The following is a 57,671-nucleotide window of genomic DNA, read 5'->3' on the forward strand; positions in this document are numbered from 1 at the left end:
CCATTCCTCTTTGCTCAGTTCATTCTGTTGATTTGGAGTAATGACAATATCCGTTGTTTTGATGAAGCCTTCTTTGGGGTTTGGGGTAGACATCAGCCCTTTACGAATGTTAACTGCCTTGATTTTGCTTCCCAGCTCATAAAAGCAGAAATTGATGATGTCAGACTGAGTCACTAACCTGTTGCCGGTTGTAAGGCCATACTTATAAGCCTGAACCCTGTTTCCGGCATTTAACCTCGAACGTCCACCTTTAGAATTACTTAATAAAAAGAGGCTTTCCGGCATGACTTTGCTACTTTCAAAAGACTGCAGGTGACTACCGGAACGGATCTGGTTCCCCATTTCCGCATTGGTGGTCCAGAATTCAAGAAACATGATGTCTGCATTGTTCAGCGGTTTTACGATGATATAGTTTAAAAGCTCTTTGATCATGCTTAGCTGAGCCTTTGTTTTCTGCTCGATAATGGAGATGTTCTGCTCCAGATCTTTCAGGGAGCTATTTAAAAAATCAGATCCGTAAGCAGAAAAAGCCGCTTTTTCATCTCTTAACAGTTCAAAAAGATAATCGACTACTTCTTTAGCATTTCTGCCGTCAAAGCGTTCAGAACCACCATAACGGATAGAGAAAGAGCCCACATTCCGGTCGTCATAATGGGTGTGCGGGATCTCCGTATAGGTATTGCCTAATTTGTCGCTAAGGGTATGAACGGATAAGAACTGATCGTGGTCCTGTAATTTAACCGGGATGATATTGGTCATCATTTTTAGCCGGTGCTTAATGTCGAATATCCTTTTGTTGACTACCGGAAAGGCATTGGTCGAAACATGAAGCTCATCCAGCATGACCTCAGATATGGCGGCAGGAAACTGTACTTTAAACCAGAGGATTGGTTTTTTAAAGTTAACCAGACTTCCGGCCTGAAATGCATTTTCAAACTCTTTAGGATAAAGCTGCAGGTAAGGGTGCGGAAGAAAAATATTTTCATCATCAATGGTTAGAAAACGGCTGGAATAAAATGCCTGGACATCCTCATTGAGTAAATTGAGTACATCGTGTTTTTCAAAAGGCGATTGGAAATTATTTTCAGGTTCCTGATGAAACTTATTCAGGGAAACGTTGACCGGGCTGTTGTTTACTGACCATCTGGATAGGGATAACAGGTCGTAAGTATGGTCGTTTACCACATAGTTTCTCCAGTCAAAGTAAAAGCTCATTCCTTTAAAAGTGCTCAATCCGGGGCTGACTTCCAGCCCGATATACATGGTGTTACTTTCCAGTGTATTCCCGGGAATCGTATTGCTAAGCAGTAATTTATTATGCTGCCCGTCAACCTGAAATAAGTTGCTTCCACTGGCCAGGTAGGTTACGCCTGCATTGAATACTTTTACCGGTTTAAGTGGGCTGAAAAATACATCTATTGCGTTTTCCTTATTCGATTCATTTTTATCTTTTAGCTTTTTCCGGTGAAAAAACTGTGTTTTCGTATCAATGGTCTCTATCGCCTCAAATGGTCTTGCATGAAGGATGGCATGGGCAGGAAGGGCGGAGGTCAGTGTGTCTGAAGCAAGTATGCGGGATATTTTATCGAGTATTCTGTTTTCCAGATTTTTAACGTCATTGGAAACGTTGAATATTTCCGTGCTCAGGGCTTCTATGATCAGTTTAACCAGCGGATCAAAGTCGTTAGTATTTTTTATTCCCCAATAGTCGCGGGCATTTTTAAGGATTCTATTTCGGATTTCGTCCTTTGAAGAGTAGAATATGTTTTTCATCTGTTAGAGAATGATTATTTTGATAAATTATTGGGACTGTCTATAATTGTGTGCACAGTATCCTTAAAATAGAACAATTCGACTTAGCTGGATAATGGGCTTAAAAACAGACCGGTGTTGAAATAATATTTTTCTCCTGTTATATTCATTTTTCCCCAGATAGAGATATCTACCTTTTTCTTAATTTCTGTAACATTTCTGATGGAAAATATCTTCTCTACCTCACTCATTTTAATTTCAACCTCTACCTGGTACAGTCTGGGCTCATAATTCGTGATAGAGCGGAGCAGAGATTGCCTGAATTTTTCTTCCCAGGTGGTTTCACTTACAATTAATTCGAAGTCCAGATCCCAGATTTCGCACCCGAAATTCCTGTTATGCCGGTGTTCTCCATATCTCGTAAAAATGATTAGTTCGATGTTTTGAGAAATAGATTTGCCTATATCGGTTTCTTTCAGATCCTTGTTTTCAAAGATGTTTTTTAATCGAAATGGTTTATTATATAAGAAATCAGACATCGCTTTATACTTAAATGGAACAATAATTGGTAAAACGTTAATCAATATTACGTCCAAAAAATCAAAATTTTGAAAATGTTATCGTATTTAAAAACTTAATATTACCTAATGCCTAACCAATCCCCCTACTATGAAACCAATCAACGCTCAGGAACTCAGTAAATCTTACCGGCTTTTTGTCTTGAACTTTATTTTGCTCACGTCTTTTGCGATCCTTTGCGTATACCTGTTTTTTGTTGCTTCAAAGTTTGAATACCAATTGCTGGAAAAAGAAGTAAAGCAAACGGAAATGCTCCTTTCTAAGAGAAAAGAAATCAATACCAATTTTGATGTCATTTTGCAGCGTTTCCAACAACTTTCCAAATACACCTCTATAGGTTCTGCTGAAATGAATAATCAGGCGATTATGCTGGAAGACATTCAGAATAAAAATTTTAGAATCAGAGAAATCATCAAGGAGCAGAAATCTGAAGCCAGTAGTTTTCAATTGTACAAAAAGATGACCGACGATGTTGCGCAAATGGCCAGCATTCAGGATTCTTTGTTTGGAACGAAATTTCAAATCGCGAATCTGAAGAGCCAGCTGGAGTCTTGTCTCAGAACAAACCAGGCTGCAACGAAAAAACTGAAATCGGGAATTTTTAAATAAGCAAGATGATTAAGCTGAGTATAAAAGAAAGAAGAGAACAGTTTCTCTTTTTTATAGGAATTTTTTTGTTTACCGCTGCTTTGCTGAGCTTCGGTCTTTTTCATGATTATGGTCATGGGAGGGTAGTTTCCAAGCAGGATTTAGCTGATAAGCTTTCCCAGAATGCTGAATTCGAAGCCACGGTAAAAGATCAGCGGGCCACAGTGGATACCACTTATAAACAAATCATCAGGTTTGACCCTGGTGTACAGGCAGTTTTCCTGGAGAATGACATCAAAAATTCTCTCAATTCCATTAAATCCAATTATGAGAGAAGGGCTTCAGACCTGCGCTATAAGACCTTCCTTCAGGCTTCGCAATTGTATACCGATCTTTTTTATGATAGGAGAGAGTTGAAGGGAAATAATAATGATATGGAAGGTCTAAGCAACTCTCTAAAGGATTGTAAGCTATCTACCAATCAGTTGAAACAAACCATGGGCAACCAGAAATAAACCAACCAAAAAAATAATCAAACCACAAGAATATGGCCGACACGACTACCAATGGAAAATCAGTGAGCAGTAATTCGCAGGGATATATATTTCTGTACATTTTTATTGCCATACTCGTTCTCGCAGCAATTATCTTTTTCTTTAAGAGCTCTGTATTTGATAAACGCAATGTTGATGCGAGGATCTTAAAAGACGAGATGTACCTTAATGAAGACCTTGTATTTACCGATAATACAAGAAATGCCAAAAAATGGCTTTGGGAATTTGGCAATGGGGCCAAATCAAATACACAGAACGGAAGCTACCGTTATTTAAAACCGGGTTCTTACATCGTGAGGTTAACCGTTGACGGAGAATTGCGTGAACAGTTTCCTGTAAACGTAAGAGACACCGTTGTTGCCGCAATTGATACTTTAGTGAGTATTAACGGACCTACATCCGGAGTGGTGAACGAGGAAGTGAGGCTGGAAGCGGAAGGAAAAGCAGGCTTATATGAGTGGGCTTTTGGAGAAACAGGCCGTGTAGATGTGAAGGGAAGAACCGCTTTGTATACTTTTCATGAGCCCGGGCAATATATGGTGAAGCTGACTACAGATAAAGGTCACAGACCGGTTTACCATACCATCTTCATTACAGATCCGAATGCAGTAATTGATACGGAGCTGGTATTGCCCGGAGAAGGGGAGCGTAAAGTGATTGATGACATCAGGGCGAGGTTACAGGCCATAGCCAATGGTGCAGACTTCAATACCAATTATTACTACCTGACCCGTAAGTATATGTGTAACAGTGAGAAGGTTACCGTTGCTGTGGAGCAGGATAACGTTAAAAAGTCAAGCGACTTTTATTCTTATTGTATGGGATTAACCTTTGGAGGTGAGATCGTTGTAGACGAAGCACAATTGACCATCAGCCCTACTTCAAATTGTGCCATTCTGGTAAATATCAAACAACATTCAGCCAAGACCGTAAAATAACTATTTATGAAACGAATTATCTCTCTATTTGTACTCATTACCCAAACTGCGCTTGTAATGGCACAGTCGCCGGCAGCATTTGGGAAAAAAGTAAAATATATGCCCAAGGCTTTCGAAAAGCCGTCCCCAACCACTGATTTAGGTTCAGAAGGCAAAGCCACAAATTTACCCTGGATTGTTTTTTCCGACAGGGATGAAAATTATACCACTACTGCACCCGGCGGAAGTCTGATCATGAAGAAACTGAACTTTATGGAGCCTTTCTATGTATCCAAAGAAGAAAACGGGTACTTAAAGCTGATCAAATATAAAGCAGGAATGATCAGGGGCAGAAAAATCAATGATAAAAAGAGTGCCATCAGTTATGGCTGGATTCCAAAATCCAAACTATTGCTTTGGCAACGTTCTTATTCCAACCAGAAATCCGGTTATCCGGAAAAATCTATTGCGGTGATCAACGGAAAGATGCCGATGACAGAGTCCAGGTTCTATTATGATCAGACAGATTCTGCTTACGTGTACAGCTCTCCGGAATTGAAACAACGGTCGGCAAAAGTAAGGCTTCATGAAATCACTTATATTTTCAAAAAATCTGAAGATGGAAAGAAATACCTCATAGGGAATGAAGATCAGCTGATTGCAGATAGTGCCAGAAAAAGTATTTATGGATGGATTGCAGCTGATGCGGTTCATAACTGGGGAAACAGGTTATTCATTTCTCCTTTGCAAATGGATTCTTACGAACAAAGTGACTCCGTTTCTTTTGCCCTTCATGGCGTACATATGGACCCGCTATTGGGTACTAATGACGTGATCCTGAGAAGCTCACCAGTTGTGGCTGATGAAGGTAACGGACGTTTGGTTTTGGGTACTGCAGCAGATGTTTATAATAAGTCTGATAATAAGCTGATTACCATCAGTGGTTCTCCATTGCCGTATCTGAGCTATCTCGACCTGAGAAAGAATATCCATAAAATCAATGTGGTATTTGTGGTGGACGGCGGAAGTCCGATGACGAAGTATTTCTCCGGTTTAACAAATACCATACAATCTTTTGAGAATGTTTTCAATGAGTATGGTAAAAAACATACGCTAAGCTATGGGGCAGTGGTTTACAGAGATGGGGTGAGTTGCGCCACAACAGGGATTCTAAGTTCTCCTTCTTTATCTCCTGACTACCGCAAGCTCATGACCTTCCTTTCAAAAGAAGCAAAGAAAACAGAAGGATGTAATGGTCGTATTGCACATCAGCCGGTTTACGACGGGATCAAAGCCGGATTGAACCTGTTGAAAAACCATCACAATGAAACCAACCTGATCGTATTGATCGGTAGTACCGGGAATGAAGCCGCGACAGAATATCGTGTGAATCAACTGACAGAGGATTTTGCTCAGGTAGATGCCCGGTTACTGGCCATTCAAATGTATAGCGATTACGATCAGCTGTTCAATAATTTCGTATTACAATCTAAAAAATTAGTCTCTGAGGCTGCGGTATATGCCGCAGACAGAAAGAAAAGATTTCTGGTAAAAGGAGAGGGCTTAAACAGCACACAGGCTTATAACACGAGTCAGTTGGATTCGATCTCTTATTATCTGGATTATCCAAAAAACAGTCTGGTGCAGGGTGGGGTAGTTTTCCCAACCAAAGGTTCAGTAAATTCTGCAGAATCAATGAATGCGGCCCTGAAACGTTTCATCAAAGAAACGGACCTGGATATTAATAGCCAGATCAGCTCTCTGGATAGTGCATTCCGTTTAACCGGAATTGAGCGTAAAAACCTATCTGTTACTGTAGAATCCCAGTTAGAGGCTCCGGTTTATGGAGATGTGGCAGATAAAATGCCACATAACGGGTTCAAATACTATATGACCAATTCTGTTCCTGAAGATATTGTAGCTAAGAATAAATCGTTATTACAATATGCCGTGGTTTTAAATACCATGGAATACAAGCAGTTGAATGATATTTTTTCTTTGATGATCGGTCAGAACCTTCAACCGGATCAGTCGTCTTTCAGGAGTAAACTGGTAAAGAATTACATCAATATTCAGCGTCAGCTATTGGATATGGAAATCTCTAAAGGAGACATTAAGGCGATGAGCCTTGCAAAATATTTCAGAACTGTAACGGGTTTGCCGATACAGAATGAGCTGCTAAATAAGTACACGGTAGTAGATCTGAAAAGAAAAAATAAAATGCCTCAGGTTGATTTTGAGAACTATTTGAAATTCCTGATGAGTTCCAGCGAAAGGGTGAAAAGAAGCACTCAGGTTGGTCAGCAGTTTATCTCAAACGGAAAGACTTATTATTATGTAACAGAGCAGAATTTTATAACGCCTGTTGAAAAAGCAAACCCTTAGTATTTAGATTATGAGCCTTACAAATATCAGTGAATCAGTAAAATTGGCGATCAGGGTGGCACAATCCCTGGCTAAGGAATACCATAACCCGGAATTTACTGCGGCACACCTGTTAAAAGGATTGATGCATAAGGATGTGGGATTGAGAAGCTTTTTAACTTCCATTGGAAAGGACGAGGAGTACATCAGCGAATGGGCGGAAGTCAGAATTGAAGAGCTGGACAAAACGGCTGCCGCTGCAGATGAGGTAAAGGGAAGCCCCGAGATTGCTAAAGTTTTCGAAGAGGCGGATCACATCAGGATCAAGCTTGGGCTGGACCTGATTACCCCGGTATGTATTCTTACTGCATTGTGTAAGCCAACTGTCGGGTTTAAGCCGGACCAGTTGAAATCCTTCCCGATCAAGGAAAGAGAGTTGCTGGATTTATATATCAAGGACGAAGAAATCCAGCAGGTGGTATCACCAGCCGGAGCAGCAGGTAAGGAAGCCAAAACATCAGGAGCAGCGTCGGCGCTTCACAAGTATTGTAATGACCGGATAGCGATGGCCAGAGATGGAAAAACGGATCCTATCATTGGAAGAGACAGGGAAGCGCGAATGATCATGGAGATTCTTTGCAGGCGTACAAAACCGAACGTGATCATTACCGGTGATGCAGGGGTCGGTAAAACAGCACTTGTAGATGGCTTTGCACAGGATGTGATTGCAGATAATGTTCCTGACTTACTGAAGGGGGTACAGCTTTTTGAACTGGACCTGGGTTCTTTAATTGCCGGAGCTTCCTATAAGGGAGAGATTGAGGATAGGTTAAAGAACATTTTGAAAGAGATTAAGCAGTTTGATAAAGCGGTTTTGTTTATTGATGAGATCCATACGCTGCTGGATAATAAAGGTCCGATTGGCGGCGGTGTAGGCAATTTGCTGAAACCGGAACTGGCCAGAGGAGAGATTACGGTGATCGGGGCGACAACCATTGATGAGTACCGCAAAATCATAGAGCCGGAACAGGCTTTCAGCAGGAGGTTTGAAGTGCTGCAGGTGAATGAACCCAATGAAGCTTCAGCGATTAAAATGCTGGAGAAACTGAAAGAAAAATACGAAGAACATCACCAGCTGAAAATTCAGCCGGACGCTATTCCGGATTGTGTACGACTGGCAAAGCGTTATATGAAAGACAGGCGTCTTCCGGATTCAGCTTTTGATTTGCTGGACCGTACCATGGCAGCCATGAAAATGATGAATGATACATCCGATAAAGTTTTAGAGGAATTATCGACCAGGCTTACTGAATTGGAAAATGCAGAGGGGGAAGAGGAAATCCGGCTGGCCGATTACAGGTGGCTGTACAGTCAGATGCAGGATAAGGTGAGCCCGGTGCTTCTTGGTCAGCTTACCGACGAGACACAGGTAGAAGCCTTTGAAACAATTGAAGAGTACCATGACTATCTGTCCAGAAACATGACTGCGTTAAAATTGCTTGCCGGACAAAAAACAGATGAGGTACATAAACAGGATATTGCTGCTGTCGTTTCTTATAAAACCGGAATTCCTTTAGGGAAAATTCAGGCTCAGGAAAAGGAAAAGCTGCTGAATATGGAGCAATTTCTGAAGAGAAGGGTAGTGGGGCAGGATCAGGCGCTCAGAGCAGTGTCTGATGCAATTCTGGAATCACGGAGTGGTTTAAACAAAAAAGGACAGCCGATTGGATCGTTCTTTTTGTTAGGCCCGACAGGGACCGGTAAAACGGAACTGGCGAAATCCATTGCAGAGTTTCTTTTTAATGATGAAAAGGCAATGATCCGGTTTGACATGTCTGAATTCAAGGAGGAGCATTCTGCTGCATTACTTTATGGAGCGCCTCCAGGGTATGTAGGGTATGAAGAAGGTGGTTTGCTGGTGAATAAAATCAGGCAGCAACCTTATTCGGTTTTGTTGTTTGATGAGATCGAGAAGGCACATCCTTCGGTATTTGATACTTTTCTTCAGATCCTCGATGAAGGCCATATGCACGACAGACTGGGAAAAGAAGGTGATTTTTCCAATTCCCTGATTTTATTTACCTCCAATATCGGGAGCGAGTGGATTGCCGAGCAGGTGGCTAAGGGAGAAATCCCTACCTCACAACAGCTGATGGAAATTATGGCCCGCCATTTCAGGCCGGAATTTTTAGCCCGTTTATCTGAGATTGTTCCTTTTGCGCCGATTTCTGAGCACAATGTGGTCCGGATATTTGAAATTCAGCTAAAGAGCTTAATTGAAGCATTGGACAAGCAGGGGATTGCTTTTGAGATAGAGAAGGAAGCTGTAAAAATGCTGGCTTTAAGTGGTTTTACCCCTAAATATGGGGCGAGACAGCTGTCTGGAGTAATCAGAAATGAGCTGAGAAGGCCGATTTCCAAATATATCATATCAGGAGAATTGAAGAAAGGAAACGTGATTGTCATAAAAAAACACGAGAATGAGGAGCGCCTGGTATGGGAGATTATCGAACAAAGTGCAGTAACTGAGCTGGAAAACAAAATATAAGTAATTAATGTTTTCTTAATTAAATTCAATATTTTTAATAATTAAAGATCTTAAACCCTTAAATATCAATACTATGTTTAACTATGAAATTGGCGGTAACGAAAGAAAAATCGATACCTCCGAAGCGTTTGCAGACATTGCCTATAACAAAACTTTATTCATACAGAAGCTGACCGACAATGAACCTATCAAACCTGAAAAAGTAGAGGGTTTAAAAACTGTTCAGGAGGTTTTTAACCATTACAAGCCGAAGGTGAATGTGGCATTTGAAAGAGAAGACGGTTCTACGGTACCTGAAACACTTCATTTCACAAATCTTGGCGATTTTGCCGTAAAAAATATCATTGTTCAAAGTAACCATTTGAGCAATGTGAATATTGAAAGGGAAATGTCCCTGAATGTGATCAAGCAACTGAAGTCTAACAAGACTTTAAAAGCGACGCTTGATGACGAAGAAACTAAAAGTGCTTTTATAAGTGCTTTGAAAAATTTTGTAGCTGAATTAGAAGAGAATAAATAATTCAGTGATCCCAGAGAACGATTTAAAAATATTAGCATGGCAACTCCAGAAGAACAAAAAATAGCACAGGATTCATCACAGGAAACGGCGTTTAAGCCGGCAGAAAAGCAAAGTAAAGCTAAGCTTTCCCTTCAGGAGAGTTTAGATAAACTGGCCAGGGTAGGTGGGTTTGATTTGTTGGAAGCAACAGTAGATGGTTTACAGAATTTAAATCCGGAAAGAAAGGCAAGGAAACAGATCTTTTTGACTGGTGATGAAAAGAAAAAGGAAAGAGATGAACTGAAAAAGAAAATCCAGCTTTGGATTGATGTATTGGAAGATTCGGATTCTGTGGCTTCGATGGTAGATAAGAGTACAGAAAAATTAAAAAACGCAGAAGAAAACCTGAATAAGAACATTGCTTCGGCGTTGGAAAGCACTAAAGAACTGGAGCAGGCTTACCGTTCTGTAAACCTGTTTTACCAAAATACAGAGGCAGACAAGGTGAAAAATGTGATCATGATGAACGCTTCTATGGACCAGATCAAAGATCTGGATAACCCAAGGTTTATCGATTATGTGAGTGATGAGCTGAAACAAAAATACGATAGGCTGGATCTTCGCGAAAACTACTCTTTAATGGTAATTCCAGGTTATATGGGCTCTAATAAGGTTGTAGAAAAATGGAGTAAGATTGCCTACGACAACAAAGCGATGCTGGTTACTGATTTCGCGGATCTTGATCAGCCTGATGACGTGATTGATTTGTTTACCTCTGCCAACTTAACCGGTGGCGATGCTTTCAAATCAAATACCATCATGACTTGTAACTGGTTAGTAGGCCGGGGTAAAGTAGCAGAAGTGGGTGAAGAGGATGACCTGACTGTGCCCGGATCAGCAGCTTTGGCCGGTAAAATGTATTATACATTGATGTCGCAGGTGACTGCAGGTAAAAAGCATGGTGCGATCAACGATGTGGATGGTGTGAAATTCGACCTGAAGAAAAGCGAAATCTCCCACCTGGAGCGTATTGGTTTAGTGCCCATGGTGAACGAATATGGTAAAGTAATGGCCTTCTCTGCTAAAACGCTGTTTAATGGAGATAACATCGGATTACAGACTTATTCTGTTGTTCGTGTGTTTGACTATGTAACCAAAGTATTGTTCGACTTCTTAAACAGAAGGGCTTTCGAAAACTGGACTTCTAAAACAGAACAGGACCTTCGCGGACAGATTGTGAAATTCCTGGATAGCATTCAGGGACCTGAACGTCTGATTGAACGATTCAAAATCATGCGTTTTGAACGTGATGAAGTACAGAAAGATAAAATCCATCTGGATATTCACATTACTCCTTATTTCCCTGCAAAAAGTTTCGTGGTGAAACTTGATGGTCAGAAAGGAGAGGATGAAGAAACCACCTGGAGTTCAGAATATGCGCAGCAATAGCCAATAATATTTTTCTTATTTAAAGAATATCCGGACAGATTGAATAAATCTGCTCCGGATTTCTTTTTATACCCGGATTGCATTTCCTGACTTAACAATTTCTTTATAATTTAGCACCTCAATGTTTACTTAGGTTGGGGAATAAATGAAACAAGTATTGATCATCAATGGTGATCCTGAAAAGACTGCTGCTACAAGCCACCTGATCCAGGCTTACCATAAAGGAGCTCTGGAAGCCGGTGCACATGTAAAGGAAATTGCAATTATTGATCTGATCTTTAATTCAAATAAGCAATTCAATAACCGTGTTCCTGAACTGGAGCCGGATCTGAAACGTGCATTGGACCTGATCATGTGGGCAAATCATGTGGTCTTGTTCTGTCCGGTCTATTTGTCTTCTATTCCCACAAGGATAAAAGGCTTTTTCGACCGTCTTTTTATGCCTGACCAGGTTTTTACTTCCAAATTCCAGAACATCAGCAATAATTTCAGCGGGAAATCTGCGCGTATCATCTCCATATTAGATGAAGAGACTTTTGAATATTGGAAACAAGACAAAAAAGTAACCTATTTATCTATAAAAAGAAATGTCTTTGAAAACTGTCGTTTTCATCCGGTACATACGAGTACAATCGGTCAGTTGTATTCGCTTGATAATGATTACAGTAAGAAATGGCTTAGGAAACTGGAGAGCTTTGGATCGAAATTAATGTAGGCCCCCTGTTTAGGGTATTGGCAATATTTTTGTTAATATTGCGGTCAGTAGTAAAAATTTTCACCCAAAAATAAAGTTATGGCTTTCAAAGCAAGATTGAATTTTTCGGGCAAGGAGTATGACGTATTTCATAGTTCTTGTTTCCGGGCGTATAATGGTAATATTCACCTAGTGAAGCCTGGTTATACGGAGCATCTCAATGGCTGTCTGAAAGCATAGCTCAATTTAAACATTATCACACCATTTAAAATAATACTATCATGGCTTTTAAAACCAGATTGACTCTAGGATCCAAAGAATTCGATGTGCTGCAATGCAGTTTTTCCTTAAACAGAGATGTGGACGCAAAAGGACGTCCGTCATCAGGTGTTTATGGTGGAACAATTCACATTGAAGTAGAATCAACAGAAGATACTTCAGTTGTGGAATCAATGGTAAACAATCAATACAAAGCATTATCAGGTAACATCATCTTTAAAAGAGGTGAAGAAGATGCAAAAATGAAAGAACTTTCCTTTGAAGATGGTTATATCATCCAATACACGGAAGGTATTGCTGTTCATGATAAAACTCCTATGACTTTAAGTTTTGTGATTTCTGCGAGAAAATTAAAGCTTGGCAATGCCGAGCATACCAACGATTGGCCAAAGGCTTAATTGTTAAATCAATTCATGTCATCCTGCTTAACCGGATGACATGAATTAGTATTTGAAGAATCAACATGTCGGATTTTCGTTTAGAAGTATTTTATACCGTAGCCAAGCGGCTCAGTTTTACCAAAGCAGCTACTGCTTTGTTTATTACCCAACCAGCTGTAACCAAGCACATCCACGAGTTAGAACAGCAGTATAATAATAAATTATTTGAGCGTAAAGGCAATACGATTCAACTCACTCCTGCCGGAGATCTGCTGCTTAGCCATACCGAAACACTCTTTGCCATTTATCGCAATATTGATTTTGATATGAACACTCTTGTTCATAAAAAAGAAGGTGCCTTAAGTCTGGGGGCCAGTACCACTATTGCCCATTATATTATTGCGCCATTATTGGCGGGATTTAAGAAGAAGTTTGAAGACATCAGGCTCAATCTGGTTAATGGAAATACCGAACAGATTGAAAAGGCCTTGCTGGATAAAGAAATTGATTTAGGTATTGTAGAAGGGAAATCCAAAAATCAGGAAATCAGCTATACGGAATTTATCAGGGATGAAATTGTATTGGTCTGCAGTAAAGACCATCCTCTGGCTAGAAAAGGTGTTTTAACCGCAGAAGCATTGAAATTACATTCCTTTGTGATGCGGGAGCAAGGTTCCGGAACCCGGGAGGTGATCGACCATGCCTTAAAAGAGCTGGGCCTGAAAATGGCTGATCTGAAGATGGAGATTCAGCTGGGGAGTACTGAAAGTATTAAATCTTACCTGATGAATTCTTCCTGTCTGGCATTTATTTCTATTCACGGGCTTGCCAAAGAACTGCAAAACGGAAGTCTTCATATCATCGATATAGCAGGATTGAGTATCGAACGTTATTTCTATTTCATTCATCTTCAGGGAAAGCTGGATGGTTTATCAGAAATATTCTTACGTCATGCCCAGTTGGCCTATAACCTGAGGTAATGGGCGATAAACATTAGCAATTTGACCGCTAAGGCCACGATCCGGACTTTTGTTCCCAATCAATTAAGAGATTATGGAACGAAGTCTGAATACCCGGAAAGTTGTTTTTTTAGCCGCAGCATTGTGTTGTCTGATGCCCTTTATGTCGCCGCCATTGGCTTTGCTGATGGGATTGATATTGGCGCAGGTAATGAAACACCCTTATCTTCATTTAAACCAAAAAGTAACCAATTTATTATTGAAAATCTCGGTAGTAGGCCTGGGGTTTGGGATGAATGTATTTTCTGCGGCGAAGGCTGGAAAAGAAGGTTTTTTGTTTACCGTTATTTCCATTTCAGGGGTATTGGTACTCGGTTTTATTCTTGGCAAGGTCTTTAAAATAGAGCGTAAGACTTCTTATCTGGTTTCTGCGGGAACAGCCATCTGCGGGGGGAGTGCAATCGCGGCATTATCGCCTGTAATGAAAGCGGGAGAGAAAGAGATCTCTGTTTCCCTGGGGATTGTATTTATCCTCAATTCTCTGGCTTTGTTTCTGTTTCCTGCCATTGGGCATTTATTGGGCCTGTCGCAAACTCAGTTCGGAATGTGGTGTGCCGTTGCCATTCACGACACCAGTTCTGTGGTAGGGGCAGCCAGTAAATATGGAGAAGAAGCATTGCAAGTCGCAACAACAGTTAAGCTGGCCCGCGCACTTTGGATTGTTCCGGTAGCTTTTGGAACGGCTTTTCTTTTTAAAAGTGAGCGTTGTAAAATTCAATTGCCTTATTTCATAGGGCTGTTTATTCTGGCCATGCTGGCCAATACTTTTCTTCCTTCAGTGCGGGTTATTGCACCATATATGCTGATGATTGCTAAATCAGGACTGACATTGACCTTGTTCCTTATCGGGACCGGATTGTCTTTTAAGGTGGTCCGTGTGGTCGGCGTCAAGCCATTTTTGCAGGGACTGATCTTGTGGATCGCTATTTCTTCTTTTTCTCTATGGGCAATTATGAGCTTGATTTAACAAAAGAAAGTGTTTTTATTTAGGATAAAAGCAATAAATAAGGGAAATTTAAAAATCTTAAGTTCATTCTTTATTCAGATAGTTATGCAGAAAAATATGGTCACTTTTCGCTTTTTAAGCGAACCTGGAGATGTAAATTTTGGTGGTAAAGTTCATGGTGGGGCAGTGATGAAATGGATTGACCAGACCGCTTATACCTGTGCGGTGAAATACAGCAGTCAATATTGTGTAACCGTTTATGTTGGAGGTATACGTTTTGTAAACCCCATCCATATCGGCGACATTGTAGAGGTCCAGGCCAGGATTCTGTATACGGGAAGAACAAGTATGCATATCGGGGTCGATATCATGACCATTAACCCCAAGACAAAGGTGGAAACAAAGGCAACCCATTGTGTGATTGTTTTTGCAGCGGTAGACGATGCCGGGAAAACAGTGCCTGTTCCGGAATGGGTTCCTGAAACAGAAGAAGAAAAAGCACTTCAGAAATATGCCATCCGCCTGGCAGACATGAGGAAGGAAATCAACCAGGAAATGCAATATTATTTTAACGAGTAGCAATTTATAATAAACATATATAAACATGAATCAAAACGATTATATCCATATTTACGACAGAGATTTACAAAGATTAATTACCGAAATGGAGGCTTATGTCCAAGCGGAAGAAATCTGGCTGGTTGCCCCAATGATTAGCAACTCTGCAGGACACCTTGCCCAACATCTGATTGGGAATTTAAAAACCTTTGTGACCGAGCCGCTTGCCGGTTTTCCATATGTGCGCGACAGAGACGCGGAGTTTAATTCCAGGAGGTTCAGTTACGAAGAACTCCTGAAAGAACTATATGCCCTGAAAGCAGAAGTTATCGAGAGCATTAAGCAGATCGATGACTTACAAGCTCCTTATCCTAAATTGATCAAAGACGTATATGAAGGCCAGACGATTGACTTTATGTTGTGTCATCTACTGGCTCATCTGGCCTATCATACCGGTCAGATCAACTATCATAGAAGATTGCTGAGCACTGCGGCTACTCCAGTTCAAAAATAGCCTGGATCTCCACGGCAGAATTCATTGGCAGGGAGGAGGCACCAAGGGTAGCCCTGGTATGCATTCCACTCTCGCCAAGAATCTCTACCAATAAGTTGGAGGCTTCATTCATCAGTACGGCATGTTTGGTATATCCTGCGGCAGTATAAAAGAATCCCGTGAGCTGTACGGCTTGTTTGACCTTGTCCAGGTCTCCGCCAGCAGCCTGCTTTAATACTGCAAGGATATTTAACAAGGTCTGACGGGTGGCCTGCTTTGCCTGTTCTTCTGTTACCTCCCTGTCTATCATTCCCGGATGTTCGACTTTTCCTGCCTTTAAGGCAATCTGATTGATGAATACCTGTTTACCGGAAATCCGGAAAGGTTTGTAATTTCCTACAGGGGCAGGTGCATCAGGTAGTTGTATATTCAGGGCTTTTAATTTTGCTTCAATACGACCAGGTTTCGGGCTTCCGGATGCCGGGGAGGCAGATAAAGGAGGGATGTCCTTCTTTGTAAGCTGATATCCTTTTGCTGCTTTAGCCAAGGCATGACCCTGCAGCGAAGCGATGTGTAGTTCTCCTTTTGAGGGCCTGTTGCCATCAACTGCAGCAGCAAGAGAGGATGCCCCGAATACAGTATTTCCCTGAGGAATGGACTTGTCGATTTCTGATGTACCCATGATGCCGGGAGAGATAATCGTCATCCCATGTACGGCAAGGGTATTCCAGAAGGACAATATTGCCCCTTCTCTCCCTGCTCCGCTTCCTGCCGACATAAACACGGTTGCAGGTTTTCCTTCCAGTTTATGTGCAGTCCAAAGGCCAACGGACTGATCCAGAAAGTAACGCATATCGGCAGACATGTTTCCGAAATGAACTGCTGAGCCGAAAGCAATGCCATCATATTCAGGTAATTCATCAATTGTTGCATAAGGAATGTTGGCAAAATCCTGTTTCACCTCATTTTCCAGGGGTTTGATTCTAGGAACCTGTTTTAATACGGCCTTAGCTCCAGGTAGCTTTTCTATTCCGGCGGCCATCTCTTTTGCCATTTTATAGGTTCCACCATGCTCCGTATTGAAAAGGACCAGAACCTTTATTTCTGAATCTGTGCTTGTCATTTTGTTTTGCGCTTTTAGTAATGAACAGCTAAACAGGGAAAGCAGTACAAAAATGCCTGTTTTGATGCGCATTGAATTTATAGAATTCATGTGATTATTGATTTATAGGCACAAAGGTCTGGAATACCTGATGTCTTTAAATGTCTATATTTGCCAATAACATGTTAATATACGACAAATGGAGCGAGCAAGGTTTTGCCATTTAACGGTTGATGCAGTACAGAAGGAGGCCTACGTATGGCATGAGGCCGATTGGAGGTTTTCTGATGAATGGCATGCACACCATATGGGGCAGTTGATTTTTGTAGAAAAAGGAGTGCAATACCTGCATACTGCAGAAAGGACTTATTTATTGCCTACCCATCATTGTGCCTGGATTCCTTCTGGATTGGTGCATAAGACATCCAGTCCGGTAAAACAGGTTTATCTGCGTTGCATATTTTTAAATAAAACTGCCGAAAATCCCTTTTTTAAGGAATTGAATATCTTCCATACTTCAAAGGTATTGAGAGAAATGATTCTGTTTACGGAACAATGGTCCCGTCTGGAAGAAGAGGATGCACTGGAACTGGATTTCCTTAAAGCGCTTGTTGGGATTTTACCGCTGACCTTTAATGCCGCCTTACCTCTGGTTCTTCCTGTTCCTCAGAATCCCAGAATTGCCAGTATGATTGATTACCTGACCGCTTGTGTGGAAACCGGAGGGGATATGGCGAGTGAGCTTAAGATACCTGAAGTTGCGGAGCGGTTTAACCTTTCCGCCCGGACAATGGAAAGACTTTTTAAACAGGATATCGGGATTACCGTTGCCGGATATATCAAACTATATAAAATGATCAAAGCCGTAGAGTTACTTTCTGTTTCAGGGGAGAATGTAAAGAGCGTTGCCATCAAGGTAGGTTATGATAGTGTATCCACCTTTAGCAATACTTTTTATAAAGTTCTTGGACTCCGTCCTCAGGAAATGCTGGTTTCCTGAGGGGATAGGAGATGGTTATATTTTCTGCAGGTAGGAATTAAAAAAGGGTCAACAGGAGATTTCCTGCTAACCCTTTCACCTGCGGGGGAAAGTGAGTTGTTGAATTATTGAACCGTAGAAGGTTGTTTATTTACTTTCGAAGGATCGTAATTTAGTCCCGGCGATAACCAATATAAAAGGACCATTCTGGAGTAACGGTAATTAAAAGGAGAGAATATAAATACCCCAATCAATAGAATCCCTACATAATACCACAGGTTTTCATAAGTTAATGGCAGGCCTAATACATAGGCTGCAACGGCCATGGAGATCATCTCGGCAACGTTCATGGCGTAGCTCACGAACATTGCTACATAAAAGTATCCCGGTTCGCGTTCAAATTTCAAGTCGCAATGTGGACAACGTTCGTTCATCTTCTGCACCTTGAAGCCATAGGTTGCGCCGGTGAAAACTTTACCTTCGCGGCATCTTGGGCATTTTGAATGGGTAATGCCATACCATTGAGAAACGTGTGGTGTATGATTTAATTGATCGGTGCTGTTCATATCTAGGTGTTTTAATTGTCTTGTTTTCTGAATTTATCCGGTGTGGTACCCACCTGTTTTTTAAAGAATTTTATGAAGTAGGAGTGGTCGCTAAAAGCGAGTTTCTCCGAGATTTCAGCGATAGAAAGTTCCATGTTTACCAATAGCCGTTTAGCTTCTAAAATTACCCTGTCGCGGATAAGCTGCCCTGCTGGAACACCTAAAAGGTCATTACACAAGGCATTTAAATGATTTGGAGTAATATATAACAACTCGGCGTACTGTTTAGGAAACCTCAGTTCAACGAAATTAGTTTCGATCAGTTTCTTAAAACTCTTTAGCAGGGTCTGGTTATAGGAATTGGTTTGGGTCTGTTGTTTTAAACTCAAGCCTCTGGAAACCTGAATAAAGATGTTTAACATCAATATCCTAACCAGGTCTGCATCAAATGCACGTGCTTCTTTTCCTTCATTTAGTATTTCTTCAAAGAGGGCTGCAACCTTTTCTCTCGCATCAGCTGGCAAGACCAGTACTGCATCTCCGGAGTGCTCATCAAAGAAACTGAAATTCTCCAGATACAAGGGATTGTACAAAAAGGATTTAAAATAATCCTCAGAAAAATTGATGATATAACCCTCAACCTCTGTATTAAATGACCAGCTATGAACCTGACCAGGAGTCATGAAATAGATCAAACCAGGCATTACCGGGTAATTTTGAAAATCTATGGTCTGACTGCCACTTCCGCTGGTAAAATAAACCAAATGGTAAAAGGAGTGACGGTGAGCAGAATGTAAGTGCAGGTACTGCCTGGAATAATGCCCAAACCTGCTGACAAGGATACCGGCATTTTTGTATTCCTCAAAAGTACTGATGTCGTAAACAGGGATATCATTTTTCATATACAAAGATACCCCTTAGTCCTGATTCTTAAGGGGTATTAATTCTTTATAAAATGGTACTTTTTACTGATTGTGATTTTTGTACTCTTATCGAAATGGCTATATCAGGCTTTTATTCCGTCTTCCTGTGGTGTTTTTAATTCTGTGGCCGTTTTTTTAAAGACCCAATATTTTTGTAAAATGTAGTTAAAACCGAGGGAGACGATGATATCTACCATGATCCTGCTGATTTTATAGTCCAGGCGTAGCCAGTTGGTAAAAAGATAGGTGCCTGAAGACTTGAGCGCAATGCTTCCTGCAACTACAAAGATGAATTTTGCCAGCTGGAAGCCTACAGGTGATTTATTGGCCTGATTGGCATTAAATGTCCAGTAACGGTTGATCGAGAAGTTAACAATCGCACCAATTACGCCGCCAATGGCGATAGATATGGTATAATGAATGTGAAGCAGTTCTGTACAGGCGATCATGATCAGGTAATCCAGAATTCCGCCTAAGAAAGCTGAAACCTGCGCCTTTGCAAATACATATACAGATTTCTTTCTACTCATTAAATGGCTTTTTTCTTTGCTTCCCGTTCTGCTTTATCTCTGATATCACCAAGTTTTAACAGCTTCCTGGTATCAATGAAATTAATAATAAATAAGGTAATACAGATTCCTGCAGCAAAATATTCTATTAAATGTCCAAAAATGACTTCCATAATTATAATCAACGCAAGGATGATCCTGATCTCTGTAGGACCAACCAGACCTGCATCGATACTATAGATATCCGTAATTTTATAGCGCAGTTGCGAAATGATCATTGCCCATCCATAAAGAACCACGAAAACGAAAGCAATAAGTTCATATTCATTTCTGGCATAAACCAGATAACCCAGGCCAATGAGTACGGTACTGGCCCAATCCATAATGATGTCTAAGGAAAAGCCATACCATTTACGGGGGATATTCCTGTAATAAGCAATCCTTCCGTCCAGCGAATCACCGAACCAGTTAATTGCCAGTCCTAATACCCCAAGCAATAAGTATTCCCTGCTTAGATAGGTGGCAAGGATAAATCCGGTAAGGACAAGCGCTGAACCAGCTGTACCGATGAAGGTCAGCATATCAGAAGTAATAAAGGATGGAACCCGTTTAACGAGATAGGAAATGGTGCTTTGCTCTACACCACTTAAAATATTAGTTCGCTTTCTATCCTGGAATATTCTTTTTAAAATACTGTTGTCGCCGGTAACCGGACGCGCTTCTTCTCTCAATTTGTTTTCTTCCATTCAGGCTGTATAATTATATTCCTTTAGAATATCCCGCAAAAATATGTAAATGAATCCTGACTTTAAGGAAAAAAAAGTTAAATGTTAGGTAGATCTAGCAATTGGATGACTGAAAATCTTCGATTTAATTTTTTTTTACAAAAAGTCTATTGAATTAGTAGTCTTTATTGTATCTTTGCTGACAGTAAAGTTCTTACATTTATTTACTTATCCAGAAAGACTGAGGGAAAGGCCCTGTGATGTCTTAGCAACCTGTTGAATAATAAGGTGCTAATTCCTGTCCGCCAAAGGCGGAAGAGATAAGTTGTTTGAAACCCATGCTTGTGGTTTCTCTTTGACTCATCCATTGCCTTATTTCTCGAAACTGATTAAGTAGATTTTTATTAATCTATTAAACCCATTAAAATGAGAATTTATTTAGACAACGCTGCAACAACACCATTAAACAGAGAAGTATTTTTGGCTATGGAGCCTTACTTATTTGAAAACTTCGGTAATCCTTCCTCTTCTCATTTCCATGGGAGGGAAGCAAGAGTAGCCATTGAACAGTCCAGGGGAATTATCGCGGATTTATTAAACGCCAGTCCGAGGAATATTGTTTTTACTTCCGGAGGTTCTGAAGCCGATAATACGGCGATCCTTTCCGGTATTCGTGCTAATGGTATCCGCCTGGCCATTACCACTCCATTTGAGCACCATGCGGTGCTTCATACTTTAAGGGCATTGGAAAAAAATGGAGAGATCCGGATCGTCTATTTGAAACATGATCAAAGGGGAAAGCTTTCCTTGTCCCATCTGGAGCAGCTCCTTGCAGCCAATGAGCGGGCGTTTGTGTCGGTAATGCACGGGAATAATGAGATTGGAAACCTGAATGATATTGAAACTATCGCAGCGGTCTGTAGCAAGTACCGGGCTGTTTTTCATTCAGATACCGTTCAATCTATGGGACAGTACCGGTACGATACCCAATCGTTAAATGTTGATTTTCTGGTAGGATCAGCGCATAAATTTCATGGGCCAAAGGGAATTGGCTTTCTATACAGGAACACATCCCTTGAATTACAGCCCTTAATCAATGGTGGTGCTCAGGAATACAAGCAAAGAGCCGGAACGGAAAATGTAACCGGAATCGTTGGTCTGGCCAAAGCACTTGAAATTGCCTATAGAAATCAGGCAGGCAACCAGAAACATTTAGCCAGGCTGAAAGAGAGAATGATTTTCAGGCTGACTGAAAAGATTCCTGGCATTTCTTTTAACGGGAATTCAGCGCAGAATGAAGGGACTCTGAATAGTGTATTGAGTGTCTCCCTCCCTGATTTGAAAAGCGGGATTAGTCCTCTTCATTATCTGGACCAGCATCAGATTTCGGCTTCAGGAGGTAGCGCTTGTAATAGTCATTCTGGTGCAGGATCGCATGTGCTGGCTGCTTTAGGCTATGATTTCAGCAGACCGACACTTCGTTTTTCTTTTAGTCGTTATAATACCGAAGAAGAAATTGACTTTGCAGTTGAAAAACTGGCTGGCCTGTACATCAAAGAAGCGGTGCTGGAAATTACTGAAGCCTATTAAAAAAAACAGTCCCCCAAAAAGTTAAGCTATTTCTGGGGGACATTTTATAACCTGGATTTTTTCAATTCAATCACGGTAATCTCCGGCCAGATGCCAACTCTGCCTGAAAAACCGAGGAAACCGAAGCCCCTGTTGATATTCAGGTACCGGCCATTTTCGCTGGTTATACCTGCCCAGTGTGCATATCTGTACTTAACGGGACTCCATTTGATGCCAAAAGCTTCCATTCCAAACTGCATTCCATGGGTATGGCCTGATAAGGTGAGGTGGATCTTCGAAGGCCATTTTTTGACTTCTGAATCCCAGTGAGTAGGATCGTGGGAGAGTAATACTTTAAAACTTTTCGGGTCAACATCAGTCAGGGCCTTATGCAGATCTCCACGTTCGCCAAATCCAATTCCCCAATTTTCAACACCGGCAAGGATGATCTTTTGGCCGTCTTTTTCCAGTGCAACGTGTTCGTCCAGTAAAAGACGATAACCCATTTCGCCATGATGCCTTTTTAAATCCTGTAAATTGGCTTGTTTAATGGTTTCGTTTTCCCATTTTACATAATCTCCATAATCGTGGTTCCCAAGAATGGAAAACTGGCCGTAGGGTGCTTTTACCTGCGAGAAATGTCCCATCCATGGCACAATCTCTTCTGCTTTATTGTTAACAAGGTCGCCAGTAAATACAAAAACATCTGAATTCTGCGCTTTAATCAGGTCTATTCCTCTTTGTACCGCTTTAGCATTCTTGAAGCTACCTGCATGTACGTCAGAGATCTGGGTGATCGTAAAACCATCAAAATTTTCAGGGAGATCATCGAAGTATAAAGTATGTTTAATCACACGATAAGCATATTTTCCCCTGATGATACCATATAAAAAGATGAGTACCGTAATTCCAAAGAGTACCAGTCCAAACTCCACCCAGTAGACATTTCTTGCAGCTCCTGTAATCAACCGGTAACCATCACCCAGAAATAAGACGATGAAAAAAACCAGCTCACTTGCCAGTAATACAAGGAAAGTATGGGTGGTGATTTTAAAGAAAATATCCATTCCATTGTCCCGCATCCTTTGAATAGAATAGGCGAGGGAAACTGTAATGAAAATAATGAAACCCCAGAAAACAGGGCTAAGCCAGGTACTGATCGTTAAAGTCTGGATTCCGGAGAGCACATACCAGTTTAATAAAAAGACAAATGTTGCGATAACAACAAAAGGTAAAAGATTGATTTTTCTCTTCATAGAAATTTTAAACTAAATAAAAGTACTGTATCAGTCTTGATTTTAGGTGTATGAAAACCAATTTGACATTGTTAAGATGATTGCCGAAATGAATTTGTGCAGCTGATGATCCGTAAGTGTATGTCTGATCTGTAATAACCCGGCTTAAGAAGCGCTTAAGGTGATGCCAATCAGGGACTAATAAGTAAAAAAGAAGATTTTTTGTTTGCTTTTTATGTAAAATAAATCACTGTAATACAGCTTATTACATATTTTTTACAAATACAATATACGACTAAACCTATATACTTTATATATTTGCTGTATGAACCAAACAATTTACAACGGAAATCTGATGTTTACCCACTGCATGTGTAGGTAGTGATTTCGGCTGTAGAGAATAAAAATATTTAAAAGCTTCTTCAGTCTCCCAGGCAGAAGGAGCTTTTTTCAAATAAGACCAAACGTACTATGCAAAGTTTTAGAACAGAGTTAGAAAATCCTGTTGTTGAAAAGGATATCATTGATCTTGAAAAAAAGATCAGAGAATTCCGTGAAGGGAAAATTCATGAAGAGAAATTTAGGAGCCTTCGCCTGGCCCGTGGTGTTTACGGACAAAGGCAGCCGGGGGTACAAATGGTACGTATTAAACTACCTTTTGGAAAAGTAACTTTTAAGCAACTCTTGCGCATTGCGGATGTTTCTGATGAGTATGGAAGTGGAAATCTACATTTAACTACCAGACAAGACATTCAGATTCATTATGTGAGCCTGGACAGGACCCCTCAGTTGTGGCAGGAGCTGGAACAGGATGATGTAACCATTCGTGAGGCTTGTGGTAATACCGTAAGGAATGTTACCTCTTCACCGGATTCGGGAATTAATCCGAATGAGTTGTTTGATGTTTCTCCTTATGCCCATGCTTTCTTTACTTATTTTTTGAGAAACCCTATTTGTCAGGAGATGGGTAGAAAGATTAAATTTTCTTTCTCCTCTGATGAAAAGGATACTGCATACAGCTATATTCATGACCTTGGTTTTATCCCAAAAATCAATGAAAAGGGAGAACGTGGTTTTAAAGTAATGCTGGGTGGCGGCCTGGGCGCACAACCTTTCCTGGCGAGTTTTGTACATGATTTTTTGCCGGAAGACCAGATCATTCCTTATGCAGAGTCTGTTTTAAGGGTGTTTGACCGTTATGGAGAGCGAACCAACCGCAATAAAGCACGTTTAAAATATTTAGTCCAGAAACTGGGACTCGAAGAATTGCTCAGGTTAATTGAGGAAGAAAGAGTCGCCAATAAATCCAAGTCCTTTCCGATCGACAGAGATACTGTTCCTTTGCCGGAGCCTCCGGCTTTGCTGGAATATCCTGAGCTTGATATTATCAATACCCTGGAGTATCAACACTGGCGTGCAACCAATGTGGTTGAACAAAAGCAGAAAGGTTTTTATGGTGTATATGTGAAAGTTCCTGTCGGTGATATTAAAACAGATCGGGCACGTAAACTGGTGGAAGGGATTTCCCCTTATGTTGCCGATGAGATCCGTATTACTCAAAATCAGGGATTATTATTAAAATTCGTGAGAGAAGGTGCTCTGCCTTCCCTATATTTAGAACTGAAAGCGTTGGATTTTGCAACCCCTGGATTTGACAGTATTGGAGATGTGACGACCTGCCCGGGTACAGATACCTGTAATCTCGGAATTTCGAACAGCATGTCCCTTTCGGTTGCCCTGGAAGAAGTGATTTATGAGGAATTTCCGGAACTGATTTATGATAAAGAAATCAAGATTAAAATCAGTGGATGTATGAATTCCTGTGGCCAGCATGGTCTGGCACATATCGGATTTCATGGCAGTTCTGTTAAGGCCAATGGGAAAGTTGTCCCGGCAGTACAGGTGATGTTGGGCGGTGGTACAGTAGGTGATGGAATCGGAAGGGTAGCGGAAAGAGTAATTAAAGCACCTTCAAAACGTGCTACAGCTGTACTGAGAACAATTTTAAATGACTTTAGTGCAAATGGAGAGGCCAGCGAAAGCTTTCACCATTATTACGACAGACAAGGGAAGGATTATTTTTACCAGTTGTTAAAGCCACTGGCCGATCTGACCAATCTGAAGGATGAAGAATATGTAGACTGGGGTCATGAGGAAATTTTTAACACGGCAATAGGCGTGGGAGAATGTGCCGGAGTAGTGATTGACCTGGTTGCGACCTTGCTTTTAGAGGCAGGAGAGAAACTGAGCTGGGCCAGGGCATCATTTGCAGCAGGAGCATGGTCTGATGCCATTTATCATACTTATGCTGTATTTGTAAATAGTGCAAAAGCATTGTTATTAGATAAGGGAGTAAACAGCAGTACGCAGATTGGTGTCATTCGTGAGTTTGATGCACATTATGTGGAAACAGGCGAGGTTAAATTAAAAAGTACCTTCAACGAGCTGGTGTTACAGATCAACAAGAACGAGCCTTCGGCGGAATTTGCTACGGCTTATTTGAACGAAGTGGAGAATTTTTATCAACAGATTACTGCAAAACGAGAGGAGAAAATTTAATGATCACTCAAAATATAAATCATAAAGAACCCAGGATTACCCTGGTAGGTGCCGGACCAGGTGATCCTGAATTGATCACCATGAGAGGGGCAAATGCCTTGAAATCTGCAGATGTTGTCTTGTACGATGCTTTAGTGAATGAAGGCATATTGGATTATGCAGGCCCGGATGCCATCAAGGTGTATGTGGGCAAGCGCTCCGGAGAACATTCTTACGCTCAGGATGCGATCAATAAACTGATGGTAGACTATGCGATTAATTATGGGCATGTGGTGCGCTTAAAAGGTGGTGATCCTTTTGTTTTTGGCAGGGGATATGAAGAACTAGATTTCGCAGCTGGTTACAGCATTCCCGTAACCGTTGTTCCAGGTTTATCGAGCTCAATCTCTGTACCCGGGTTACAACAAATTCCGGTCACACACAGAGGCTTAAGCGAAAGCTTCTGGGTGGTAACAGGGACGACGACCTCGGGAAAGATCTCCAACGATCTTTATGAAGCCGCCAGATCTAAAGCAACAGTAGTTGTACTAATGGGTTTAGGCAAGCTGAAAGAGATTGTGAAGCTTTTCCAGAATGAAGGAAAAGGGCAGCTGCCGGTTGCGGCGATTCAAAGTGGCTCCACAGAAAATGAGAAACTTGCCATTGGCATTGTAGATACGATTGTGGAAGTAGTAGAAGAAAAAGGAATTGAAGCACCTGCCTTACTTGTGTTTGGAGAGGTAGTTTCCTTACATCCTTCTTTCCTGCCGATCAGGGAATTTTTCAACGCGCTTAAAGAGGAACAATAGAGCATATGGAAGGCAACCAATTATTTCCTGTCTTCATCAAGTTAAATACCATACATACGTTGCTGATTGGTGCCGGACCTGTGGGACTGGAGAAATTATCGGCGATACTAACAAATAGTCCGGAGGCCCGGGTAACGGTAATTGCATTGGATATTTTGCCCGAATTGCGGGAACTGGCCGAAGGTTATGAAAAAGTGAAACTGATCCAAAGGGAATTCGATACAGCGGATCTGGATGATGCAGATCTGGTGGTCGCTGCGACAAATAATGAAACGCTGAATCAGCAAATCAGAACGGCGGCAGATCAGCGTAACCTCCTGGTGAATTTTGCTGATAAGCCGGATCTTTGTAATTTTTATCTGGGATCCATTGTAAAAAAAGGAGACCTGAAAATTGCGATTTCCACGAATGGAAAGTCGCCAACCATAGCAAAGCGACTGAAAGAAGTGCTGAATGATAATTTACCTGAAGAGCTGAATGATACCTTACAGCAAATGCAGGCACTTAGAAATACATTGAATGGTAATTTTACTTCGAAAGTTAAAAAGCTCAATGAAGTGACCGCCATTCTGGTGAAGGAAAAAAATGAGGATAAGGTAAAGAAGAATTTTAAATGGCTGATCTGGACCTCCATTATTTTTTCCTTTGGAATTGTGATTGCTGCCTTCTGGCATAAGGAACCTGAATTCCAGGCTTATATTGCTCAGCTGAATCCGATGTTTTACTGGTTCCTGATTGGCGGGTTTATTTTTGCCATGATCGATGGTGCCATTGGAATGTCGTATGGTGTAACTTCTACTTCATTCTCTCTGGCGATGGGTGTTCCACCTGCATCAGCGAGTATGGGGGTACATTTATCAGAGATTTTGAGCAACGGAATTGCAGGATGGATGCATTATCGTTTTGGAAATGTGAACTGGAAACTGTTTCGTATTTTATTGATTCCTGGAATTGTAGGTGCAGTGGTCGGTGCTTATCTGCTCTCTTCCCTGGAACATTACAGTCACTACACCAAACCTTTGGTTTCTTTATATACCTTGATTCTGGGTGGAGTAATTCTATCCAAAGCGTTTAAGGTAAACCAGAAACATAAAAATCCAAAAGGGAAAATAAAGAAAATTTCTCTGCTGGGACTGTTTGGTGGTTTTATTGATGCTGTTGGCGGCGGTGGATGGGGATCTATTGTTTTATCGAGCTTAATTGCGGGAGGGCGAAACCCAAGGTTTTCTTTGGGAACGGTAAAGATTACGCGCTTCTTTATTGCCTTAATGAGCTCGCTGACTTTTATCACCATGTTAAACGGAGCGCATTGGGAAGCGGTAGCCGGGTTAGTTATTGGCAGTGCGCTGGCATCGCCAATCGCGGCAAGGGTTTCCAATAAAATCTCTGTGAAGACCATTATGGTATCAGTCGGAGTGCTGGTGGTGTTGGTCAGCCTTCGCAGCATTGTCAATTTTATCCTTAAACTAGTATAGTCATGAAAGTAGATTTAGCAGAAATAGCGGCCCAAATAAAAGATAAAGATCCTGTGGAGGCGCTGAGGTATTTTGCCATCACTTACCCTGGAAAAATTGTATTCTCTACCAGTTTTGGATGGGAGGATCAGGTGATTACACATATGATCTTTGCCAATGATATTCCGATTGAAGTGTTTACCCTGGAAACAGGAAGGCTCTTCCCGGAAACCTATTACGTATGGAACCGGACGCTGGAAAATTATAAAAAGCCGATTCTGGCCTATCATCCACAGGCAGAAGCCCTGCAGGAAATGGTCAATGCGAAAGGACCGAGCAGCTTTTATGAAAGCGTGGAAAACAGAAAAGAATGTTGTCATATCCGTAAACTGGAGCCCCTGAAACGGGCCCTGGCTGGTAAAGACTGCTGGATTACAGGAATACGTTCAGAGCAGTCCTTAAACAGACATGATATGGCTAATATCGAATGGGATGCACAAAATGAGTTGTTAAAGTTCCATCCCATTTTCTTCTGGTCGCTGGAAGAAATAAAAGCGTACATCAAGAAACACAATATTGTATACAACACCCTGCACGATAAAGGATTTCCGAGCATAGGATGTGCCCCTTGTACGAGAGCAGTACGGGAAGGTGAAGATTTCAGAGCCGGACGCTGGTGGTGGGAAGATCAATCAAAGAAAGAATGTGGTTTACATGCCACTTCGTAATTAAAAGAAAATGAGTAAGTACAATTTAGACTATTTAGACGAACTGGAGGCCGAGGCGATTCACATCTTACGTGAAGTAGCAGGGCAATTTGAGAAACCAGCATTGTTATTCTCCGGAGGTAAGGATTCCATTACCCTGGTCAGGCTTGCTGAAAAAGCATTCAGACCGGGAAAGTTCCCTTTTCCCTTAGTACATATTGATACGGGGCATAACTTTGAAGAAACCATCGCCTACCGTGATCATATGGTGGAGCGCCTGGGGGAAAAACTGATCATCGGTCATGTTCAGGAATCTATTGATCAGGGCAAAGTAGTGGAACAAACCGGAAAAAATGCCAGCAGAAATGCCTTGCAAACCGTAACCCTTTTGGATACCATTGCCAAACATGGTTTTGATGCCTGTATTGGTGGTGCCCGCAGAGACGAAGAAAAAGCAAGGGCTAAAGAACGAATCTTTTCAGTAAGGGATGAATTCGGACAATGGGATCCGAAACGTCAGCGTCCGGAGCTTTGGAACATCTATAACGGAAAAATCCATAAAGGAGAAAACGTCAGGGTATTCCCAATCAGCAACTGGACAGAGCTTGATGTATGGAACTATGTGAAAAGAGAAAATATAGATCTTCCTTCTATCTATTTTGCCCACTATAGGGATTGTATTACCAGAAACGGACAATTGATGGCGGCTTCTCCATTCCTGAATATGGATGAAGAAGACATCGTCGAAAACAAGAAAGTTCGTTTCCGTACGGTAGGAGATATGAGCTGTACTGCAGCTGTGGAATCTGAAGCAGATGAAATAGGAGATATCATTGCCGAGATCAGTGCATCAAAAATTAGTGAACGTGGAGCCCGCATGGACGATAAAGTATCTGAAGCTGCTATGGAAGACCGCAAAAAAGGAGGGTATTTTTAATGAATTTATTGAAATTTTTTACAGCAGGAAGTGTAGATGACGGAAAGAGTACACTTATCGGGCGACTGCTTTACGATACAGATTCTATTCTGGCTGATCAGCTGGAAGCTTTACAACAGTCCAACCGCAAAAATGACGACGGAACAATTGATCTGGCTATTCTGACGGATGGACTCAGAGCAGAAAGGGAACAAGGGATCACTATAGATGTGGCTTATAAGTATTTTCAGACTGATAAACGCAAATTTATCATTGCAGATACTCCGGGGCATATTCAGTATACCCGTAATATGGTTACCGGAGCCTCTACTGCTAAACTGGCGATCATTTTAATCGATGCCAGAAATGGTGTTGTAGAACAAACCATCAGGCATTCTTACCTTGTGTCTTTATTGGGGATTGAGCATGTTGTGGTGGCTTTGAATAAAATGGATATGGTAGATTACAGTGAAACTGTATTTAATGCCATCACTGAAAAATATAAAACTCTGGCAGCCGAACTGAAATTAAAGGAGGTTACTTTTATTCCTGTAAGTGCGCTGAAAGGAGACAATATTGTTCATGAGTCCAAACACATGAGCTGGTATCAGGGACGTAGCTTACTTCACTTCCTGGAAACAGTTGATGTTGAAGATAAACAAAGTTATAACCTGGCGAGAATGCCCGTTCAGTGGGTGGTGAGGCCGCAAACAGATGAGCTTCACGATTATAGAGGTTACGCAGGAAGAGTGCTGAGTGGTTCTTTTAAAGTGAATGATAAGGTGACGGTATTGCCATCAGGAAGCAGTTCTGTTATTGAAAGAATAGAAATCTTTGATCAGCAGCCGGAAGAGGTGTATGCAGGGCAATCTGTTACCCTTCATCTGAAAGACAATGTAGACATCAGCAGAGGAGATGTGCTTGTAAATGCAGACCATTTACCACAACACTCTAAGTTGATTGAAGCAGATGTTTGCTGGATGGATACCCGTCCGCTTGATGAAAGTATTACTTATCTGTTGCAGCACAACAGCAAGGTCACGAAGGCGAGGATCAATGAGATTGTTTATAAGGTTGACATCAATACTTTGGAGAAACAAAGTGCGGTTGATTTTAAACTCAATGATATCGGAAGGGTGGTTATTAAGACTGCCGATGAGCTGGCTTTTGATCTTTACACTGATAATAAAGCCAATGGCGCCGCGATTTTGATTGATAGCAGGACTAATTTGACTGTTGCTGCATTGATGTTCAGGGCAATAGCAGATTATTAGATTCATTAGAAATATTACTTTAAAAAAAGAAGCATTACTAATCAAAGGCTGGAATCTTTTGCGCTGAAGGAGCGCAAATCTTCCTATGCCTTTTCTTAGAACGCTTCTTTTTTTTGATGATTATTCCATGAAAGACAGATCGCCATTCCGGTTATAGATCATGATCTTTCCAATTTGATCTGCAATTCCCTTTCCATTGATGAGTTCTATCAAATGGAGCGAGCTGTCTAATCCAGAGGTGATTCCAGCAGCGGTCAGCAGTTTGCCATCTTCTACGAAACGAACCTTTTCTACGATTTGGATTTTGGGGTTTTGTTTCAGCTGGTCCAGAGCAAGGTAATGGGTTGTGGCCTTCTTTCCATCCAGGATACCGGCATTTGACAATAGTAGTGCGCCTGTACAAACCGACATGGTCAGTTTTGTTCTTTCATTTTGTTTGTTAATCCATTTAAAGAGTTCAGGTTGATTGTTGACGATACTGATGATCACTTCAGGTGCGGCACCAGGAACGATCAGGATATCTGCCTGGGGTGCATTTTCAAAGGAATAGGTGGACTGCATCCGTACGGTTCCTCCTTCTGAAGCTACGGAATGTTTGCTGGAAGCAGATACCGTATATAAATGATAGCTGGGATCGATCACATTGGCCTTTGTGAAGACATCTATCGGGCCGTTCAGGTCCATTGCTTCTACCTGATCATAGATCAGAAACGCAACATTGATCTTCTTTTTTTCTTTTTTCATTTCCAGCAGGGGAGTGACTGAACTTTGTGCCTGACCGGCCACAGCGGATCCGAGAATTGAAGCGAGGACAATAAGTGTTTTTACTGATTTCATGTTTTTTGAATTGTGATGTGATTTATTGGACAATACGGGTGTAATACAATGATTGAAAATCATTGTTCAGGCTATCTGAAGCCATTATTTTGAATTAAATTTTAGGAAGATCCAAACAGATTCCGGTAATAGGAGGGACTGGTATCCAGGTGGCGTAAAAATGCTTTTCTCATGGTATCTGAGCTACCGAAACCGCACTTTTCCGCAATCTCATCCAGGGAGAGTCTCGTTTCTTCCAAAAAACTCCGGCCTGACTCTACACGAAGCTTTTCAATGTATCGTGCCGGGGTAAATCCCGTTTCTATATGGAATACCCTGGCGAAATTTCTTGGGCTCATGGCCAGCCGGCTGGCCAGGCCTTCCACATTCAGGTTTTCCTGTAAGTGACCGGTGATCCATAATTGCAGATCCCGGATCGGCTTTTTACTGGAAAGCTGTTGGTTAAGCAGGTTGCTGAACTGAGATTGGTTGCCTGGTCTGCGGAGGTATAATACCAGATATCTGGCAATTGTTAAGGCAACCTCCGGACCATGATCTTCCTCTACCAGTGCCAATGCGAGATCAATACCGGCTGATGCTCCTGCTGAGGTATAGATGTTTCCATCTTTAACAAAAATCGGATCAGGATGAACATCGATATCCTGATAGGAGCTGCGGAGCTCCTGACAGTTCATCCAATGTGTTGTTGCCCGTCTGTTACGGAGCAAGCCTGCTTCTGCCAGGACAAATGCCCCGATACATACTGAACCGACCCTCCGAATTTCAGGGGCATTAACTTTTATCCATTCTACCAGTTTCGGATGACTTTTCCATTCCCTATGACCAGGAAATCCGGCAATCAATAGGGTGTCAATCTTTTGCGTCACCTGATATATGCTGCTTTTACTCCGGATCAGAATTCCACTTCTAGTGCTGATTTCAAGATCTTCTGTCGCAGATACCGTGAGTACCTCGTAGTCCATATCTTTATTTATTTCAGGAGGAAAGAAATAATTTGCTCCGGTAAATACATCCGCAGGGCCTATAATGTCAAGTGTTAAGGCATCAGGCATCGCCACAATAACAACTAATCGCTTCTCCATTGATCTTTATATTACGCCACAAAGGTAAGGTTGGGCTGCTCTGTCTGCAATGACAAGTTTGCGTCGATTCCTGCCAAATGCTGATGTCTCTGTTATGGACTTTTTGCCCCATAACTCTGCTCTTTTTTCCCTTCTCCAGCTTTATTCCATGTAAATATGTATTCCTTAAAAAGATTTCCGTCTTTGAATAGCATATCTTTTTTAAGAAATAATTTCCAGTAATAATTGCCATTCTACCTGCTATTCCCTAATTTAAGATACTTTTTAACCCCCAAATAAAATTATGGAGATTATACACCTGAGTGCAGAATGTTATCCTATTGCCAAAGTAGGAGGTCTTGGTGATGTTGTAGGCGCTTTGCCTAAATACCAGAATAAGCTTGGCCATGTTGCAAAGGTGGTCATGCCTGCTTACCAGACAAAATTCATGCAGGAGAATGAGTTTGAGGTGGTTTATGATGGATGGGGAAAGCTGGGCTTCCATAATTTCCCTGTGCGCATATTCAGGGAAAAAACCAATAAGCTGGGTTTTGACCTTTACCTGGTGCACATCTCCGGACTGCTGGACCGGCCAAATGTATACGGATATGACGACGATACGGAGCGTTTTCTCGCCTATCAGATAGCGGTGCTTGACTGGATTACCCAATGGGAGCACCGTCCGGATGTTGTTCATTGTCATGATCACCATACTGGTTTAGTTCCATTTATGATGGCTTATTGTCATCAGTTCAAAAGACTGAGTACTGTACCTACAATTTTAACCATACACAATGCACAATATCAGGGGCAGTTTGGTTGGGACAAGCTTCATTATGTTCCTCCATTCGACTTGTGGAAATCTGGCCAGCTGGACTGGCGTGGTTCTATCAATCCATTGGCTTCGGCCATAAAATGTGCCTGGAGGGTCACTACGGTCTCACCAAGTTATCTCGAGGAGATTAGCTTCAGGGCTAACGGACTGGAAGACCTGCTTGCGCAGGAACGTGAAAAATCTGTTGGAATTCTAAATGGAATTGACAATGAAGTATGGGATCCACAGCATGATCCTATGCTGGAAAAAAAATATGCGATCCGAACGGTAGAAAATGGAAAAAAGGCAAACAAAGAAGCCTTATGTCGTGTTTTCAATTTGGATCCTCTGAAACCACTCTTTACTTTCATAGGGCGATTAGTCGGAGAAAAGGGAGCCGACCTCTTACCGGATATATTTTATAATGCTTTATTACAGGCTAATGGAGGTATAAATGTTTTGGTTTTAGGGTCTGGTGATCCGCAGGTGGAAGGAAGATTAATGCAATTGAAAGAAGCTTTCCCGGGAAATTATAATGCTTATATTGGCTATAACGAACAGTTGTCTCATCAAATATATGCGGGGGCAGATTTTCTGCTGATGCCAAGCAGGGTGGAACCATGTGGTTTAAACCAGATGTATGCCTTGAGATATGGGACTGTTCCGATTGTGCGAAGGATTGGAGGGTTAAAGGATACGGTAATTGATATTGGGGATGGTGGATTTGGCATTTGTCATGATCAGACCAGTGTCTGGGATGTGGGACATGCGATAGGAAGAGCATACGAGCTTTACTACGATGAGAAACACCTAAAGGAGATCCGTAAATATATGATGCAATTAGACCACTCATGGGATAGAGCGGCACAACAATACATTGATTTGTACCAAATATAATAAACTGAATAGCTATGACTGATAAAGTATTGGGGGTCATCCTTGGTGGTGGCCAGGGGTCGAGGCTGTCCCCACTGACACAAACGCGCTCTAAACCAGCGGTTCCTATAGCCGGAAAATACAGGCTGGTTGATATTCCCATTTCAAACTGCTTAAATTCAGGCATACACCGCATGTTCGTTCTTACACAGTTTAATTCAGCATCGCTGAACAAACACATTAAGAACACCTACCATTTCAGCCATTTTAGTGCTGCTTTTGTCGATATTCTGGCTGCGGAACAGACACCTGATAACCCAACCTGGTTTCAGGGAACTGCCGATGCCGTGAGGCAAACGATGCACCACCTGTTGAATCATGAATTTGAATACGTGCTCATCCTGTCAGGAGATCAATTGTATCAGATGGATTTCAATAAGATGGTAAATGCGCATATCGAAAGTGGCGTGCAAATCACATTGGCAACGATTCCTGTGACGGCGAAAGAGGCTCCTGATTTTGGGATATTGAAATCCAACGAGCAAAACATCATCACTTCATTTATAGAAAAACCTGCTACTTCATTGCTGGCCGACTGGACTTCGGATACCGGAGAAGAGATGCGTGCAGAGGGCCGTGAGCACCTGGCATCAATGGGGATCTATATTTTTAACAGGGACCTGCTGATTAAAATATTTGCAGAGAATGCGGATGAAAAGGATTTCGGAAAGGAAATTATTCCACGCATGTTGAACACCTATGATGTGTTGAGCTATCAATATGACGGATATTGGACCGATATAGGAAACATCTCTTCTTTCTTTGACGCCAATCTGGGGCTGACCGATGACCTACCTAAATTTAACCTTTTTGATAGCCACCACAGCATTTTTACACGTCCGCGTATGTTGCCTCCTTCCAAAATATTAGGAACAACACTGGATAAGGCGATCATTGCAGAAGGTTGTATTTTACATGCAAAAAGTATCAAACATTCAGTAATCGGTATTCGTGCAAGGATAGGAAAAGATACAACAATCGATAGTTGTTATATTATGGGCAGCGATAAATATCAGATTCTTGAGGAGATGGAAGTTGATTTGCAAAATAAGAAACCATGGATCGGGATCGGCGACAGGTGTGTCATTTCCAATGCCATATTAGATAAAAACTGCAGGATCGGAAATGATGTGCAAATCATTGGCGGAGCACATCTTCCGGATAGCGATCAGGCACTTTATACGGTAAAAGATGGCATTGTTGTCGTGAAAAAAGGAGCCGTTATTCCAGATGGCACAATCATTTAAATGATTAACTATTGATAGCGGAAGACCAATGAGAATACTGTTTTTTCAAAAGGGACAGAATTGACTTCAAGACTTCCGTGATGCATCTTCATAATGTTTCGGGTAATGGTAAGGCCAATACCCGAACCATTTTTTCTGGTGGTAAAAAAGGGTACAAATATTTTTTCGATAAGTTCGGCATCAATCCCTTTTCCATTGTCCGTTACTTCCAGGTATAACTTATTCTGATCCAGTCGGTAATTGATTTCAATTACGGGATGTTCAGCTTCTTCCAATGCATAAATACTATTGGTTACGAGATTGATTAAGGCCTGTTCTACCAGTTTCAAATCAATTTGTATCGTGATTTTAGAGGAAGTCTGTTCCACTTTAAGCATGATATTTCTCCCATTTGCAAAGGGCTGCATCAGTACTTTGATGTGCTGCAGGATCTCTCCGATGGTGTGGTATTCCAGGTCTGGCGTAGGAAGTTCTGCAATCAGTCGGTAGTCTTTTACAAAGTCCAATAATCCCTCAGACCTTCTTTTAATTGTTTTTATCGCTGGTTTTAAATCTTCCAGGTCTTCATGGCTTAAGGTTTCTTTATTGGCTATCATGCTGTTTACCGTATCAGAAAGAGAACTGATCGGGGTAATAGAATTGAGAATCTCATGAGAGATCACCCCAATGAGTCTGTTCCAGGCCTCACTTTCTTTCTGTTCAATCTCATCCTTAATATTTTGAAACGAAATAATGGTGTAATCTGTAAGGTATAGATTAAGAGGGATCACTTCTGTTGACAGCTGAATCAGCTTGTCCTGAATCTTCAGCTCCATAAAGCGTTTTCCACCTTTGCCGATTGCTTCAATCTCTTTAGAAAAATCCGGACTGTGCTGCGCTACCCTATGCCAGTATTTATAGGTTGGAATGCCTAGTAGACTGGTCGCCGCCTGATTAAAGAAAACAATTTCTGTTTGTTTTGAGTCCAATGCGTTGTCTTTAATTACAATTACTCCCACCGGCACCTGCTCCAGGATCGCTTTTATCAGCTGGAACATGGAATCCTTCTCCAGTTGTATGTCTTTCTGGGTTTGTATGATGTCATTAAAGGATTCATAAAGTTCAGGAAAACTACCTTTTGTGGCCTTGTTTCTAAAATTAAGGGTACTGTCACGGGTTTTTACGGCCAGGATAAAGCGCTTGATATCTTCCCGGATCTGATTGATATAAAAGTATAGGTTCATCAGGGCGGCAACCAATATGATTGCCAGGCCTGCTATCGTGAACCAGAGTTCTGTTTTTCTGATCAGATAGTATAGTAGAATGGCTAGAGCATTAATCAGTACGAGCCTGCTGATTAAGCGGAAGGTAAAGCGGTTATAAAAGGTCATAGGTCAAATTTTTCTATGCGCCTGTACAGTGCAGCGCGGGTGAGACCCAGTTCAAGGGCGGCCCTTGAAATATTGCCTTTATGTTTATCTATTGCCTTCTGAACCATCAGTTTTTCCATTTCTTCCAGCCCCATTTCAGGTTGGATTACTGTATTTCCTCCAAATTTCTGAGGGCTCAGTTGTAAGTCGCCGCTGCTGATTTCCATCCCATCGGCCATGATTACTGCCCGTTCAATCACATGCTGCAGCTCGCGTACATTTCCCGGCCAGTGGTAGGCCAGTAACAGGTGCTCTGCTTTAGGCTCGAACTTATACAGGCTTTTATGGTATTTGGTGCTGAAACTTTGTAAAAAGTGGTTTGCCAGCAGAATGATGTCTTCTCCGCGTTGCGCCAGCCCCGGAAGCAATAGCTCAACGGTATTAATCCGGAACAACAAATCCTGTCTGAAAGTTCCTTTGCCGACCATCTCATTGAGGGGCATATTGGTTGCAGTGATTAGCCGGACATTGATTTTTCGCTCTTTACTTTCCCCTAAGCGGGTAACCGTTCTGTTCTGTAAAACGCTGAGTAACTTGGCTTGCAGGGGTTGGGATAAATTGCCGATCTCATCCAGAAATATGGTTCCTCCGTCAGCAAGTTCAAATCGTCCCGGTTTATCATCTTTGGCATCGGTAAAAGCTCCTTTTGCATAGCCGAAAAGTTCACTTTCAAAAAGGTTTTCATTCAGAGATCCCAGATCTACATGCATAAAGATGTGGTTCTTTCTAAGGGAATGTTTATGCAGTTCGTAGGCGAAAACCTGTTTACCGGTTCCATTTTCGCCTAGTATTAATACATTGGCATCCGTTGGGGCTACTTTAATCAGGGTGTTTTGCAAGTGCCTGATAGGTTCTGAATTTCCCACAATGTGTTCAAATTGCCTGGCCTGGTCTTTTTGCAGGGAGGAATGAATTTTTTCCAATTTCTTTACCTTTTTGTTGGACTGCCTTAAACGGGATGCAGCAGATAGGGTAGCAAAGAGCTTTTCATTTTCCCAGGGTTTAAGGATGAAGTCGGTGGCTCCTTTTTTTATAGCCTGAACTGCGAGTTCCACATTTCCATAGGCCGTCATCAAGATCACTACATAATCCTTATCAATAGAAAGAATGTGTTCCAGCCAGTACAGGCCTTCCCTTCCGTTACTTGCTCCTTTCTGATAGTTCATATCCAATAGGATAATGTCTATCTCATTATGACTGAGCAGTACATTGATCTCTTTTGGAGATTTGCAGGTAACGACCTGATTAAAATGTTGTTTTAAGAATAAGCGTGCACTTAATAAGATGTCATCATCGTCATCGATCACTAAAACATTTGCATCTATCATTATTATGGATTTAAACTGTACTATCTGGTTGTATCATCCAAAAATAAGAGAAACTGTTCGATGCTGTACAGCTAGTGTCCGATTATGAACGGTTTTTGATGAGGTGTTGATTTAAGTGCCTGATAATTAAATATATAATTATGTTTTTTTTGATTGGCATACCCTTGGCTTATGGCTTAGCACTAAGCGTAATACAAAAATGGATAAGATCATAGAGAAAAAGAGATTCAATAAAAAAACAATATTGACCATTGCCGGCGTAGTAGTTTTAGTGGCGCTTGTGGCTTATGGATATAGCTTGTCATTAAACAAAGTATATAAAGCTGATGCCGAGAAAATCACGGTCAGCAAGGTACAGTATGGTGATTTTGAAGATGTCGTATTGTTAAATGCAAGTGTAGTTCCTTTAACATCTGTAATTGTAAGCTCACCGGAAGGTGGAACAGTTGCGGAGATCTTTACAGAAAACGGTGCTTCGGTAGTTAAAGGTACCCCACTGTTGAGGATCACCAATCCGAATGCCTTATCCAATTACACCTCAAGTGAAACGAGCATCACAGAACAGATCAATCAACTGAGAAAATTGCGTTTGGATCTGGAGCAGAATCAGCGGGTAATGAGTCAGGATATGATGGTGATTGAGAACAGTCTGAGAACGGCGGCCAGAAAATATAAAATTGACAGTACCCTATATGCAAAAAATGTAATCACCAGGGAAGAATTCAATGTATCCAGTCAGGATTACGAATATTTCCAGGGTAGAAAGACCATTTTGAAACAAGCGGTGAAACAGGAGAATCAGGGGAGGATCATGCAACTAAAGCAAATAGACATTTCCATTGGAAGGATGAATGAGAGCCTGGAGACCATCCGTCAGAATATTGAAAATATGACGATTAAAGCTCCTGTAGCTGGTCGCTTGTCTTCTTATGATCCCGTAACCGGAAAATCATATGCCCCGAACGAGATGTTGGGAAAGATTGACGTGATGCAAGGTTATAAATTGCAGGCAGGGGTAGATGAATATTATATCAATAGAGTAAAAGAAGGCCAAAGTGCCAATGTTGAATTTAATGGAAAGACTTATAAGCTGACTGTGAGAAAAGTTATTCCAGAGGTGACTGCAGGGCAGTTTCAGGTAGAACTTGTATTTGAAGGAAAATCACCTGACGAGTTGAGAAGAGGACTGTCGATGCAGGTGAAATTAACCCTTTCCGATAACAGTAAATCATTGCTGATCTCACAGGGACAATTTTTCCAAAGTACCGGAGGAACCTGGGTCTTTGTCGTAAAGAATGGTAAATCCACTAAAAGAAATGTAAAGATCGGACGTAAAAACTACCTCTACTATGAAGTGCTGGAAGGTCTTCAGAAAGGTGAGGAAGTCATTACTTCTTCTTACGATCAGTTTAATCAGTACGATATTGTAGAAATTAGCAAATAACCTTCCCAAAAGAAAGCATAAACGGATAAAAATATAGCCATGATAAAAATAGAAAACCTGGAAAAAGTTTATAAAACTGAAGAGATTGAGACCACAGCATTAAACGGAATTAACCTGCATGTTAAAGAAGGTGAATTTGTCTCTATTATGGGGCCTTCGGGCTGCGGGAAATCGACCCTTTTAAATGTAATGGGCTTACTGGACAAGCCGGAGAGTGGCAGCTATAAGTTTATTGATACAGAATTATTGAAACTAAATGATAAGGAGCGTTCCAATTTCAGAAAACGAAATATGGGATTTGTTTTCCAGAATTTCAACCTGATTGATGAGCTGACCGTTTTTGAAAATATTGAGCTTCCGCTAATCTACAATAAAGTCCCGGCTGCAGAACGTAAAAGACTGGTGAATGAGATTATCGAAAGAATGAATATTGTGAACCGAAGCGGTCATTTTCCTCAGCAGCTTTCAGGTGGACAGCAGCAACGTGTTGCCGTTGCAAGAGCACTGGTAACTAAGCCTAAACTGGTATTAGCGGATGAGCCGACGGGAAACCTGGATAGTTCCCATGGTAATGAAGTGATGGAATTGCTTTGCGAACTGAATGAAACAGGAACGACTATAGTGATGGTAACGCACTCTTCTCATGATGCCAGTTTTTCTAATCGCATCATCAATTTAAAAGACGGGCATGTGATCTCAGAAAAGATCAATAAAAATCGTACAGAGGAACTCATTTAATAAAATTATAATGTTCAGACTCAATCTAAAAATAGCGTTACGAACCCTTTGGAAAAATAAGGGTTATTCTATTTTGAATATTTTTGGACTCTCTATCGGACTGGCAGGGTTTATTATGATCCTGTTATTTGCCAATCATGAACGGAGCTACGATACCTGGAACACGGCTGCAAAAGACATTTACCGGATTTCTATCAAATGGGGTCCTGGGCAGGAAGAGTATTCTTCAAGCCCTGCTGAATTGGCTCCGGCCCTGAAAGAGGTATTACCTGAAATTGTCGATTATGGCCGTTTTTATGTCTGGGACATGAGACAACGTCTGGTCGCCCGGGATAAAAATGAAAACTATGTGGATCATATTATGGGAGTAGATAGCTCCTGGTTTAACCTGTTCCCCTATAAATTTATTTATGGTGAGGCAAAAAAGTCCCTTTTATCAGCTGATCAGATTGTTTTAAGTCAAAAAACAAGTGAGTTATTTTTTGGGAAAACAAATCCCGTGGGACAATCTCTATTGATCAATACCAATAAACGTTATACCGTTACCGGAGTATATGAACAGCCCAATACACCCGAGCATATGGAGCATGATGGTTTTGTTAAAAAATCATCGCCTGGTGACGGATGGGGTAATGGCAATTATTATACCTACCTAAAACTGAAAGAAGGAACAGATAAAGAAGCCTTTGTTAAAAAACTAAACCAGGTTTTTAAAAATCTTCCAGTGGCAAAGGAAAATGAAGGATTGAAAGATATAGAAATGTTTCTCACTTCTGTCCCGGATCTTTATCTGCACGCCAGCAGTTCACAGGACCCTACCAAAAGAGGTAATGCGAAAATTGTGACGATTTTGATTCTCTTTTCTTCCCTGTTGCTGATGATTGCCTGTATTAACTTTACGAACCTTTCTATTGCCCAATCTGTGAAGCGGGCTAAAGAAACCGGGGTCAGGAAAGTTTTAGGGGCTGGAAGAGGCAACCTGATTACTTATTTCCTAATTGAAACAGGCATTCAGTGCGTATTGGCATTGTTGTTAGCATTGACAATTGCAGAGGTAGGAATGCCGGTTCTGAACCGTTTGATGGAGGTAAATTTGTCTTTGCTAAATTATTCAAATCCAGGTCAGCTAATTACTCAGCTTTCTTTGGTGATGATTCTGGTTGTCATTCTTGCGGGCGGCTATGCTGCATTTTTTCTATCCAGTTATGAACCTGTAAGGGTATTGAAGGGAAACTTCTCCCGAGGTATGGGCAGTTTATGGATGCGCAAAACGCTTATTTCTGTTCAGTTTATTGTGGCTATTGTTTTTATGGTGGCTTTAATGATCATCCGTCAGCAGGTCGATCATATCAAAAATCAGGATGTGGGCTTCAATAAAGATCATGTTCTGGTGTTCAAAATCCGAAAAGGTGAGAGCAGAAAGAACTTTAGTCAGATCAAACAGCGTCTGCTAAAAGTACCGGGAGTCAATGCGGTAAGCCGTGTGAACTATTATCCCGGCGTAAAAGCGATGCAGGTGATAGACCGCGAGTTTAACGGCGGGAAGGTATCAAATTTAAGCACCATTACTGTTGACTTTGATTATTTCAAAGTAATGGGGATGCCTGTTCAAAGAGGTCGGGTGTTCTCGGATACCTTTTCTACGGATAGCAATACTATCGTAGTAAATGAATCTGCAGTTAAGAAATATGGATTACAAAAGCTGATTGGCAGCAAATGGATAGAGAATAGGGTGATTATTGGCGTGGTTAAAGATCATGTTCAGAAAGGCATGGAAACGGCCGCTGAACCTACGGCATTTGTGGTGGAAAGAAGAGGCACTAATTCTGCTGATCAGGTGATTCTGAAAATGGATAGAGCACATGCACAGGAAAGCCTTGAGGAGGTTAAAAAAATATGGATTTCTGTTGAGCCATTCCCTTTTCAATACAGTTGGCTGGATCAAAGTTTTGCTCAGGTTTATGTACAGTATGTCAGGTTGGATAAGCTTTTCAACATCTTTACTTACATTACTTTGGCGATTGCCATATTGGGCTTATTTGCTTTGGCTTCCTTCTCTGTGCAGGAGCGTACCAAGGAAATCGGCGTCAGGAAAGTTTTGGGTGCAGAAACAACAGATATTCTGAGACTGATTAATAGGAGCTTCCTGATATTGGTGGCGGTTGCGAATCTTGTGGCAATTCCCCTGGCCTATATTTTATCCAGTAACTGGTTATCTGGTTTTGCCTATAGGACAACGATCACCGCATGGCCATTTATTTTTGCAAGCATCATCTCTGTGGTGATTACTGTGCTCACCGTAAGTCTTCAGGCTTTTAAAACTGCAAATGCCAAGCCTGTTGATGCACTTAAATATGAATAGTTAAAAATATATAATATGTTCAGACTCAATTTGAAAATAGCATTGAGGAACCTTTGGAAGAACAAAGGTTATACTTTGATAAATGTAGGTGGATTGGCTATAGGTCTTGCCAGCTGTATGATTTTGCTGCTTTATGTGGCTTATGAATGGAGCTTTGATAAACAGTTTAGCGGCTATGACCGTACTTATGTCGTTTATAGCAATCAAAAGAACGCCGATCATATTGTCAGTTATGCCTGGACACCAGGTGTGATGGCCGAAGAGGTCCGTACCAAAATAACGGGAGTGGAAAGGACATCCAGATCTACACATCCCCGTGAACAACTGATCAGTTATGACAACCGGAGTTTTAAGAAAAACGTAGTTTTTACGGATACTTCTTTTCTTAAGATTTTTGATTATAAGGTACTGCAGGGAAACAGAGATCGCCTGCTCAGGAATCCAAACTCTGTTGTACTAACAGAACATATGGCAAAAAGCCTGTTTGGAGAAGAAAATCCGATTAATAAGACCGTGAAATTTGGAGGAAAAGAGGGATTGATCGTGGAAGCTGTTATTGAAGATGTACCGTTGACCAGCAGTATTCAGTTCGACTATCTCGCTTCATGGGAGGTATTTGTTAAAGAAAATCCCTGGGCTAAAGGTGATGAGCAGGGCTGGGGAAATAATTATTGTCTTACTGTAGTCCAGTTGCAGGACAAGAGTTTTTTTGAAAAAGCGAATGCAGAAATAGAGCATATTTATACCAGGAATCAAAAAGAAAATGAGAACCTTGCCGTACTTCATCCTTTGTCTAAATGGCATTTGTATAGTCAGTTTGAGAATGGAAAGTCGGTTGGTGGCAAGATCGATACCCTTAGGATTTTCTTACTTCTGGCATTTTGCATTCTGTTGATTGCCTGTATCAATTTCATGAACCTTTCTACAGCAAGATCTGAAAAAAGGGCAAAAGAAGTGGGCGTCAGGAAGGCAATTGGTGCGGCCCGAAAATCGTTAATTGCTCAGTTTATGCTGGAGTCGTTATTGCTGGCCTTCCTGGGGATGCTGGTTGCCTTTATGTTAATGGAAATTAGCCTTTCTTACTTTAACAGCGTTTTAAACACGAATCTGACTATCGATTATAAGGATTGGGCTTTTTGGTCTGTTCTGACAGGTTTAACCTTCCTCACAGGGCTGATCGCTGGTAGCTATCCCGCTCTTTATTTGTCGTCCTTTAATCCGGTAAGGGTGTTGAAAGGATTTAGTTTACCTGGAAGTTCCTCTTTGTCTATCCGAAAAATGCTGGTGGTTTTTCAGTTCGTGTTTGCGGCTTGTCTGATCATATGTACTGTAGTGATTTATCAGCAATTGAACTTTATTAAGAGCAAACCTGTAGGCTACAACCGTACGGGGCTGGTAGAGATTCCGATTGAAGGACGATTGCAAACAGAAGGAAGGATGAAGTTGGTTAGGGAGCGTTTGCTGAAATCCGGCGCGGTTACCAATGCCAGCATATTTAGCCGCAGTCTGAGTGAAGGTGGGAACAACAGCTCTGGCTTTAACTGGCCAGGTAAAAATCCAAAGATGAATACCCTTATTAACTTCAGGTTCACCTATCTTGATTTTTCTGCTACTTTGGGAACAAAGATGGTGATGGGCAGAGAGTTTTTGCCACAGTTTAACGATTCTTTAAACGTTATTTTAAATGAAGCAGCGGTAAAAGCCATGGACTTGAAGAATCCTGTCGGAACGGTAATCCAATGGGGTGGTGATCCCTTAAAAGTGATTGGAGTGATGAAAGATTTTGTAATGGAAACGCCATATCAATCGGTTACCCCAATGGTCATGATGAATAATCACAGTGCCGATGGAGAAGGTGTACTGGTATTGCGCTTAAATCCTGCCCAAAGCATCACTACTTCCATGCAACAGATAGAAGAGATCATTAAAGAGATGAACCCTGATTTTCCGCTTGATGCCAAATTTCTAAGCGATAGTTTTGAAGCCAAATTCCAAAACGAAAAGGTGCTGGGTATTCTGGCGAATTGGTTTGGTGGCTTTTCAATTTTTATTTCCTGTTTGGGCCTGTTGGGACTGAGCTTGTTTATGGCCGAACAACGTAAAAAAGAGATCAGTATCCGTAAGGTCCTTGGTGCGAGTACCTTCAATATTCTAACCCTGCTAAACAGAGATTTCATTAAACTGGTGGCTATTGCAAATCTTATCGCTTTCCCATTGGCTTATATCATCGTGAATAGATGGCTTTCTGCTTATGAATTCAGAATCGGTATTTCGATTGTCCCTTTTGTAATTGCAATTGCCTTATCCTTACTCATTGCGTTAATCACGGTAAGTGCACAATCGGTTAAGGTGGCGAAATCCAATCCCATCGATGCTTTAAAATACGAGTAAGAATTTAATAAATATGTTCAGACTGAATCTTAAAATCGCTTTGCGGAACCTTTGGAAGAACAAAGGGTATACTGCCATTAACATAGGCGGATTGGCCATTGCGCTTTCAGCATTCATTTTGGTGGTGATGTATGTTGGTTTTGAAACAAGTTTTGACCATAATATTCCAAATCACAACCGTATTTATCTGGTCGGCAGGAGTCTGCCTGAGGGCAAAACAAATTATACTTCGCTTTCACTGGCAAGGGCGATGAAAGACGCTTTACCGGAAATTGAAAATGTTGGAAGAAGTAAAAAGGTCGGTTTTGAATTTGCTTTTAGTACCGATCAGGGCAGGGTCTATGGTAAAAACGTAATTTCTTTAGATTATGAATTGGCAAAAATGTTCCGGCTGCAACCAGAAGGTGGATTAAGAAAACCGGCTGCAGAGGCTTTGAATTTATATATACCTCAGGAGTTTGCCGATGTCTTGTTCCCCCGAAAGAAACCCGTTTACCCCGAATTGGTTGCCATCGGCCCCAGGTCAGCTGGACAATCGGCAAACATCCAGGGTATCATCAACCACCGCGTAGATCATTCAAATCTGAAGTTTGATGCGCTGGTAATTTCAAATGACCTTGATGTAAACCAGGATCCGAATGCATTGAATTACCATACCTATATCGAGGTTAGGGAAGGGACAAATATGCTGGAACTTGAACAAAAGATTGATGGTTTATTTAAAAAGGAAATGATCAAAAACGGGATGTCAGCCAGTGACCCGTTAATTTCCGGCAAATCGGCCGTCTTTTTGGATCCTTTGAATAACTTGCATTTAAGGCCTATAGCAGGAAATAATACCAATTATAAAATTGTGCTGGCCTTAGGTGTGCTGGCCATTCTGGTTCTGGTTATTGCTTGTATAAATTTCACCAATCTGACTATAGCGCAGACGAATAGAAGAGCAAAAGAAGTTGGTGTTAAAAAAGTGCTTGGTGCTTACCGCATGAACCTGATTTTTCAGTTTCTGATCGAAATTCTGATGCAGTGTATTTTCGCATTGGCGATTGGATTGGCATTGGCTGAATTATTCCTTCCCTATTTTAATGGTTTGTTTGAGACCTCTTTATCCTTATGGAAAGGCAATGGGGCTCTGGCCTGGCAGTTGCCAGCTATTTTGATCGTGATTACACTGATTTCTGGCGTTTACCCGTCATTGGTGTTATCTGGATTTAGGCCTGCAGAAGTTTTAAAGGGGAATCTGCAAACAAGTTATAAGACCCTTTGGCTGAGAAATGTATTGTTGGTGACACAGTTTAGTGTAGCGATTGTATTTATTGCGGGTCTATTGATTGTGAGCACACAGCTGAAATACATGAAGACGGAAGATACAGGCTTTAAGGCCGGACAGGTGGTTTTTATCCGAAATATTGTATCGTTTAACCGTGTTAATTTTGAGCGCCTGAAGTCAAAGGTTAATGAAATTCCTGGTGTAAATTCCTTTACCGTAGCTTCAAATATCCCCGATGGCTCCAAAGCTGCAAAAAGTAACTACTCTTTTGAAGGAAAAGAACAAGGCTTAGATATGATTACTGTAGATTTTGATTATTTCGAGACGCTCGAATTGAAAGTTAGAGAAGGAAGAGTCTTTTCCAGAAGATTCAATACCGATACGGTAAATTCGATTGTATTGAATGAAAGCGCAGTAGCTGCCTATGGAATGGTCAATCCGGTTGGGAAGATCATCAGGGGGTGTCAGATGGACTATCGGATTGTTGGCGTGATTAAAGATTTTAAAGCACAAGGTTTTGAGGTGGCTGTGGAACCAACTGTTTACGCGATAAAAAACCCTTGTGCCACCAGTAACGACAAGCTGATGTTGATGGTCAATATAGATCAGGATAAAATGGCAGCTGTCCTTGCCAGCTTAAAAACAAACTGGAAGGATTTGAACAAGCTTGATGGGGACGACTTCAGGTACGAGTTTTTGGATGAGCTTTATGGAAGGTTATTTAAAAAGCAGGAACAACTGCAGACCGTCTTCTATTGTGCGGCTATACTGACTATTTTTATCGCTGTTCTTGGCCTATTTGCCTTCTCTGCTTTCAGTACAAATAACAGAAGAAAGGAGATTGCAGTCAGAAAGGTTTTAGGAGCAACAGACTTTCAGGTGTTCCGCTTGCTAAATGCCTTTTTCATCCGGGTAGTTTTAACTGCCAACCTGATTGGATGGCCAATTGCCTATATCGTTGCAAAAAGATGGCTGGATACTTTTGCCTACAGAATTGATGTGCCCATTTTGCCATTTGTATTTGCTGCCCTGATCAGTACTGTTCTAACTGTGTTTACAGTAAGCATTCAGGCAAGAAAAGCGGTGAAAGCAAATCCTGTTGATGCCTTAAAATATGAATAACATAATTAACTGGTAAAGATATGTTCAGATTAAACCTTAAAATTGCTTTGCGTAACCTTTGGAAATACAAAGGATATACTGCAATCAACATTGTTGGATTATCTATTGGATTGGCGGGCTGCCTGCTGATCTTCATTTTCCTCAAGTTTCAGCTGAGCTTCGACAAGAGCGAAGAGAAAAGAGACCGGATTTACAGGATCGTCTCTTCATGGGTATATCCGGAAGGAGAGTTTTTTACCAGCGGAGTTCCGATTCCTCTGATTCCAGCAATGCGGAATGATTTCTCTGAATTTGAGAAAGTTGCTGCTGTTCATCAGGGTGGAGGCATTCTGAAGATCAGGAATGAAGAGGGAGGTGCTGACATGAAATTAAAACAGGACATTTTCTATGTTGAACCTCAGTTTTTTGAGATTTTCAAAATTGAATGGCTTTCCGGAAAGCCTGAAGAGGCGCTGTCACAACCGAATATGGTAACGCTTTCGGAAAAGACAGCGGTGAAATACTTTGGGAACTGGAAAAATGCAATTGGTAAAAGTATCCGTTACGACAATAAGGCTGATTATAAGGTGACAGGAGTGTTTAAGGATTTTCCTGAGAACAGCAGTTTTCCCTTTGAGGTTGTATTTTCTTACGCTTCTTTTGATGATAAATTCGGTAAAGAATGGGGATGGGTAACAAACAGGTCAGAAGGTTATGGTTTATTGAAAGAAGGCCTGACGCCTGCGGATCTGGTCAAGCCGTTAAAGCAGTTTATCGATAAACATTATACAGAGAAGTCGCCGGCCAAAGAAAAGCATTATTTTCAACCGCTTTCTGAGGTACACCATGATGCACGTTATAGTAATTTCAGGTACAAAACGGTGGCTTATAAAGAACTGATTGGCCTGGGAGTAATTGGCCTTTTTCTACTGATTACCGCATGTATCAACTTTGTCAATCTGGCTACTGCACAAGCAATCAGCCGCTCTAAAGAAGTTGGGATCAGAAAGGTTATGGGGAGCAGAAGGAAGCAGCTCATTGTGCAATTTCTCAGTGAAACCGCTTTAATAACCATCATTTCTTTGGGTTTTGCCTGTGTGCTGACAGAGTTGGTCATTCCTAAGATGGAAAGTCTGATGGAGATAAATGTCTCTTTCCACCTTTTCACCGAGCCGGTTATTTTTGTGTTTATGTTCATTTTGATCGCATCGGTGAGTTTCCTTGCAGGACTTTACCCTGCCTTGATCATGTCAGGATTTAGTCCGGCATTGGCGATAAAGAATAAGATCAGTTCGGCCAGTGCTGGCGGATTGGGGTTGAGAAAGGTTTTGGTGGTTGCACAATTTGCCATTACCGCAGTCTTGATTATTGCTACGCTGGTGGTGGTCAGACAAATGGAATATATGAGGGAAAAATCTCTTGGATTTGATACAAAAGCAGTTTCTATGGTTAATATTCCCGGAGATAGCCTCAGCAGATTAAAATATGAACCGCTTAGACAGCGATTGCTTCAATTACCTGGAGTGCAGGATATCAGTCTTACAAGTGCGGCGCCAATTTCGTCGGGTAACAGAACTGTAAGTTTCAAATACGACCGTCGTCCTGAAGATGAGAAGACACAGTTGAATATCAAGCAGGCAGATGAAAACTATCTGAAGACTTTTAATTTAGAACTGATTGCAGGTAGAAATTTGTCAAAAAGCGATACCTTAAAAGAGTTTATTGTTAATGAACAGTTATTGAGGGCTTTAGGTGTTGTAAACCCTTCAGACGCAATCGGAAAGACGATCAGTTTAGGTGGCGGTAGCGGCGACAGGAAAATCGTAGGAGTGGTAAAAGATTTCAATAACATGACCTTTAAAAGTACCATTTCTCCAATCGCTATTTTTTCTGCTAAGAATGAGTATTCTGCTATGGCGATAAAGATGGATGTAAAGGAAATGATGACCACCATTAAAAAGGTCGAACAGGAATGGAATGCGGCTTTCCCTGATGATGTTTATGAAGCTCAGTTTCTGGATGATAATATTCAGAATTTTTACAAAACAGAGCAGGTAATGGGCGTGCTGTTTAAAGTGTTTGCAGGAGTGGTGATCTTTATTTCTTTTATCGGCTTGTTTGGTCTGGTGTCGTTTATAGCTACACAGAAGACACGTGAAATCGCCATCAGAAAAGTCCTGGGCGCTTCGACCCTGGAACTGGTTAAAATGTTGAACCGTTCTTTTTTGTGGATGGTCTTGATTGCCAACCTGGTGGCCTGGCCTCTGGCTTATATTTTCGTTTCGAAATGGCTCAATGGCTTTGTTTATCGCATAGATATCAGCATTTGGCCATTTATGATGGCGATGGTATTATCCGTTGTGATTACCTTGATTACCGTTAGTCTGCGTTCTTATAAAGCTGCAAATACAAACCCAATTGATGCCCTTAAATACGAATAATCCCTTAAGAGTTAAATATTAAAACATATACAGATGATAGAGCTAAAAAATATAGAGAAGTACTATGCGAACAAAGGCGTTAAAAGTTATATCCTTCGCCATGTCACTACTAGTATTAAACAAGGGGAGTTTGTTTCCATAATGGGACCTTCCGGAGCTGGTAAATCTACTTTACTCAACATTCTGGGGATGTTGGAAGAACCGACTTATGGATCATACGAATTTATGGGAGAGGATGTGGTTTCCTTAAATGAACGTAAGCGGATTGAGCTTTACAGAAACCATATCGGTTTTGTGTTTCAAGCTTACCATCTGATTGATGAGATGACTGTTGCAGAAAATATTGAAGCGCCTTTGCTGTACAAAAAGGTGAGTAGTTCGGAACGTAAAAGTCGTGTTGCAGATATTCTGGACCGCTTTAATATGGTCGCCAAAAAAGATTTATTCCCAAATCAGCTTTCCGGCGGACAACAACAATTGGTTGGAATTGCAAGAGCTTTAGTTGCTGAACCTTCCATCATTTTGGCAGATGAACCAACCGGAAATCTTCAGTCCCCACAGGCACTTCAGATCATGGAGTTGTTTAAAAAATTGAATGAAGAAGAGAACATCACCATTATTCAGGTGACCCATTCAGAAGTGAACGCAGCGTATGGCAGTCGGATTTTGCATTTGCTGGATGGCGTGATTAAAGAAGATCTTTCCCTGCAACCAGCAATTTAGATGGTTTTAAATGTTTATTGATGAGGAATTTCCTGCTTAACGGTTAGAAAAACGATGTTAAAACTGAACTTAAAAATAGCGTTTCGCAATCTTTTGAAAAACAAAGGGTATGCAGTTATAAATGTTTTGGGACTGGTATTTGGCCTGACTTCCTTTTTGTTATTGTTGATGTATGTTAATCACGAACAGGATTATGACCGTTGGGATTCCGGATTAAATAATGTTTATCAGCTGAGGGAAAGGCATGATTTCTTTAGTTCTGATGCCAGGCAGCATTGGCAGGACGAAGTGGATTCTAAAATTGCCGCCTTATTAAAGAAAAGTATTCCTCAACTCAGACAGGTAACAAAAGTGGCTGCTCTTGGGAGAAACGGTACTGCGATTAAAACTGAACACGCGGAGCCGGTCATTATGATGGATTTGGTGGAAGTTGACTCTCTGTTTTTTAAGGTTTTTCCGCATAAATTTTTGAAAGGAAGCCAAAAAAATGCGATTACCGAACCGAATACCATTGTATTAAAAGAAAGCACTGCCAAAAAGATGTTTGGAACCAATGATGTGCTGGGAAAGCGTATAAAAGTACTGAGATGGCATTCAGATGAAGGAGCGTTTTATCAGGTTAAAGGTGTGGTAGCAGATCCTATAACCCCTGAAAGTTTACCTTTCAGTGCAGCGTTACACAGTGGGGAAAGAGAAAAAGATCCAGAAGGAGCTGGGTCTACAAATTATTGTAAGATTTATGCATTAGCTGAGGGAAATATAGATACCGCTGCATTAGGCAGGACGCTTCAGAAAACCTATGTTGACCATAAAAAATCGACTCTAGCTGCTTTAAAAATCTCATATAATGAATATTACAAGGGGGGAATGTTTCCCGGGTTAAAGATGGTCTCTCTGTCGCAGGTTCATGCCAATCCGGTATTGTCTAAAAGCTGGCTGGAAAAGGTAAAGCCGATCGTAGGTCTGACCGTATTTCTGTTGCTGATCTCTATTATTAATTTTGTAAACCTGGCTACGGTACAGTCTGTTCAGCGCGCGAAGGAAGTTGGAATTAAGAAAGTTTTGGGGGTTTATAAAAGGAGTTTACTGTTGCAGTTTCTTTTGGAAGCCGCTATTCTGAGTTCGCTTGCTCTGGTGATCAGCATTGCTTTGACAGAACTTTTACTTCCTTTTTTTGGACGTCATTTTGAAATTGAGATGTCTTTTTGGGACAATAGTCAGCTCTGGTCATTAGTAGCGCAATTGGGTGCTGTTTTTATAGTGGTCACGCTCTTGTCCGGGTTTTATCCTGCTTTCATTCTTAGTAATTGTAATCCTGTAGATGTACTCAAGGGAGCTTATGAAAGAGGGTTTAAGGGTGTCGCTTTAAGGAATGGTTTATTGGTTTTACAATTTGTGATCGCAGTTACCTTTATTATTGGTATTGGTGTAATGGCATTACAGAACAACTATGTAACGAATAAGAATCCAGGTTTTGAACGGGGAAGGTTAATCAATCTGCGGATTTCATATCAAAAGGATTTTGCGGAAAAAATCAGGCGTATTCCAGGTGTTAAATATGTTGCTACCACTACCCAGGTGATGGGAAACGTGTTTAATGTACCCAGAGAAATTAGCTATAAAGGGCAGGACTATAAATTAAATACCGTTACAGTTAGCATGGACGCGCTTCAGGCACTTGGTGCACAACTTGTTTCAGGACGACTATTTTCTAATGCCTATGCACAAGACACCGTAAATGCCGTGGTGTTAAACGAGGCGGCAGCCAAGCTGCTCGGGGGGCAAATGTTAGGAGAACAATACGAGTTGAAAAGCCAGGAAAAAAAATACAATTTCCAGGTTGTCGGAGTGATTAAAGATTATCATAATGAGGGATTTGATAAAGAAATATTGCCCACTGTTTATAAAGCGACATCAGTTGGCGGAACATCAAGTACCAATAACTTATTGGTACGTTTTGAAAGTGAGCATTACCAGCATACCATTTCATTGATTGAAAAAGAATGGAAAAAAAGCTACCCTGATTTTCCTATGGCCTATGTGACTGCAGAAGATGCTTTTCAAAATGCCTTGAAAGCGGACCAGCGCTTTATGGAGATGGTGATGGTGTTTAGTTTCATTTCTGTTGCGCTTTCTTTGCTTGGTTTGTTTGCGCTGGCCGCTTTTGTCTCTAAGAGAAGAACAAAAGAAATAGCGATCCGTAAAATTCTTGGCGCTTCTGACCTTCAGATTATCAGGATGTTGAATCGTTCTTTCCTGCTATTGGTTTTATTTGCCAACGTCATCAGCTGGCCAATTGCCTATATTCTGACAAGCCGTTGGCTTTCAGGCTTTGCTTATCGCATTGAAATGCCCTTTTTCCCTTTTGCAGTGGCAACTTTACTCTCGCTTACCGTTGCATTGTTAACTGTAAGTCTTCAGGCGAAAAAAGCTGCAGTCAACGATCCAGTAAATGCGTTGAAATATGAATAGTTAATTTAAACATATACCATGTATCTCCTGAATTTTAAAATCGCTTTAAGGAACCTATTGAGGAATAAAATGGCATCATTGATCAATATCAGTGGTCTGGCAATTGGTTTGGCTGCTTGTCTGATGTTATTGCTTTATGTATCCTATGAATGGAATTTCGACCGGGGCTTTAAAAAGTCCAGTGACACTTACCAGCTGATGTTTAATTTTTATGGTGCTGATCATCATATCCGCTCGACGGGAAATCAATCCCCTAATACGATCGCTACGGTGTTAAAAGAGGAAATGCCTGAGGTTGAAAATGTCAGCAGGATATTGTGGGCATCGAGGCGCTTGCTGGCGAATGGAAAAAATTCCTTTAAGGTTAGTGGACGTTATGCAGATCCGGAGCTGCTGAAGATATTTGATTTTAAAGTGCTTCATGGAAATTTGGAGAAGGCGTTAGATGATCCTCATTCCATCGTATTGACGGCAAGTACTGCCCGTAAATTGTTTGGAAGTACAGATGTTTTAAACCGCGGGTTAAAGTTTGAAAATCAGGTTGCCCTGAAAGTAACCGCTGTAATCGAAGATTTACCTCCGAATACAAGTTATGATTTTGATTGTCTGAATTCCTGGAAGTTGTATGAGCAGTTGAATACCTGGGTAATCGAGCCTAACTGGCACAATTATTCTTTTTTTACCTTGTTTACCCTTAAAAAAGGTACGGATGTGAGCTCGTTTAATAAGAAGATAAAGGACCTCAGCAGGAAACATGCACCCAGTACCATTTCGGAAGCAGAACCTTTTGCTTATCCATTGGTAAAGCTCCATCTGTATGACAGGTTTCTAAACGGAAAGGTAGATGGTGGGCAGGTTGACCGGGTAAGGACATTTGGGATATTGGCTCTCAGTATTTTAATCATTGCCTGTATCAATTTTATGAATCTTTCTACAGCGAGGTCTCAAAAGCGGGCAAAAGAGGTGGGAATTAAGAAGACCATTGGCGCTTCCAGATATTCTTTGGTGTCTCAGTTTCTCATGGAATCTTTATTGCTTACACTAGTTAGCGTTGTGATTGCAATTGTTTTGGTAGAGTTAAGTTTGCCGAAATTTAATCAGTTGGTTTCTGCGGAACTACACATTGCTTACGGTGATCCTTTGAACTGGATTGGGGTGATCCTATTGATCCTCTTTACTGGGATTATTGCAGGAAGTTATCCAGCCTTCTATCTTTCCGCTTTTAATCCTGTTCAAACCTTAAAGAAAACGGTTGGACTCAAAAGTGGTTTCTCTTTAAATTTCAGACAGGTTTTGGTGGTCATTCAGTTTGGTTTTGCAGTACTGCTCATCATTGCGACATTAATCATGTACGATCAGTTGGCTTATCTCAGAAAGAAACCCCTGGGATACCAGGTCAATGCATTGGTGGAAATGCCGCATGAAGGTAACCTCTATCTTAAATATGACCTTTTGAAAGAAAGGTTGCTGGCATCGGGGGCGATCACGTCCATGTGCCAGTCGTCGGGGAGTATTTCTCAGCATAATTCCAATAGCAGTGGGATGGAGTGGGAGGGAATGTCTGAAGGAGATAAAAAAATGTCTGTGGATCAGATTTTCACAGGCTATGATTTCGTGAAAACGAATGGCCTCAAACTTTCTGAAGGTCGGGATTTTACAAAGGGACTAAGTTCTGATAGTGTTGCAGTGATGCTGAGTAAGACTGCGGTGAAAATGATGGGACTCAAAAATCCGGTTGGACAGAATGTGGTTTTTCAGGATGTAAAGCGGCAGGTGGTAGGTGTATTTGAAGACATTGCCTGGGGAGATCTTGCAAAGAAAGAAAGGCCCATGATCATCGCTTATAATCCCAATAACAGTGATGTGATTACGATGCGCTTAAATACGGATAAAGATCTAAAAGATAATGTAGAAATGATCAGTAAGGTTACAAAAGAAATCAATCCTGATTTTCCTGTAGAGATCAAGTTTCTCGATCATCTGGTGGCAGAGAAGATCAGAGATGAAGCAACGATGGTTAGCTTGTCTAATCTATTTGGTGGGCTGGCCATATTCATCTCCTGTCTTGGTCTTTTTGGTTTATCGGCCTTTAGTGCAGAGCAACGTACAAAAGAAATCGGGGTACGGAAGGTGTTGGGTGCATCCGTGCCGGGGATCGTAAGGTTATTGTCTTTTAACTTTGTGAAAACGGTATTTGTGGCCCTCATAATTGCGATGCCCGTTGCCTACCTCATCATGAACAATTGGCTGAATAAATTTGATTATCACATTTCCATTGGCTGGGCGGTATTTGTGCAAACAGGAATCCTGATTGTGGTTATTGCATTGTTAACAGTGAGCTGGCAGTCTTATCGCGCTGCAAAAGCAAACCCAGTGGATGCATTAAAGTATGAGTAGCTTATCTTTGTGAAATGCAACGCAGTTTTACAGATCAGCTTAACCGTAAAATAAGTATCAATTATCCGCCAAAGAGAATCATTTCGCTGGTTCCTTCTCAAACAGAACTGCTGTTTGATTTGGGGTTAGACGCGGAAGTAATTGGAATTACTAAATTTTGTGTTCATCCGGATTCAAAGTTTAAGGAAAAAACGAAAATAGGGGGGACTAAGAAATTAAACCTCGATCTGATCCGTAGTTTGAAGCCTGACCTGATTATTGGTAATAAGGAGGAAAATGAAAAACTGCAGATCGAAGAACTGATGAACGAGTTCCCGGTCTGGATGAGTGATATTTATGATCTGGAGGATGCGAAGAAAACCATTAGTCAAATCGGAGAACTGATAAACAGGGAGCCTGAAGCAGCTTATCTGAATCATTTGATCCATGCTGGATTTAATGATTTGCAAACCTTAGCCCTCCAAAATAATTTGAGTAAGCGTGTTGCTTATCTGATCTGGAAAAAGCCGTATATGTTTGCCGGAAAAGATACTTTTATCAATCATATACTGGCCCTGAATGGTCTGAGCAATGTGATTAAAGAAAGCAGATATCCTGAAATGGACCTGGCAGCGCTGGATTTGCTGAAACCTGAGCTGGTATTTTTATCGTCGGAACCTTATCCCTTTAACGAGAAACACCTGGAAGAGGTCCGCGCCGTTTTACCGGAGGCGAAAGTGATGCTGGTAGACGGCGAAATGTTTTCCTGGTATGGAAGCCGGTTGGTGAAGGCCGTTCAGTATTTTTTTCAATTGCAGAAAGAATTGTATTGACCTTTTCTCAATCCGGATGTTTAGACATATGGGAAAGAAAAAAAGATTGAAATTTAAAGCGTATAGGATCAATATGTTAGCTTTTAGCGCTGAAATTAATTGTAAAAGAGTTTTGACTTTTAGAAACAATATCTATCTTTGCAATCCAAAACAATGACATCCTAACTGCGGAAGTGGCGTAATTGGTAGCCGCACCAGACTTAGGATCTGGCGCTTCACGGCGTGGGGGTTCGAGTCCCTTCTTCCGCACAAAACTAAACCCGGTCCATCAGATCGGGTTTTTTATTTCCATCTATTTCTAATTCATTTTCATTTACTTTTGTCCGGTTATTGTTCGATTACAGCGGATGACTGGAACGTCCCCCGAACGTACCTGAAACGTACCAACAACGTCGTTCTGATCAAAAAGACGTTGTTGGTACGTTTCAGAGCCGAATTTCGTACGTCCTGGTTATCCGCCCTGGGCGAAGGAATATGCCCGACAGGTACGATGTAATCCCGGTATTGATAAAAAATGAACTTATTTTAAAGTTTATTGGGATTTCTAAAAAACTATTCTATCTTTGCAATCCGAAATAAATACATCCTAACTGCGGAAGTGGCGTAATTGGTAGCCGCACCAGACTTAGGATCTGGCGCTTCACGGCGTGGGGGTTCGAGTCCCTTCTTCCGCACAACAATTGAAAACAGCTTCAAAAGGGCTGTTTTTCTTTTAAAAGACAAAATTCATTCTCTTCTTAGCTGGTGGGAAATCAATATGGTTTTTTAGTGTAGGTCGATGAAATTCAGACAATCTACGGACATAATTTTTTAAACTATGCGCTTTGAAATCAACAAAAAAACGAATATATTTGCGCCCTCGAAAAGGAAATTTGAGCGATGGATTGGAAGTCAATTCTTCCGCAATAAAAGTTCCTCCGCAACACGGGGGATTTTTTGTATAAAGACACTAATAATTATTGATTCAGAAAGATGAACATTACA

General features: G+C 41.2%; 46 protein-coding genes, 2 tRNA genes and 1 riboswitch (2 of these 49 running past the window's edge). Of the genes, 36 read left to right on the forward strand and 12 right to left on the reverse strand.

What is annotated here, in order from left to right:
* Together BFS30_RS15880 and BFS30_RS15885 are read right to left on the reverse strand one after the other, a co-directional pair.
* A protein-coding gene (locus BFS30_RS15880; protein WP_069380191.1) for a type VI secretion system baseplate subunit TssF crosses the window boundary here: on the reverse strand, positions 1 to 1,773 show its 5' portion. 81 nt of this gene lie to the left of the window's left edge; only the first 1,773 of its 1,854 coding nucleotides appear in the window; the start codon lies at positions 1,771 to 1,773; the stop codon falls past the left edge of the window.
* 83 nt (positions 1,774 to 1,856) lie between these two features.
* Complete coding sequence (locus BFS30_RS15885) at positions 1,857 to 2,291, reverse strand: GPW/gp25 family protein (protein ID WP_069380192.1); 435 nt, start codon at positions 2,289 to 2,291, stop codon at positions 1,857 to 1,859.
* Between the two features lie 130 nt (positions 2,292 to 2,421).
* Here BFS30_RS15885 and BFS30_RS15890 point away from each other — a divergent pair, with 130 nt between their 5' ends.
* From BFS30_RS15890 to BFS30_RS15950, 13 genes are all read left to right on the forward strand, one after another.
* The gene (locus BFS30_RS15890) at positions 2,422 to 2,940 is read left to right on the forward strand and encodes a type VI secretion system TssO (protein WP_069380193.1); all 519 of its coding nucleotides are present in this window, start codon (positions 2,422 to 2,424) and stop codon (positions 2,938 to 2,940) included.
* 5 nt (positions 2,941 to 2,945) lie between these two features.
* Positions 2,946 to 3,434 carry a type VI secretion system transmembrane protein TssO gene (locus tag BFS30_RS15895; RefSeq protein ID WP_069380194.1) on the forward strand — a complete coding sequence of 163 codons (489 nt, stop codon included), beginning with the start codon at positions 2,946 to 2,948 and terminating at the stop codon, positions 3,432 to 3,434.
* 32 nt (positions 3,435 to 3,466) lie between these two features.
* Positions 3,467 to 4,411, forward strand: a complete 945-nt coding sequence (locus BFS30_RS15900) for a PKD domain-containing protein (RefSeq protein WP_069380195.1) — start codon at positions 3,467 to 3,469, stop codon at positions 4,409 to 4,411.
* 6 nt (positions 4,412 to 4,417) lie between these two features.
* Positions 4,418 to 6,775 carry a type VI secretion system protein TssR domain-containing protein gene (tssR, locus tag BFS30_RS15905; RefSeq protein WP_069380196.1) on the forward strand — a complete coding sequence of 786 codons (2,358 nt, stop codon included), beginning with the start codon at positions 4,418 to 4,420 and terminating at the stop codon, positions 6,773 to 6,775.
* Between the two features lie 10 nt (positions 6,776 to 6,785).
* Positions 6,786 to 9,302 carry an ATP-dependent Clp protease ATP-binding subunit gene (locus BFS30_RS15910; protein WP_069380197.1) on the forward strand — a complete coding sequence of 839 codons (2,517 nt, stop codon included), beginning with the start codon at positions 6,786 to 6,788 and terminating at the stop codon, positions 9,300 to 9,302.
* 73 nt (positions 9,303 to 9,375) lie between these two features.
* Positions 9,376 to 9,822 (forward strand): hypothetical protein, encoded by a 447-nt coding sequence (locus BFS30_RS15915; RefSeq protein ID WP_069380198.1) that lies wholly within the window; start codon positions 9,376 to 9,378, stop codon positions 9,820 to 9,822.
* 36 nt (positions 9,823 to 9,858) lie between these two features.
* On the forward strand, positions 9,859 to 11,250 hold the full coding sequence (locus BFS30_RS15920) for a DUF5458 family protein (RefSeq protein WP_069380199.1): 1,392 nt from the start codon (positions 9,859 to 9,861) through the stop codon (positions 11,248 to 11,250).
* Between the two features lie 145 nt (positions 11,251 to 11,395).
* Entirely contained in the window at positions 11,396 to 11,965 is a 570-nt protein-coding gene (locus BFS30_RS15925; protein ID WP_069380200.1) for an NAD(P)H-dependent oxidoreductase, read from the forward strand.
* Between the two features lie 260 nt (positions 11,966 to 12,225).
* Positions 12,226 to 12,621 carry a type VI secretion system tube protein TssD gene (gene tssD, locus BFS30_RS15930; protein WP_083252077.1) on the forward strand — a complete coding sequence of 132 codons (396 nt, stop codon included), beginning with the start codon at positions 12,226 to 12,228 and terminating at the stop codon, positions 12,619 to 12,621.
* Positions 12,622 to 12,686: 65 nt separating this feature from the next.
* Complete coding sequence (locus BFS30_RS15935; protein ID WP_069380202.1) at positions 12,687 to 13,583, forward strand: LysR family transcriptional regulator; 897 nt, start codon at positions 12,687 to 12,689, stop codon at positions 13,581 to 13,583.
* Positions 13,584 to 13,656: 73 nt separating this feature from the next.
* Positions 13,657 to 14,589: a YeiH family protein gene (locus tag BFS30_RS15940; protein WP_069380203.1), complete on the forward strand. Its 933-nt coding sequence runs from the start codon at positions 13,657 to 13,659 to the stop codon at positions 14,587 to 14,589.
* Between the two features lie 84 nt (positions 14,590 to 14,673).
* The gene (locus tag BFS30_RS15945) at positions 14,674 to 15,147 is read left to right on the forward strand and encodes an acyl-CoA thioesterase (protein ID WP_069380204.1); all 474 of its coding nucleotides are present in this window, start codon (positions 14,674 to 14,676) and stop codon (positions 15,145 to 15,147) included.
* A 25-nt stretch (positions 15,148 to 15,172) separates the two neighbouring features.
* Complete coding sequence (locus tag BFS30_RS15950; RefSeq protein WP_069380205.1) at positions 15,173 to 15,640, forward strand: DinB family protein; 468 nt, start codon at positions 15,173 to 15,175, stop codon at positions 15,638 to 15,640.
* On the opposite strand, the gene wrbA is transcribed toward BFS30_RS15950, so the two are convergent.
* Entirely contained in the window at positions 15,621 to 16,832 is a 1,212-nt protein-coding gene (gene wrbA, locus BFS30_RS15955; protein WP_237028590.1) for an NAD(P)H:quinone oxidoreductase, read from the reverse strand. The genes BFS30_RS15950 and wrbA overlap by 20 nt on opposite strands.
* Before the next feature lie 88 nt (positions 16,833 to 16,920).
* On the opposite strand from wrbA, the gene BFS30_RS15960 reads away from it, so the two are divergent.
* On the forward strand, positions 16,921 to 17,721 hold the full coding sequence (locus BFS30_RS15960; protein ID WP_069380206.1) for a helix-turn-helix transcriptional regulator: 801 nt from the start codon (positions 16,921 to 16,923) through the stop codon (positions 17,719 to 17,721).
* Positions 17,722 to 17,825: 104 nt separating this feature from the next.
* On the opposite strand, the gene BFS30_RS15965 is transcribed toward BFS30_RS15960, so the two are convergent.
* From BFS30_RS15965 to BFS30_RS15980, 4 genes are all read right to left on the reverse strand, one after another.
* The gene (locus tag BFS30_RS15965) at positions 17,826 to 18,266 is read right to left on the reverse strand and encodes a DUF983 domain-containing protein (RefSeq protein ID WP_069380207.1); all 441 of its coding nucleotides are present in this window, start codon (positions 18,264 to 18,266) and stop codon (positions 17,826 to 17,828) included.
* 11 nt (positions 18,267 to 18,277) lie between these two features.
* Complete coding sequence (locus BFS30_RS15970; protein WP_069380208.1) at positions 18,278 to 19,147, reverse strand: AraC family transcriptional regulator; 870 nt, start codon at positions 19,145 to 19,147, stop codon at positions 18,278 to 18,280.
* Positions 19,148 to 19,251: 104 nt separating this feature from the next.
* A complete protein-coding gene (locus BFS30_RS15975) occupies positions 19,252 to 19,698 on the reverse strand; it encodes a GtrA family protein (RefSeq protein ID WP_069380209.1) in 447 nt (148 codons plus the stop codon).
* On the reverse strand, positions 19,698 to 20,423 hold the full coding sequence (locus BFS30_RS15980; protein ID WP_069380210.1) for a CDP-alcohol phosphatidyltransferase family protein: 726 nt from the start codon (positions 20,421 to 20,423) through the stop codon (positions 19,698 to 19,700). The genes BFS30_RS15975 and BFS30_RS15980 overlap by 1 nt, the downstream gene beginning before the upstream one ends.
* A gap of 204 nt (positions 20,424 to 20,627) precedes the next feature.
* Positions 20,628 to 20,729: riboswitch (SAM riboswitch) on the forward strand.
* Positions 20,730 to 20,828: 99 nt separating this feature from the next.
* Between BFS30_RS15980 and BFS30_RS15985 the strand changes: the two genes are divergently transcribed.
* Positions 20,829 to 21,992, forward strand: coding sequence for a cysteine desulfurase family protein (locus BFS30_RS15985; RefSeq protein WP_069380211.1), 1,164 nt, complete (start codon positions 20,829 to 20,831; stop codon positions 21,990 to 21,992).
* Positions 21,993 to 22,036: 44 nt separating this feature from the next.
* Here the strand turns inward: BFS30_RS15985 and BFS30_RS15990 are convergent, their stop codons facing one another.
* Positions 22,037 to 23,227 (reverse strand): metallophosphoesterase, encoded by a 1,191-nt coding sequence (locus tag BFS30_RS15990; RefSeq protein WP_069380212.1) that lies wholly within the window; start codon positions 23,225 to 23,227, stop codon positions 22,037 to 22,039.
* Positions 23,228 to 23,677: 450 nt separating this feature from the next.
* Here BFS30_RS15990 and BFS30_RS15995 point away from each other — a divergent pair, with 450 nt between their 5' ends.
* The 6 genes from BFS30_RS15995 to BFS30_RS16020 are packed head-to-tail and all read left to right on the forward strand — an operon-like array spanning position 23,678 to position 30,904.
* A complete protein-coding gene (locus BFS30_RS15995; protein ID WP_069380213.1) occupies positions 23,678 to 25,765 on the forward strand; it encodes a HEPN domain-containing protein in 2,088 nt (695 codons plus the stop codon).
* Positions 25,765 to 26,553 (forward strand): uroporphyrinogen-III C-methyltransferase, encoded by a 789-nt coding sequence (gene cobA, locus BFS30_RS16000; RefSeq protein ID WP_069380214.1) that lies wholly within the window; start codon positions 25,765 to 25,767, stop codon positions 26,551 to 26,553. The genes BFS30_RS15995 and cobA overlap by 1 nt, the downstream gene beginning before the upstream one ends.
* Positions 26,554 to 26,558: 5 nt before the next feature.
* Positions 26,559 to 28,028, forward strand: a complete 1,470-nt coding sequence (locus BFS30_RS16005) for a TSUP family transporter (protein ID WP_069380215.1) — start codon at positions 26,559 to 26,561, stop codon at positions 28,026 to 28,028.
* A gap of 2 nt (positions 28,029 to 28,030) precedes the next feature.
* Positions 28,031 to 28,735 carry a phosphoadenylyl-sulfate reductase gene (locus tag BFS30_RS16010; RefSeq protein ID WP_069380216.1) on the forward strand — a complete coding sequence of 235 codons (705 nt, stop codon included), beginning with the start codon at positions 28,031 to 28,033 and terminating at the stop codon, positions 28,733 to 28,735.
* 10 nt (positions 28,736 to 28,745) lie between these two features.
* Positions 28,746 to 29,651, forward strand: coding sequence for a sulfate adenylyltransferase subunit CysD (gene cysD, locus BFS30_RS16015; protein WP_069380217.1), 906 nt, complete (start codon positions 28,746 to 28,748; stop codon positions 29,649 to 29,651).
* Positions 29,651 to 30,904 (forward strand): sulfate adenylyltransferase subunit 1, encoded by a 1,254-nt coding sequence (locus BFS30_RS16020; protein WP_069380218.1) that lies wholly within the window; start codon positions 29,651 to 29,653, stop codon positions 30,902 to 30,904. Before cysD ends, BFS30_RS16020 begins: the two co-directional genes overlap by 1 nt.
* A 120-nt stretch (positions 30,905 to 31,024) precedes the next feature.
* Here BFS30_RS16020 and BFS30_RS16025 read toward each other — a convergent pair whose 3' ends face one another.
* Positions 31,025 to 31,741: a DJ-1/PfpI family protein gene (locus tag BFS30_RS16025; RefSeq protein ID WP_167353156.1), complete on the reverse strand. Its 717-nt coding sequence runs from the start codon at positions 31,739 to 31,741 to the stop codon at positions 31,025 to 31,027.
* Positions 31,742 to 31,842: 101 nt separating this feature from the next.
* On the reverse strand, positions 31,843 to 32,823 hold the full coding sequence (locus tag BFS30_RS16030) for a GlxA family transcriptional regulator (protein ID WP_069380219.1): 981 nt from the start codon (positions 32,821 to 32,823) through the stop codon (positions 31,843 to 31,845).
* Between the two features lie 283 nt (positions 32,824 to 33,106).
* Between BFS30_RS16030 and BFS30_RS16035 the strand changes: the two genes are divergently transcribed.
* Positions 33,107 to 34,513 (forward strand): glycogen synthase, encoded by a 1,407-nt coding sequence (locus tag BFS30_RS16035; RefSeq protein ID WP_069380220.1) that lies wholly within the window; start codon positions 33,107 to 33,109, stop codon positions 34,511 to 34,513.
* Positions 34,514 to 34,527: 14 nt separating this feature from the next.
* Entirely contained in the window at positions 34,528 to 35,799 is a 1,272-nt protein-coding gene (locus tag BFS30_RS16040) for a glucose-1-phosphate adenylyltransferase (RefSeq protein ID WP_069380221.1), read from the forward strand.
* 8 nt (positions 35,800 to 35,807) lie between these two features.
* Here BFS30_RS16040 and BFS30_RS16045 read toward each other — a convergent pair whose 3' ends face one another.
* Together BFS30_RS16045 and BFS30_RS16050 are read right to left on the reverse strand one after the other, a co-directional pair.
* Positions 35,808 to 37,169 carry a sensor histidine kinase gene (locus tag BFS30_RS16045; protein ID WP_069380222.1) on the reverse strand — a complete coding sequence of 454 codons (1,362 nt, stop codon included), beginning with the start codon at positions 37,167 to 37,169 and terminating at the stop codon, positions 35,808 to 35,810.
* The gene (locus tag BFS30_RS16050) at positions 37,166 to 38,536 is read right to left on the reverse strand and encodes a sigma-54-dependent transcriptional regulator (RefSeq protein WP_069380223.1); all 1,371 of its coding nucleotides are present in this window, start codon (positions 38,534 to 38,536) and stop codon (positions 37,166 to 37,168) included. Before BFS30_RS16050 ends, BFS30_RS16045 begins: the two co-directional genes overlap by 4 nt.
* Positions 38,537 to 38,735: 199 nt before the next feature.
* Between BFS30_RS16050 and BFS30_RS16055 the strand changes: the two genes are divergently transcribed.
* The 13 genes from BFS30_RS16055 to tig form a co-directional block, all read left to right on the forward strand.
* Positions 38,736 to 39,980 (forward strand): efflux RND transporter periplasmic adaptor subunit, encoded by a 1,245-nt coding sequence (locus BFS30_RS16055; RefSeq protein WP_069380224.1) that lies wholly within the window; start codon positions 38,736 to 38,738, stop codon positions 39,978 to 39,980.
* A gap of 39 nt (positions 39,981 to 40,019) precedes the next feature.
* On the forward strand, positions 40,020 to 40,718 hold the full coding sequence (locus BFS30_RS16060) for an ABC transporter ATP-binding protein (protein WP_069380225.1): 699 nt from the start codon (positions 40,020 to 40,022) through the stop codon (positions 40,716 to 40,718).
* A 10-nt stretch (positions 40,719 to 40,728) separates the two neighbouring features.
* Positions 40,729 to 43,080: an ABC transporter permease gene (locus BFS30_RS16065; RefSeq protein WP_069380226.1), complete on the forward strand. Its 2,352-nt coding sequence runs from the start codon at positions 40,729 to 40,731 to the stop codon at positions 43,078 to 43,080.
* A 15-nt stretch (positions 43,081 to 43,095) separates the two neighbouring features.
* Positions 43,096 to 45,471 carry an ABC transporter permease gene (locus tag BFS30_RS16070; protein ID WP_069380227.1) on the forward strand — a complete coding sequence of 792 codons (2,376 nt, stop codon included), beginning with the start codon at positions 43,096 to 43,098 and terminating at the stop codon, positions 45,469 to 45,471.
* Positions 45,472 to 45,484: 13 nt separating this feature from the next.
* Positions 45,485 to 47,863: an ABC transporter permease gene (locus tag BFS30_RS16075; RefSeq protein WP_069380228.1), complete on the forward strand. Its 2,379-nt coding sequence runs from the start codon at positions 45,485 to 45,487 to the stop codon at positions 47,861 to 47,863.
* A gap of 20 nt (positions 47,864 to 47,883) precedes the next feature.
* Positions 47,884 to 50,283: an ABC transporter permease gene (locus BFS30_RS16080; RefSeq protein ID WP_069380229.1), complete on the forward strand. Its 2,400-nt coding sequence runs from the start codon at positions 47,884 to 47,886 to the stop codon at positions 50,281 to 50,283.
* A gap of 33 nt (positions 50,284 to 50,316) precedes the next feature.
* The gene (locus BFS30_RS16085) at positions 50,317 to 51,006 is read left to right on the forward strand and encodes an ABC transporter ATP-binding protein (protein WP_069380230.1); all 690 of its coding nucleotides are present in this window, start codon (positions 50,317 to 50,319) and stop codon (positions 51,004 to 51,006) included.
* Between the two features lie 54 nt (positions 51,007 to 51,060).
* Positions 51,061 to 53,478, forward strand: a complete 2,418-nt coding sequence (locus BFS30_RS16090) for an ABC transporter permease (RefSeq protein WP_069380231.1) — start codon at positions 51,061 to 51,063, stop codon at positions 53,476 to 53,478.
* 18 nt (positions 53,479 to 53,496) lie between these two features.
* Positions 53,497 to 55,875, forward strand: a complete 2,379-nt coding sequence (locus BFS30_RS16095; protein ID WP_069380232.1) for an ABC transporter permease — start codon at positions 53,497 to 53,499, stop codon at positions 55,873 to 55,875.
* 14 nt (positions 55,876 to 55,889) lie between these two features.
* Positions 55,890 to 56,687: an ABC transporter substrate-binding protein gene (locus BFS30_RS16100; protein ID WP_069380233.1), complete on the forward strand. Its 798-nt coding sequence runs from the start codon at positions 55,890 to 55,892 to the stop codon at positions 56,685 to 56,687.
* A gap of 167 nt (positions 56,688 to 56,854) precedes the next feature.
* Positions 56,855 to 56,936: transfer RNA gene (locus tag BFS30_RS16105), tRNA-Leu, on the forward strand.
* A 343-nt stretch (positions 56,937 to 57,279) separates the two neighbouring features.
* Positions 57,280 to 57,361 (forward strand) — tRNA-Leu (locus BFS30_RS16110).
* Positions 57,362 to 57,659: 298 nt separating this feature from the next.
* On the forward strand, positions 57,660 to 57,671 hold the 5' portion of the coding sequence (tig, locus tag BFS30_RS16115) for a trigger factor (RefSeq protein WP_069380234.1). It continues 1,335 nt past the right edge of the window; only the first 12 of its 1,347 coding nucleotides appear in the window; the start codon lies at positions 57,660 to 57,662; its stop codon lies beyond the right edge, outside the window.

The sequence above is a fragment of the Pedobacter steynii genome, assembly GCF_001721645.1.
Taxonomy (GTDB): Bacteria; Bacteroidota; Bacteroidia; order Sphingobacteriales; family Sphingobacteriaceae; genus Pedobacter; species Pedobacter steynii_A.

Coding starts and splice junctions, on each gene's coding strand:
- BFS30_RS15885 (WP_069380192.1), bottom strand. CDS start 2,291: ATGTCTGATTTCTTATATAATAAACCATTTCGATTAAAAAACATCTTT.
- BFS30_RS15890 (WP_069380193.1), top strand. CDS start 2,422: ATGAAACCAATCAACGCTCAGGAACTCAGTAAATCTTACCGGCTTTTT.
- BFS30_RS15895 (WP_069380194.1), top strand. CDS start 2,946: ATGATTAAGCTGAGTATAAAAGAAAGAAGAGAACAGTTTCTCTTTTTT.
- BFS30_RS15900 (WP_069380195.1), top strand. CDS start 3,467: ATGGCCGACACGACTACCAATGGAAAATCAGTGAGCAGTAATTCGCAG.
- tssR (WP_069380196.1), top strand. CDS start 4,418: ATGAAACGAATTATCTCTCTATTTGTACTCATTACCCAAACTGCGCTT.
- BFS30_RS15910 (WP_069380197.1), top strand. CDS start 6,786: ATGAGCCTTACAAATATCAGTGAATCAGTAAAATTGGCGATCAGGGTG.
- BFS30_RS15915 (WP_069380198.1), top strand. CDS start 9,376: ATGTTTAACTATGAAATTGGCGGTAACGAAAGAAAAATCGATACCTCC.
- BFS30_RS15920 (WP_069380199.1), top strand. CDS start 9,859: ATGGCAACTCCAGAAGAACAAAAAATAGCACAGGATTCATCACAGGAA.
- BFS30_RS15925 (WP_069380200.1), top strand. CDS start 11,396: ATGAAACAAGTATTGATCATCAATGGTGATCCTGAAAAGACTGCTGCT.
- tssD (WP_083252077.1), top strand. CDS start 12,226: ATGGCTTTTAAAACCAGATTGACTCTAGGATCCAAAGAATTCGATGTG.
- BFS30_RS15935 (WP_069380202.1), top strand. CDS start 12,687: ATGTCGGATTTTCGTTTAGAAGTATTTTATACCGTAGCCAAGCGGCTC.
- BFS30_RS15940 (WP_069380203.1), top strand. CDS start 13,657: ATGGAACGAAGTCTGAATACCCGGAAAGTTGTTTTTTTAGCCGCAGCA.
- BFS30_RS15945 (WP_069380204.1), top strand. CDS start 14,674: ATGCAGAAAAATATGGTCACTTTTCGCTTTTTAAGCGAACCTGGAGAT.
- BFS30_RS15950 (WP_069380205.1), top strand. CDS start 15,173: ATGAATCAAAACGATTATATCCATATTTACGACAGAGATTTACAAAGA.
- wrbA (WP_237028590.1), bottom strand. CDS start 16,832: ATGAATTCTATAAATTCAATGCGCATCAAAACAGGCATTTTTGTACTG.
- BFS30_RS15960 (WP_069380206.1), top strand. CDS start 16,921: ATGGAGCGAGCAAGGTTTTGCCATTTAACGGTTGATGCAGTACAGAAG.
- BFS30_RS15965 (WP_069380207.1), bottom strand. CDS start 18,266: ATGAACAGCACCGATCAATTAAATCATACACCACACGTTTCTCAATGG.
- BFS30_RS15970 (WP_069380208.1), bottom strand. CDS start 19,147: ATGAAAAATGATATCCCTGTTTACGACATCAGTACTTTTGAGGAATAC.
- BFS30_RS15975 (WP_069380209.1), bottom strand. CDS start 19,698: ATGAGTAGAAAGAAATCTGTATATGTATTTGCAAAGGCGCAGGTTTCA.
- BFS30_RS15980 (WP_069380210.1), bottom strand. CDS start 20,423: ATGGAAGAAAACAAATTGAGAGAAGAAGCGCGTCCGGTTACCGGCGAC.
- BFS30_RS15985 (WP_069380211.1), top strand. CDS start 20,829: ATGAGAATTTATTTAGACAACGCTGCAACAACACCATTAAACAGAGAA.
- BFS30_RS15990 (WP_069380212.1), bottom strand. CDS start 23,227: ATGAAGAGAAAAATCAATCTTTTACCTTTTGTTGTTATCGCAACATTT.
- BFS30_RS15995 (WP_069380213.1), top strand. CDS start 23,678: ATGCAAAGTTTTAGAACAGAGTTAGAAAATCCTGTTGTTGAAAAGGAT.
- cobA (WP_069380214.1), top strand. CDS start 25,765: ATGATCACTCAAAATATAAATCATAAAGAACCCAGGATTACCCTGGTA.
- BFS30_RS16005 (WP_069380215.1), top strand. CDS start 26,559: ATGGAAGGCAACCAATTATTTCCTGTCTTCATCAAGTTAAATACCATA.
- BFS30_RS16010 (WP_069380216.1), top strand. CDS start 28,031: ATGAAAGTAGATTTAGCAGAAATAGCGGCCCAAATAAAAGATAAAGAT.
- cysD (WP_069380217.1), top strand. CDS start 28,746: ATGAGTAAGTACAATTTAGACTATTTAGACGAACTGGAGGCCGAGGCG.
- BFS30_RS16020 (WP_069380218.1), top strand. CDS start 29,651: ATGAATTTATTGAAATTTTTTACAGCAGGAAGTGTAGATGACGGAAAG.
- BFS30_RS16025 (WP_167353156.1), bottom strand. CDS start 31,741: ATGAAATCAGTAAAAACACTTATTGTCCTCGCTTCAATTCTCGGATCC.
- BFS30_RS16030 (WP_069380219.1), bottom strand. CDS start 32,823: ATGGAGAAGCGATTAGTTGTTATTGTGGCGATGCCTGATGCCTTAACA.
- BFS30_RS16035 (WP_069380220.1), top strand. CDS start 33,107: ATGGAGATTATACACCTGAGTGCAGAATGTTATCCTATTGCCAAAGTA.
- BFS30_RS16040 (WP_069380221.1), top strand. CDS start 34,528: ATGACTGATAAAGTATTGGGGGTCATCCTTGGTGGTGGCCAGGGGTCG.
- BFS30_RS16045 (WP_069380222.1), bottom strand. CDS start 37,169: ATGACCTTTTATAACCGCTTTACCTTCCGCTTAATCAGCAGGCTCGTA.
- BFS30_RS16050 (WP_069380223.1), bottom strand. CDS start 38,536: ATGATAGATGCAAATGTTTTAGTGATCGATGACGATGATGACATCTTA.
- BFS30_RS16055 (WP_069380224.1), top strand. CDS start 38,736: ATGGATAAGATCATAGAGAAAAAGAGATTCAATAAAAAAACAATATTG.
- BFS30_RS16060 (WP_069380225.1), top strand. CDS start 40,020: ATGATAAAAATAGAAAACCTGGAAAAAGTTTATAAAACTGAAGAGATT.
- BFS30_RS16065 (WP_069380226.1), top strand. CDS start 40,729: ATGTTCAGACTCAATCTAAAAATAGCGTTACGAACCCTTTGGAAAAAT.
- BFS30_RS16070 (WP_069380227.1), top strand. CDS start 43,096: ATGTTCAGACTCAATTTGAAAATAGCATTGAGGAACCTTTGGAAGAAC.
- BFS30_RS16075 (WP_069380228.1), top strand. CDS start 45,485: ATGTTCAGACTGAATCTTAAAATCGCTTTGCGGAACCTTTGGAAGAAC.
- BFS30_RS16080 (WP_069380229.1), top strand. CDS start 47,884: ATGTTCAGATTAAACCTTAAAATTGCTTTGCGTAACCTTTGGAAATAC.
- BFS30_RS16085 (WP_069380230.1), top strand. CDS start 50,317: ATGATAGAGCTAAAAAATATAGAGAAGTACTATGCGAACAAAGGCGTT.
- BFS30_RS16090 (WP_069380231.1), top strand. CDS start 51,061: ATGTTAAAACTGAACTTAAAAATAGCGTTTCGCAATCTTTTGAAAAAC.
- BFS30_RS16095 (WP_069380232.1), top strand. CDS start 53,497: ATGTATCTCCTGAATTTTAAAATCGCTTTAAGGAACCTATTGAGGAAT.
- BFS30_RS16100 (WP_069380233.1), top strand. CDS start 55,890: ATGCAACGCAGTTTTACAGATCAGCTTAACCGTAAAATAAGTATCAAT.